Annotated in this window: 50 protein-coding genes and 1 tRNA gene; 36 read left to right on the plus strand and 15 right to left on the minus strand. The window is 65.6% G+C overall.

Features of this window, described 5'->3' with window-relative positions:
* Nucleotides 1-161: 161 nt before the first annotated feature.
* Together hemB and yihA are read right to left on the minus strand one after the other, a co-directional pair.
* Complete coding sequence (gene hemB / locus LK539_RS19190; protein WP_227802667.1) at nucleotides 162-1,169, minus strand: porphobilinogen synthase; 1,008 nt, start codon at nucleotides 1,167-1,169, stop codon at nucleotides 162-164.
* Between the two features lie 33 nt (nucleotides 1,170-1,202).
* Nucleotides 1,203-1,916, minus strand: a complete 714-nt coding sequence (gene yihA, locus LK539_RS19195) for a ribosome biogenesis GTP-binding protein YihA/YsxC (RefSeq protein ID WP_227802668.1) — start codon at nucleotides 1,914-1,916, stop codon at nucleotides 1,203-1,205.
* A 158-nt stretch (nucleotides 1,917-2,074) separates the two neighbouring features.
* Here yihA and LK539_RS19200 point away from each other — a divergent pair, with 158 nt between their 5' ends.
* From LK539_RS19200 to ccsB, 3 genes are all read left to right on the plus strand, one after another.
* Nucleotides 2,075-2,740, plus strand: coding sequence for a cytochrome c (locus tag LK539_RS19200; protein WP_227802669.1), 666 nt, complete (start codon nucleotides 2,075-2,077; stop codon nucleotides 2,738-2,740).
* A gap of 173 nt (nucleotides 2,741-2,913) precedes the next feature.
* Nucleotides 2,914-5,007: a cytochrome c biogenesis protein ResB gene (locus LK539_RS19205; RefSeq protein ID WP_227802670.1), complete on the plus strand. Its 2,094-nt coding sequence runs from the start codon at nucleotides 2,914-2,916 to the stop codon at nucleotides 5,005-5,007.
* A gap of 21 nt (nucleotides 5,008-5,028) precedes the next feature.
* The gene (gene ccsB / locus LK539_RS19210) at nucleotides 5,029-6,195 is read left to right on the plus strand and encodes a c-type cytochrome biogenesis protein CcsB (protein WP_227802671.1); all 1,167 of its coding nucleotides are present in this window, start codon (nucleotides 5,029-5,031) and stop codon (nucleotides 6,193-6,195) included.
* Between the two features lie 3 nt (nucleotides 6,196-6,198).
* On the opposite strand, the gene uraH is transcribed toward ccsB, so the two are convergent.
* Nucleotides 6,199-6,609 carry a hydroxyisourate hydrolase gene (gene uraH, locus LK539_RS19215; protein WP_227802672.1) on the minus strand — a complete coding sequence of 137 codons (411 nt, stop codon included), beginning with the start codon at nucleotides 6,607-6,609 and terminating at the stop codon, nucleotides 6,199-6,201.
* Between the two features lie 121 nt (nucleotides 6,610-6,730).
* On the opposite strand from uraH, the gene LK539_RS19220 reads away from it, so the two are divergent.
* From LK539_RS19220 to LK539_RS19235, 4 genes are all read left to right on the plus strand, one after another.
* Nucleotides 6,731-7,417, plus strand: coding sequence for a heavy metal response regulator transcription factor (locus tag LK539_RS19220; protein WP_227802673.1), 687 nt, complete (start codon nucleotides 6,731-6,733; stop codon nucleotides 7,415-7,417).
* The gene (locus tag LK539_RS19225; protein ID WP_227802674.1) at nucleotides 7,414-8,802 is read left to right on the plus strand and encodes a heavy metal sensor histidine kinase; all 1,389 of its coding nucleotides are present in this window, start codon (nucleotides 7,414-7,416) and stop codon (nucleotides 8,800-8,802) included. The genes LK539_RS19220 and LK539_RS19225 overlap by 4 nt, the downstream gene beginning before the upstream one ends.
* A gap of 133 nt (nucleotides 8,803-8,935) precedes the next feature.
* Complete coding sequence (gene msrP, locus LK539_RS19230; protein WP_227802675.1) at nucleotides 8,936-9,907, plus strand: protein-methionine-sulfoxide reductase catalytic subunit MsrP; 972 nt, start codon at nucleotides 8,936-8,938, stop codon at nucleotides 9,905-9,907.
* The gene (locus LK539_RS19235; protein WP_227802676.1) at nucleotides 9,907-10,530 is read left to right on the plus strand and encodes a sulfite oxidase heme-binding subunit YedZ; all 624 of its coding nucleotides are present in this window, start codon (nucleotides 9,907-9,909) and stop codon (nucleotides 10,528-10,530) included. The genes msrP and LK539_RS19235 overlap by 1 nt, the downstream gene beginning before the upstream one ends.
* 98 nt (nucleotides 10,531-10,628) lie before the next feature.
* On the opposite strand, the gene lysA is transcribed toward LK539_RS19235, so the two are convergent.
* Both lysA and LK539_RS19245 read right to left on the minus strand, forming a co-directional pair.
* On the minus strand, nucleotides 10,629-11,903 hold the full coding sequence (gene lysA / locus LK539_RS19240; protein WP_227802677.1) for a diaminopimelate decarboxylase: 1,275 nt from the start codon (nucleotides 11,901-11,903) through the stop codon (nucleotides 10,629-10,631).
* 8 nt (nucleotides 11,904-11,911) lie between these two features.
* Nucleotides 11,912-12,118 carry a lipoprotein gene (locus LK539_RS19245; protein WP_227802678.1) on the minus strand — a complete coding sequence of 69 codons (207 nt, stop codon included), beginning with the start codon at nucleotides 12,116-12,118 and terminating at the stop codon, nucleotides 11,912-11,914.
* A gap of 41 nt (nucleotides 12,119-12,159) precedes the next feature.
* Between LK539_RS19245 and cyaY the strand changes: the two genes are divergently transcribed.
* Nucleotides 12,160-12,489: an iron donor protein CyaY gene (cyaY, locus tag LK539_RS19250; protein WP_227802679.1), complete on the plus strand. Its 330-nt coding sequence runs from the start codon at nucleotides 12,160-12,162 to the stop codon at nucleotides 12,487-12,489.
* A 150-nt stretch (nucleotides 12,490-12,639) separates the two neighbouring features.
* Here cyaY and LK539_RS19255 read toward each other — a convergent pair whose 3' ends face one another.
* Entirely contained in the window at nucleotides 12,640-14,976 is a 2,337-nt protein-coding gene (locus LK539_RS19255; RefSeq protein WP_227802680.1) for a penicillin-binding protein 1A, read from the minus strand.
* Between the two features lie 353 nt (nucleotides 14,977-15,329).
* Between LK539_RS19255 and LK539_RS19260 the strand changes: the two genes are divergently transcribed.
* The 8 genes from LK539_RS19260 (at nucleotide 15,330) to LK539_RS19295 (ending at nucleotide 25,533) form a co-directional block, all read left to right on the plus strand.
* Complete coding sequence (locus LK539_RS19260) at nucleotides 15,330-16,394, plus strand: type IV pilus assembly protein PilM (protein WP_227802681.1); 1,065 nt, start codon at nucleotides 15,330-15,332, stop codon at nucleotides 16,392-16,394.
* Nucleotides 16,391-17,044: a PilN domain-containing protein gene (locus LK539_RS19265; RefSeq protein WP_227802682.1), complete on the plus strand. Its 654-nt coding sequence runs from the start codon at nucleotides 16,391-16,393 to the stop codon at nucleotides 17,042-17,044. The genes LK539_RS19260 and LK539_RS19265 overlap by 4 nt, the downstream gene beginning before the upstream one ends.
* A gap of 4 nt (nucleotides 17,045-17,048) precedes the next feature.
* The gene (locus LK539_RS19270; RefSeq protein ID WP_227802683.1) at nucleotides 17,049-17,750 is read left to right on the plus strand and encodes a type 4a pilus biogenesis protein PilO; all 702 of its coding nucleotides are present in this window, start codon (nucleotides 17,049-17,051) and stop codon (nucleotides 17,748-17,750) included.
* Nucleotides 17,747-18,283 (plus strand): pilus assembly protein PilP, encoded by a 537-nt coding sequence (locus tag LK539_RS19275; protein ID WP_227802684.1) that lies wholly within the window; start codon nucleotides 17,747-17,749, stop codon nucleotides 18,281-18,283. The genes LK539_RS19270 and LK539_RS19275 overlap by 4 nt, the downstream gene beginning before the upstream one ends.
* Nucleotides 18,280-20,478 (plus strand): type IV pilus secretin PilQ, encoded by a 2,199-nt coding sequence (locus LK539_RS19280; protein WP_373889569.1) that lies wholly within the window; start codon nucleotides 18,280-18,282, stop codon nucleotides 20,476-20,478. The genes LK539_RS19275 and LK539_RS19280 overlap by 4 nt, the downstream gene beginning before the upstream one ends.
* Nucleotides 20,479-20,530: 52 nt before the next feature.
* Nucleotides 20,531-22,630 carry an Ig-like domain-containing protein gene (locus LK539_RS19285; protein WP_227802685.1) on the plus strand — a complete coding sequence of 700 codons (2,100 nt, stop codon included), beginning with the start codon at nucleotides 20,531-20,533 and terminating at the stop codon, nucleotides 22,628-22,630.
* Nucleotides 22,631-22,750: 120 nt separating this feature from the next.
* A complete protein-coding gene (gene aroKB, locus LK539_RS19290) occupies nucleotides 22,751-24,394 on the plus strand; it encodes a bifunctional shikimate kinase/3-dehydroquinate synthase AroKB (RefSeq protein WP_229520860.1) in 1,644 nt (547 codons plus the stop codon).
* Between the two features lie 2 nt (nucleotides 24,395-24,396).
* On the plus strand, nucleotides 24,397-25,533 hold the full coding sequence (locus LK539_RS19295) for a deoxyguanosinetriphosphate triphosphohydrolase (protein ID WP_227802686.1): 1,137 nt from the start codon (nucleotides 24,397-24,399) through the stop codon (nucleotides 25,531-25,533).
* A gap of 203 nt (nucleotides 25,534-25,736) precedes the next feature.
* On the opposite strand, the gene mutY is transcribed toward LK539_RS19295, so the two are convergent.
* From mutY to mutM, 3 genes are read right to left on the minus strand one after another with little or no spacing between them, the layout of a single operon-like run.
* Nucleotides 25,737-26,840 (minus strand): A/G-specific adenine glycosylase, encoded by a 1,104-nt coding sequence (gene mutY, locus LK539_RS19300; protein ID WP_227802687.1) that lies wholly within the window; start codon nucleotides 26,838-26,840, stop codon nucleotides 25,737-25,739.
* Entirely contained in the window at nucleotides 26,837-28,756 is a 1,920-nt protein-coding gene (locus tag LK539_RS19305; RefSeq protein ID WP_227802688.1) for a dynamin family protein, read from the minus strand. Before LK539_RS19305 ends, mutY begins: the two co-directional genes overlap by 4 nt.
* 35 nt (nucleotides 28,757-28,791) lie before the next feature.
* Complete coding sequence (mutM, locus tag LK539_RS19310) at nucleotides 28,792-29,625, minus strand: bifunctional DNA-formamidopyrimidine glycosylase/DNA-(apurinic or apyrimidinic site) lyase (RefSeq protein WP_227802689.1); 834 nt, start codon at nucleotides 29,623-29,625, stop codon at nucleotides 28,792-28,794.
* A 112-nt stretch (nucleotides 29,626-29,737) separates the two neighbouring features.
* Here mutM and LK539_RS19315 point away from each other — a divergent pair, with 112 nt between their 5' ends.
* The 7 genes from LK539_RS19315 to pth all read left to right on the plus strand — a co-directional run bounded on the left by LK539_RS19315 (nucleotide 29,738) and on the right by pth (nucleotide 36,108).
* Entirely contained in the window at nucleotides 29,738-31,573 is a 1,836-nt protein-coding gene (locus tag LK539_RS19315; RefSeq protein WP_227802690.1) for a tetratricopeptide repeat protein, read from the plus strand.
* A 35-nt stretch (nucleotides 31,574-31,608) separates the two neighbouring features.
* The gene (locus LK539_RS19320; RefSeq protein ID WP_227802691.1) at nucleotides 31,609-32,202 is read left to right on the plus strand and encodes an outer membrane lipoprotein LolB; all 594 of its coding nucleotides are present in this window, start codon (nucleotides 31,609-31,611) and stop codon (nucleotides 32,200-32,202) included.
* 8 nt (nucleotides 32,203-32,210) lie between these two features.
* Nucleotides 32,211-33,110 carry a 4-(cytidine 5'-diphospho)-2-C-methyl-D-erythritol kinase gene (gene ispE / locus LK539_RS19325; protein ID WP_227802692.1) on the plus strand — a complete coding sequence of 300 codons (900 nt, stop codon included), beginning with the start codon at nucleotides 32,211-32,213 and terminating at the stop codon, nucleotides 33,108-33,110.
* Nucleotides 33,111-33,177: 67 nt separating this feature from the next.
* A tRNA-Gln gene (locus LK539_RS19330) sits at nucleotides 33,178-33,254 on the plus strand.
* Nucleotides 33,255-33,395: 141 nt separating this feature from the next.
* Nucleotides 33,396-34,346, plus strand: a complete 951-nt coding sequence (locus tag LK539_RS19335) for a ribose-phosphate pyrophosphokinase (RefSeq protein WP_027867206.1) — start codon at nucleotides 33,396-33,398, stop codon at nucleotides 34,344-34,346.
* Between the two features lie 274 nt (nucleotides 34,347-34,620).
* A complete protein-coding gene (locus LK539_RS19340; protein WP_227802693.1) occupies nucleotides 34,621-35,208 on the plus strand; it encodes a 50S ribosomal protein L25/general stress protein Ctc in 588 nt (195 codons plus the stop codon).
* A gap of 315 nt (nucleotides 35,209-35,523) precedes the next feature.
* Nucleotides 35,524-36,108, plus strand: coding sequence for an aminoacyl-tRNA hydrolase (gene pth / locus LK539_RS19345; protein WP_227802694.1), 585 nt, complete (start codon nucleotides 35,524-35,526; stop codon nucleotides 36,106-36,108).
* Nucleotides 36,109-36,175: 67 nt separating this feature from the next.
* On the opposite strand, the gene LK539_RS19350 is transcribed toward pth, so the two are convergent.
* Nucleotides 36,176-38,032, minus strand: a complete 1,857-nt coding sequence (locus LK539_RS19350; protein ID WP_227802695.1) for a DUF3857 domain-containing transglutaminase family protein — start codon at nucleotides 38,030-38,032, stop codon at nucleotides 36,176-36,178.
* Between the two features lie 96 nt (nucleotides 38,033-38,128).
* On the opposite strand from LK539_RS19350, the gene LK539_RS19355 reads away from it, so the two are divergent.
* Entirely contained in the window at nucleotides 38,129-39,223 is a 1,095-nt protein-coding gene (locus LK539_RS19355; RefSeq protein ID WP_227802696.1) for a patatin-like phospholipase family protein, read from the plus strand.
* A 9-nt stretch (nucleotides 39,224-39,232) separates the two neighbouring features.
* Here LK539_RS19355 and LK539_RS19360 read toward each other — a convergent pair whose 3' ends face one another.
* Nucleotides 39,233-39,916, minus strand: coding sequence for a transglycosylase domain-containing protein (locus LK539_RS19360; protein WP_227802697.1), 684 nt, complete (start codon nucleotides 39,914-39,916; stop codon nucleotides 39,233-39,235).
* Nucleotides 39,917-40,226: 310 nt separating this feature from the next.
* Here LK539_RS19360 and ychF point away from each other — a divergent pair, with 310 nt between their 5' ends.
* From ychF to LK539_RS19380, 4 genes are all read left to right on the plus strand, one after another.
* Nucleotides 40,227-41,318: a redox-regulated ATPase YchF gene (gene ychF / locus LK539_RS19365; RefSeq protein WP_227802698.1), complete on the plus strand. Its 1,092-nt coding sequence runs from the start codon at nucleotides 40,227-40,229 to the stop codon at nucleotides 41,316-41,318.
* Between the two features lie 181 nt (nucleotides 41,319-41,499).
* Complete coding sequence (gene bla, locus LK539_RS19370) at nucleotides 41,500-42,405, plus strand: subclass B3 metallo-beta-lactamase (protein WP_227802699.1); 906 nt, start codon at nucleotides 41,500-41,502, stop codon at nucleotides 42,403-42,405.
* A 9-nt stretch (nucleotides 42,406-42,414) separates the two neighbouring features.
* Nucleotides 42,415-43,260, plus strand: coding sequence for an MOSC domain-containing protein (locus LK539_RS19375; RefSeq protein ID WP_227802700.1), 846 nt, complete (start codon nucleotides 42,415-42,417; stop codon nucleotides 43,258-43,260).
* A 130-nt stretch (nucleotides 43,261-43,390) separates the two neighbouring features.
* The gene (locus LK539_RS19380; protein ID WP_227802701.1) at nucleotides 43,391-44,509 is read left to right on the plus strand and encodes a diguanylate cyclase; all 1,119 of its coding nucleotides are present in this window, start codon (nucleotides 43,391-43,393) and stop codon (nucleotides 44,507-44,509) included.
* A 98-nt stretch (nucleotides 44,510-44,607) separates the two neighbouring features.
* Here the strand turns inward: LK539_RS19380 and LK539_RS19385 are convergent, their stop codons facing one another.
* Nucleotides 44,608-46,587: a monovalent cation:proton antiporter family protein gene (locus tag LK539_RS19385; protein WP_227802702.1), complete on the minus strand. Its 1,980-nt coding sequence runs from the start codon at nucleotides 46,585-46,587 to the stop codon at nucleotides 44,608-44,610.
* Nucleotides 46,588-46,698: 111 nt separating this feature from the next.
* On the opposite strand from LK539_RS19385, the gene LK539_RS19390 reads away from it, so the two are divergent.
* The 8 genes from LK539_RS19390 to LK539_RS19425 all read left to right on the plus strand — a co-directional run bounded on the left by LK539_RS19390 (nucleotide 46,699) and on the right by LK539_RS19425 (nucleotide 53,327).
* Nucleotides 46,699-47,721: a KpsF/GutQ family sugar-phosphate isomerase gene (locus LK539_RS19390; protein ID WP_307729122.1), complete on the plus strand. Its 1,023-nt coding sequence runs from the start codon at nucleotides 46,699-46,701 to the stop codon at nucleotides 47,719-47,721.
* Nucleotides 47,721-48,251: an HAD family hydrolase gene (locus tag LK539_RS19395; protein WP_227802704.1), complete on the plus strand. Its 531-nt coding sequence runs from the start codon at nucleotides 47,721-47,723 to the stop codon at nucleotides 48,249-48,251. Before LK539_RS19390 ends, LK539_RS19395 begins: the two co-directional genes overlap by 1 nt.
* Nucleotides 48,252-48,253: 2 nt before the next feature.
* Nucleotides 48,254-48,853, plus strand: a complete 600-nt coding sequence (gene lptC / locus LK539_RS19400) for an LPS export ABC transporter periplasmic protein LptC (RefSeq protein WP_227802705.1) — start codon at nucleotides 48,254-48,256, stop codon at nucleotides 48,851-48,853.
* Between the two features lie 30 nt (nucleotides 48,854-48,883).
* Nucleotides 48,884-49,435 carry a lipopolysaccharide transport periplasmic protein LptA gene (gene lptA / locus LK539_RS19405; protein ID WP_227802706.1) on the plus strand — a complete coding sequence of 184 codons (552 nt, stop codon included), beginning with the start codon at nucleotides 48,884-48,886 and terminating at the stop codon, nucleotides 49,433-49,435.
* The gene (gene lptB / locus LK539_RS19410) at nucleotides 49,432-50,217 is read left to right on the plus strand and encodes an LPS export ABC transporter ATP-binding protein (protein ID WP_227802707.1); all 786 of its coding nucleotides are present in this window, start codon (nucleotides 49,432-49,434) and stop codon (nucleotides 50,215-50,217) included. The genes lptA and lptB overlap by 4 nt, the downstream gene beginning before the upstream one ends.
* Nucleotides 50,218-50,219: 2 nt before the next feature.
* Nucleotides 50,220-51,689 carry an RNA polymerase factor sigma-54 gene (locus tag LK539_RS19415; protein ID WP_227802708.1) on the plus strand — a complete coding sequence of 490 codons (1,470 nt, stop codon included), beginning with the start codon at nucleotides 50,220-50,222 and terminating at the stop codon, nucleotides 51,687-51,689.
* Nucleotides 51,690-51,746: 57 nt separating this feature from the next.
* Entirely contained in the window at nucleotides 51,747-52,100 is a 354-nt protein-coding gene (gene hpf, locus LK539_RS19420; RefSeq protein ID WP_159698125.1) for a ribosome hibernation-promoting factor, HPF/YfiA family, read from the plus strand.
* Between the two features lie 141 nt (nucleotides 52,101-52,241).
* Nucleotides 52,242-53,327 (plus strand): enoyl-CoA hydratase/isomerase family protein, encoded by a 1,086-nt coding sequence (locus tag LK539_RS19425; RefSeq protein WP_227802709.1) that lies wholly within the window; start codon nucleotides 52,242-52,244, stop codon nucleotides 53,325-53,327.
* A 146-nt stretch (nucleotides 53,328-53,473) separates the two neighbouring features.
* Here the strand turns inward: LK539_RS19425 and rapZ are convergent, their stop codons facing one another.
* The 3 genes from rapZ to LK539_RS19440 are packed head-to-tail and all read right to left on the minus strand — an operon-like array spanning nucleotide 53,474 to nucleotide 55,849.
* On the minus strand, nucleotides 53,474-54,352 hold the full coding sequence (gene rapZ / locus LK539_RS19430; RefSeq protein ID WP_227802710.1) for an RNase adapter RapZ: 879 nt from the start codon (nucleotides 54,350-54,352) through the stop codon (nucleotides 53,474-53,476).
* Nucleotides 54,353-54,378: 26 nt separating this feature from the next.
* The gene (gene hprK, locus LK539_RS19435) at nucleotides 54,379-55,314 is read right to left on the minus strand and encodes an HPr(Ser) kinase/phosphatase (RefSeq protein WP_227802937.1); all 936 of its coding nucleotides are present in this window, start codon (nucleotides 55,312-55,314) and stop codon (nucleotides 54,379-54,381) included.
* 52 nt (nucleotides 55,315-55,366) lie between these two features.
* Nucleotides 55,367-55,849, minus strand: coding sequence for a PTS sugar transporter subunit IIA (locus LK539_RS19440; protein ID WP_027865730.1), 483 nt, complete (start codon nucleotides 55,847-55,849; stop codon nucleotides 55,367-55,369).
* Nucleotides 55,850-56,190: the final 341 nt, after the last annotated feature.

The following is a 56,190-nucleotide window of genomic DNA, read 5'->3' on the forward strand; positions in this document are numbered from 1 at the left end:
GCGATCCCACGATACCCAATAGAGCTGTCGGCTAGATAGTCTTGGACAACCGCGAGCTTGAATTGCTCACTGTACTTGGTCATGAAAAACCCCCAAAAGTTGTGTCCAACTTTTGGGGGTCAGTTCAATTGAGCGCCGTTTTCATTTCTGCTGAAAGCCAATCAAGCCTTTAACTTCCGCGCGACTTCCAACGCAAAATAGGTCAGCACCCCATCTGCGCCGGCACGCTTGAATGCCATCATCGACTCCATCATGACCTTGTCATGATCCAGCCAGCCGTTCTGCGCCGCCGCCTTGAGCATCGCGTACTCGCCGCTGACCTGGTAGGCAAAGGTCGGCACCTTGAATTCGTCCTTCACGCGGCGCACCACGTCCAGGTAGGGCATGCCCGGCTTGACCATCACCATGTCGGCGCCTTCGGCCAGGTCGAGCGCCACTTCGCGCAGGGCTTCGTCGCTGTTGCCCGGGTCCATCTGGTAGGTGTTCTTGTCCGCCTTGCCCAGGTTGGCCGCGGAGCCGACCGCGTCGCGGAACGGGCCATAAAACGCGGAGGCGTACTTGGCCGAGTAGGCCATGATGCGAGTGTGGATGTGGCCGTTCGCTTCCAGCGCGTTGCGGATCGCACCGATGCGGCCATCCATCATGTCCGAGGGCGCCACCACGTCAACGCCCGCTTCGGCCTGGGCCAGCGACTGGCGGATCAGCATCTCGATGGTCTTTTCGTTGACGATGTAACCGTTCTCGTCCGGCAGGCCGTCCTGGCCGTGGGTCGTGTACGGGTCCAGCGCGACGTCGGTCATGATGCCCAGTTCCGGGAAGCGCTTCTTCAGTTCGCGCACGGCGCGCGGCACCAGGCCTTCCGGGTTGGTGGCTTCCACGCCATCGTAGGTTTTCAGCGACGCGTCCACCACCGGGAACAGGGCCAGCATCGGAATGCCCAATGCCACAGCCTCTTCAGCGACCTTCAGCAGCAGGTCGACCGAGACGCGCTCCACGCCCGGCATCGAGGCCACCTGCTGGCGCTGGTTCTCGCCGTCAAGGATGAAGACCGGGTAGATCAGGTCCGCGGGGGTGACGACGTTTTCGCGCATCAGGGCGCGCGAGAATGGATCGCGGCGCATGCGGCGCATGCGGGCGGCAGGGTAGGTGGCGGGAGTGATGATGGTCATGTCAGTTCCAATGTTGTCCCGGCAAACCCGGGATTATTCCGAATCCGAATCTTCGTCCGTGTCGGCGTCCGGCGCGTCGTCGTCCTGGTCCAGGCCGAGCAGCTCGAGGATCTTGGCGTCCGCTTCCTCGATGCCGATGCGCTTGAGGGCCGAGAACAGCTGCACGGTGAAGGGGAAGCCTTCGCCTTCCTCGTCGACATAGCTGTCGAGGATTTGCCGCGCCTGGCGCAGGGCGTTGGTCTTTTCGTTCTGGTTGAGCTTGTCGGCCTTGGTCAGGATGCAGTGGATCGGCTTGCCGGTCGGGGCGAACCATTCCAGCATCTGGACGTCGAGGTCGGTGAAGGGGCGGCGCGAGTCCATGATCAGGATCAGCGCGGCCAGCTGTTCGCGGCGCTGGACGTAGTCGCCCAGCAGTTTCTGCCAGTGCAGCTTGGCCGTGCCCGACACTTCGGCATAGCCGTAGCCCGGCAGGTCAACCAGCAGGGCTTGGATTTCCTCGACGATGGTCGGGTCCTTGCGGTGCTGGCCCACGTGGGCGCCGCCGATCGAGAAATAGTTGATGTGCTGGGTGCGGCCGGGCGTCTTGGACGCGAAGGCCAGGCCCTTCTGGTTGGTGAGAATATTGATCGCCGTGGATTTGCCCGCGTTCGAGCGCCCGGCGAAGGCGATTTCGGGAACCTGGGTGCCCGGGAGATCGCGCAACTGGTTAACGGTCGTGAAGAACCGGGCTTGCCAAAGTTTGGACATAAGGGGAAGGTTTAAATGACAACGGAATGGCGATACGGAAACAAAGCTATTGTACAATAAGGGGTTGATCGATGCTCCCCCGGGGAGCACCAGTAAGGCCGCTGCACTGTTTCACTGTAAATTCCAAAATCTGTTTTTGACTTTTTCAGGGTGCTTGAATGAATCGTTTGACGTTTCCGCTTTTGAAGTCCTTGCTGGTTGCAAGCCTGGCCCTGGGCGCTACCGTGTCCGCCGCCGATGCTCCGCATACTGCCGTCGCCAAGGCCGACCCGGCCAAGGGTGGAACCCTTTACGATTCGGGCGACGCCGCGCGCGGCCTGCCCGCCTGCATGTCCTGCCACGGCGCCGCCGGTAACTCGACCATCGTCGCCAATCCGAAGCTGGCCGGCCAGATCGATGCCTACACCCACAAGCAGCTGGTCGACTTCACCACCCCGAACCGCCAGCAGCCGATCATGACGACCTACGCCAAGATGCTGACGGACGACGAGAAGCGCAACATCGCTGCCTACCTGTCGACCCAGAAACCCAAAGCCGGCGCCGCCAAGAACAAGGACACCGTCGAGCTGGGCCGCAAGATCTACCGCGGCGGCATCGCCGAGAAGGGCGTCGCCGCCTGCGCCAGCTGCCACGGCGCCACCGCCAACGGCATCCCGGCCCAGTACCCGCGCCTGTCGGGCCAGCACCAGGACTACACCTATGCCCAGCTGGATGCCTTCAAGAACGGCACCCGCAAGAACAGCATCCAGATGACCACGCTCGCGCAGCGCATGTCGCCGGAAGAAATGAAGGCGGTGTCGGACTATATCGCGGGCCTCAAGTAAGCAGCGCTTCGTAGGGTGGGCGGGTTTCCCGCCCACGCGTTCAACTCCCGCCAGCATTGGCGCGACACATCATCCCCTACCTATCACCGCGTGGGCGGGAGACCCGCCCACCCTACAACTGCGGTATGCTCTAGCGGATTTGCTGAGTTTCACGGGCGTTGTAGAGATAGAACATGAGTACCACCGGAATTGAACTGAACACCCGCCGCCGCGGGTTCGCCGAAGCGGTCGAGCTGGTGTCCTCGATGCGCTTCGCCATCAGCCTGTTGACGATCGTCGCGATCGCCTCGGTCATCGGCACCGTGCTCAAGCAGAACGAGCCGATGCCGAACTACGTGAACCAGTTCGGGCCGTTCTGGTTCGAGGTCTTCGCCAAGCTCGGCCTGTACAGCGTGTACTCGAGCTGGTGGTTCCTGCTGATCCTGGTCGTCCTGATCGTGTCCACGGCGCTGTGCGTGGTGCGCAATGCGCCGAAGATGATCCGCGACATGCGCAGCTGGCGCGAGAACGTGCGCGAAGAGTCGCTGCGCAACTTCCACCACAAGCTCGAATGGGAAGCGCCGCTGGATCGCACCCAGCTGGCCGGCCAGACCGCCGAGCGCCTGCGTCACGCCGGTTATGCGGTGAAACTGGTCGAGAAGGACAAGGGCATCCTGGTGGCGGCCAAGAAGGGCGCCGGCAACAAGTTCGGCTACATCTTCGCGCACACCTCCATCATCGTGATCCTGCTGGGCGGCATGCTCGATTCCGAATTGCCGGTCAAGTTCCAGCAGTGGTTCCTGGGCAAGACGCCTTTCGGCGGCAGCGGCGTGATCGCCGACATCCCGGCCCAACACCGCCTCAGCGTCTCGAACCCGACCTTCCGCGGCAATACCCTGATCGCCGAGGGCCAGACCAGCAATACCGCGCTGCTGCCGCAAGCCTCGGGCGTGCTGGTGCAGGAACTGCCGTTCTCGATCCAGCTGAAGAAATTCCACATCGATTTCTACTCGACCGGCATGCCCAAGCTGTTCGCCAGCGACGTCGTCGTGCACGACCCGGAAACCGGCAAGACCTTCCCGGCCACCATCAAGGTCAACCACCCGCTGATCTACAAGGGCGTGGCTGTCTACCAGTCCAGCTTCGAGGATGGCGGCAGCAAGCTCAAGCTCACCGGCTTCCCGATGAGCGGCACCGGCGACAAACCTTTCCAGATCGCCGGCACGGTCGGCTCGGCCACCGAACTGAAGCAGGGCGGCGAGACCTGGTCGGTGGAGTGGTCGGGCTTCCGTCCCTTCAACGTCGAGAACGTCGCCGCCGGCCAGGATGCGCGTGCGGTGGCCAAGAACACTTCGTTCAACGAACAGTTCGCGGCCACCCTCGGCAAGGCGTCCGGCTCGGCGGCGAAAATCGCCGACACCAAGGACCTCAAGAATGTCGGACCCAGCGTGCAGTACAAGCTGCGCGACAAGACCGGCCAGGCGCGCGAATTCCTGAACTACATGCAGCCGGTAACGCTCGAAGGTGCCCAGGTCTACCTGGCCGGCGTGCGCAGCAATCCGTCCGAAAACTTCAGCTTCCTGCGCATCCCGGCCGACGACGAATACAGCGTGCGCACCTGGATGCGCCTGCGCGCGGCCCTGGCTGATCCCGCGCTGCGGCAGGAGGCGGCCAGGCGCTACGCAGGGCGCGCGCTGGGGCCGGAACAGCGCAGCCAGGGCGAACTCACGGGCCAGCTGGAAGAATCGGCGGCGCGCACCCTGGCGATTTTCGCCGGGGAGGGCGGCCGCGGCGGCTTCATGGGCGTGTCGCAGTTCCTGGAAAAGATCCCGGCCGCAGACCAGGAAAAGGCCGCCGCCATCTTCATGAAGATGCTCAACGGCTCCCTGTGGGAGCTGTGGCAGGCCGCCAACGTGCGCGCCGGACTGCCGGAGGTCGCACCAACCGAAACCCACGGCCGCTACCTGCAGCTGGCCACCAATGCGCTGTCGGACAGTGTGTTCTACGGCGCCCCGGTGTTCCTGCAGCTGGAAGAATTCGAGGAGGTCAAGGCCTCGGTGCTGCAGCTGACCCGCTCGCCGGGCAAGGGCATCGTCTACCTCGGCTGCCTGCTGCTGGTGGCGGGCGTGTTCGCAATGTTTTATATTCGTGAGCGGCGCATGTGGGTGTGGGTGCGCGATAGCGCCGATGGCGCGCATGCGCTGATGGCCATGAGCACCCAGCGCAAGACCCTCGACTTCGAGCGCGAATTCGACGATTTGAAAGAAAAACTGCCGCAGCCGGCTTGATGCCGCGGCAAGGAGACCAAGATGGAACTGTCGCAAGCATCCACCGGCCAGACCAAGGCCTATGTCCAGCAGCCGGGTTTCTTCCGCAGCCTGAACGCGATCGACTGGCTGTTCGGCGCCGGCTTGCTGGCGGCGGCGCTGTTCGCGCTGAACCGCTACGCCCACCACATGGACATCTACGAGCAGGTGATCCTGGTCCTGAGCGCGCCGACCTTCGCGCTGCTGGGCTGGCACTGGAAGCCGGTGCGCTGGCTGATTCCGCTGGTGGCCGTGCTGTCGCTGTGGGCGATCTCGCTGTACGGCGGGGCCATCGATGCCGCCAACCAGAAATTCTTCCTGAAGTACATGCTGTCGAGCCAGTCCGCCATCCTGTGGATGAGTGCACTGTTCGTGTTCTCGACCGTCTTCTACTGGGTGGGCCTGGCCGGCAGGTCGAACTTCGGCGGCTCGGTCGGCAGCAAGCTGTGCTGGGCGGCCGTGGTGCTGGGCTGGGTCGGCATGATGGTGCGCTGGTTCGAGTCCTACCTGATGGGGCCGGACGTCGGCCACATCCCGGTGTCGAACCTGTATGAAGTGTTCATCCTGTTTTCCTTGATCACGGCGATGTTCTACCTGTACTATGAAGGGCGCTATGCAACCCGCCAGCTCGGGCCCTTCGTGCTGCTCATCATCGCAGCCGCGGTGGCCTTCCTGCTGTGGTACACGGTGTCGCGCGACGCCGCCCAGATCCAGCCGCTGGTTCCCGCGTTGCAGAGCTGGTGGATGAAGATCCACGTGCCGGCCAACTTCATCGGCTACGGCACCTTCGCGCTGGCCGCCATGGTGGGCACCGCCTACCTGCTCAAATCGCACGGCATCCTGGCCGACCGCCTGCCAAGCCTTGAGGTGCTGGACGATGTGATGTACAAGTCGATCTCGGTCGGCTTTGCCTTCTTCACCGTCGCCACCATCCTGGGCGCCCTGTGGGCCGCCGAGGCCTGGGGCGGCTACTGGTCCTGGGACCCGAAGGAAACCTGGGCCCTGATCGTCTGGCTGAACTATGCGGCCTGGCTGCACATGCGCCTGATGTCGGGCCTGCGCGGCCGCGTGGCCGCCTGGTGGTCGGTGGTGGGCCTCCTGGTGACGACCTTCGCTTTCCTGGGCGTGAACATGTTCCTGTCCGGGCTGCACTCCTACGGCGAACTGTAAGCCTCAGTTGCCCCGGTAGGTCGAATAGCCGAAGGGGCTCAGCAGCAGCGGAATGTGGTAGTGCTGCGCCGGCGCGTCCACGGTGAATTCGACCGGGATGCGCGGGAAGAACGTGGCCTGTCCGCGGCGCTTGTAGTGTTCGCCGGTCTGGAAGACGATACGGTAGTCGGCCGCCGCCAGCTTGCCGTTTTCCGGATACAGGGCCTGGATGCGGCCCTGCGCATCGGTCACTCCGCTTGCCAGTTCGCGCCATCCGGCGCCCTCGCGCTGCTCCAGCGTCACCCGGATGCCGGCCGTCGGCTGGCCGCTCTGCAAATCGAGCACGTGGACGCTGAGTGGGTTCGGCGCGGCGGATGCCGCGATGCTGGCGGCGCCGAGCAGGGCGGCCAGGGTGAGTTGCCGGATCAATCGCATGCTGCTACTCCTGTCGAATGTGGAAAGCCGCCATCCTCGCATGCGCCTGGCGACGGCAGCCTGACCGCCAGATGACAGTTCCGTCATGTTTGGCCGCAGGCCTTCGGCATAGAATGGGGCCATGAGCATTCTCGTGATCGAAGACGAGCCGAAGACCGGCGATTACCTGCAGCGCGGGCTGCTGGAGTCCGGCTTTGCGGTGCGCCTGGCGCGCAATGGCCGCGAGGGCTTGGCCATCGCCCGCGACGAAGAGATCGAACTGGTCGTGCTGGACGTGATGCTGCCGCGGATGGACGGCTGGCAGGTGCTCGCAGCCCTGCGCGCCAATCCGGATACCGAGCAGATCCCGGTATTGTTCCTGACGGCGCGCGACGAGGTCGAGGACCGGGTGCGCGGACTGGAACTGGGCGCCGACGACTACCTGGTCAAGCCCTTCGCGTTCGTGGAACTGGTGGCGCGCATCCGCACCCTGCTGCGGCGCGGCCCCGTGCGCGAGGAAGAACTGATCCGGATCGCCGACCTCGAGATCGATGTGCTGCGCCGGCGCGTACGGCGCGGCGCCGAGACCATTCCATTGACCGCCCAGGAATTCGCGCTGCTGCACCTGCTGGCGCGGCGCCAGGGCCAGGTGCTGTCGCGGGCCCTGATCGCGTCCCAGGTCTGGGACATGAATTTCGACAGCGATACCAACGTCATCGACGCCGCCGTGCGCCGCCTGCGCCGCAAGATCGACGACCCCTATGCCCACAAGCTGATCCACACGCGGCGCGGCATGGGCTATGTGTGCGACGTGCAGGCCCCGGCATGACGACCTCCTGGCGCGATTCCCTGACCCTGCGCGTGACGCTGGCCTTCGTGCTGATCGTCGCGCTAACCGCGGCGGGCCTCGGCATCTACCTGTACCGCGCCTTCGTGGCCGAAATCACGCGCCGCGACGACCTGCAGCTGCTGGGCAAGCTGCGCCAGGTGCAGATCGTGCTTGGCCGCCCGGGCGCGGCCGAACTGCTGGCGGCGCAACCCGATTTTTTCCGCGACACCATGAGCGGCCAGGAGAACTCGCTGGTGCGCATCACAGGGCCGGGCGGCGTGGTGCTGGCCGATATCAATCCGCGCGGCGAGCGTTATCCCGTGCCGCCGCAGGCCGGGCCGGCGCCTGGGCCGGACGCCATCGCCGGCTGGACGGCTACGGGAGGCATTCCCGGCCGGGTCGTCGCGGGCAGCGCCCGCCTGGGTAGCACGCAGGTAGCGGTGGTGGTGGCGCGCGCCTATGCCGAACGCACCGCCATGTTCGCGCGCTACCGCAGCCATATCCTCGCCGCGTGCGCGGCCGGCGCCCTGCTCGCCGCCGCGCTGGCGGCCCTGATGCTGCGGCGCGGCCTGCGCCCCCTGCGCAAGGTTGCCGAACATGCGGCGCTGATCAAGCCGGGCACCCTGGCGCAAGGCCTCGACATCGGTGCGGCGCCGGCCGAGCTGCGCCCGCTGATCGATGCCTTCAACGCCATGCTGCAGCGCCTGCAAGATGGCTATGCGCGCCTGTCCGGCTTCTCGGCCGACCTGGCGCACGAGTTCAGGACGCCCGTGACCAACATGATCGGGCAGAGCCAGGTCGCGCTCGGGCAGGGTCGCAGCCGCGAGGAGTACGAAGCCCTGCTGGCCTCGAACATCGAGGAACTCGAGCGCCTGGCGCGCATGATCGAGAGCATGCTGTTCCTCGCGCGCGCCGGCCAGGACGAAGTCGTGCTGGCGCGCCAGCCGGTCGTGGCGCTGGAGGAGCTGGAGCGGGTCGCCGACTTCTTCGAAGGCATGGCAGAGGAGCGCGGCCTGCACCTGGCGTGCAGCGGCGAAGGCCGCTTCGCCGCCGATCCGGCGCTGGTACGGCGGGCACTGGCCAACCTGGTCTCGAACGCGGTGCGCCACGCGGATGCGGGCAGCACGATCAGGCTGCATGCCGAAACGCGCTCCGGCGCCGTGGAGCTGAGCGTTGCGAATACCGGCGCCGCAATTGGACGCCAGCACCTGGACCACCTGTTCGACCGCTTCTACCGCGTCGACAGCGCACGCAGCGATGCGGAAGGCTCGACGGGACTGGGCCTGTCCATCGTCAGCGCCATCTTGAACTTGCACGGTGGCAAAGCAACGGTGCAGTCGAACGGTGCCGATACCTGTTTTATCCTTGCCTTTTCCACCGGGTGAGGCGCCGGGCGGGGGCTGACGCGCTTTTGTCCAGCGTGCCGGACCTCATCCTTGCCGGGCGGCAGCCGACGCTAACGTGCGCCTAAGCCGGCTGGTGTAACCTGAAGTCTCTCTCTCTGTAGCGGAGTCAAGCATGCTTTTCAAACGCAATCCGAACGGGATCGATCTCCCGTATCCGTCCGAGATCACGCCGCGCGAGATCTATGAAGGCCGGCGTCAATTCATCGCCCGCATCGCTGCCACCGCGGCGGTCGGCTCCGGCATCTGGGAGATGGCCAACCGCGAAGCCTTCGCCCAAGGCACGAAGTTGGCCGCCACCCGCAATGCGGCCCTGTCCACGCAGGAAGCGCAGACCTCGTTCAAGGACGCGAGCTCCTACAACAATTACTACGAGTTCGGCCTTGACAAAGGCGACCCGGTCGAGAACGCGCATACCCTGCGCACCCGCCCATGGACGGTGACGATCGAGGGCGAAGTGAAAAAGCCCGTCACCCTCGACATCGACCGCATCCTCAAGCTGGCGCCGCTGGAAGAGCGCGTCTACCGCCTGCGCTGCGTGGAGGGTTGGTCGATGGTGATTCCCTGGGTCGGCTATTCGCTGTCGAACCTCCTGAAGCAGGTCGAACCCACGGCCAACGCCAAGTACGTCGAATTCATCACCCTGGCCGACAACCGCCAGATGCCGGGCCTGCGCAGCCCCGTGCTCGACTGGCCCTACGTGGAAGGCCTGCGCATGGACGAGGCCATGCACCCGCTCACGCTGCTGACGGTCGGGATGTACGGCCAGGTGCTGCCGAACCAGAACGGCGCGCCGGTACGCCTGATCGTGCCCTGGAAGTATGGCTTCAAGTCGGCCAAGTCGATCGTCCGGATCCGCCTGGTGAGCCGCCAGCCGCGCACCGCCTGGAACGACTCGGCGCCCAATGAATACGGCTTCTACTCGAACGTGAACCCGAACGTGGACCACCCGCGCTGGTCGCAGGCCAGCGAACGCCGCATCGGCGAGGACGGCTTCTTCAAGCCGAAGCGCAAAACGCTCATGTTCAACGGCTACGACCAGGTCGCGTCACTGTACAGCGGCATGGACCTGAAGAAGTTCTTCTGATGGCCTTCACACCTTCGAGCAAACAGGTCGGGGGCATCAAGGCGCTGGTGTTCGTGCTGGCGCTGCTGCCCTTCCTGCGCATGGCCTGGCTGGTCTTCCAGGGTGTGCCTGTCGAGCCGCTCGAGTTCCTCACGCGCGGCACGGGTGACTGGACCCTGTACTTCCTGTGCATCACGCTGGCCGTGACGCCGCTGCGCCGTTTCACCGGCTGGAACTGGGTGGTGCGCCTGCGCCGCATGCTGGGGCTGTTCGCTTTTTTCTACGCGCTGGTGCACTTCACCTGCTTCTTCTGGTTCGATCACTTCTTCGACATCGCGGCGATGCTGAAGGATGTGGTCAAGCGCCCCTTCATCACCGTCGGCTTCATCGCTTTTGTCTTGCTCATTCCGCTGGCGGCGACCAGCACCAATGGCATGATCAAGCGCCTCGGCGGCAAGCGCTGGCAGTGGCTGCACCGCCTGATCTACGTGATCGCGCCGCTGGGCATCCTGCATTACTGGTGGATGAAGGCGGGGAAGAACGATTTCGAGCAGCCGATCATTTTTGGCCTGATCGTGGCAGCGCTGCTGGGATTGCGGGTGTACTGGGCCTACGCGAAGAAGACGCAGGCCGCGGTTTCGTAGGGTGGGCGGCTTCGCCGCCCACCAACCGGCCGCGAGATCATCGAGCGCGGTGAGTCAGGCGATAACAATCACCGCGTGGGCGGGAAGACCCGCCCACCCTACAGCATCGATTCCAGCGCAAACAGGTCCGCCGGATTCTCGCGCTGGCGGATCTGGTGGACCCGGTCGCCATCGACGATCACCTCGGCCGCGCGGCCCCGGGTGTTGTAGTTGGAGGCCATGGTCATGCCATACGCGCCGGCCGTCATGATCGCCAGCAGGTCGCCCGGCTCCACGTTCAGCTCACGCTCGCGCGCCAGCCAGTCGCCGGATTCGCACACCGGACCCACCACGTCATAGGTCAGCTTGTCGCCTTCGCGCGGTTGTACTTCTTGCACGCCCATCCAGGCCTGGTACAGGGTCGGGCGCATCAGGTCGTTCATGGCCGCATCGACGATGGCGAAGTTCTTTTCCACGCCCGGCTTCAGGAATTCGATCTTGGTCAGCAGCACGCCGGTGTCGGCCACGATCGAGCGGCCCGGCTCGAAGATCACTTTGATCGGCTGGCCGCCGTGCTTTTCCGCGCGCCAGGCGTCGATGCGGGCGAACAGGCGGCCGAGGTAGTCGCCCACCGGGACCGGCGGCTTGTCGCCTTCGGCGCCGTAGTTCACGCCCAGGCCGCCGCCGATGTCGAGGTGGTGCAGGGTGATGCCTTCGCTGCCCAGCGTGTCGATCAGTTCGATCAGCTTGTCCAGCGCTTCCAGCAGCGGCGCATCGTCCAGCAGCTGCGAGCCGATGTGGCAGTCGATGCCGACCACGTCCAGGTTCGGCAGCGCGGCGGCTGCACGGTAGGTCTCGAGCGCGTCGTCGAAGGCGACGCCGAACTTGTTGGCCTTCAGGCCGGTGGCGATGTAGGGGTGGGTCTTGGCGTCCACGTTCGGGTTCACGCGCAGCGACACCGGGGCGCGCTTGCCCATGCTGCCGGCCACTTCGTTCAGGCGGTGCAGCTCGGGAATCGACTCGACGTTGAAGCACAGGATGCCTTTTTCCAGCGCCAGCTGCATCTCCTCGACGGTCTTGCCGACGCCCGAGAAGATGGTCTTGCCGGGATCGCCGCCGGCCGCGATCACGCGCAGCAGTTCGCCGCCCGAGACGATGTCGAAGCCCGCGCCTTCGCGCGCCAGCAGGTCGAGGATGGCCAGGTTGGAATTGGCCTTCATTGCGTAGCACACCAGTGCGTCGCGTCCTTTGCAGGCGTCGGCGTAGGCGCCGAAGTTCTCCAGCAATGCGGATTTCGAATAGACGTAGGTCGGGGTGCCGAATTCTTCGGCGATGGCGGACAGGGCGACGCTGTCGGCGTGCAGGACGCCGTTCTGGTACTGGAAGTGCGACATGAGGAAGCTTATCTGGTAGGAGCCGGGGTGGAGGCGTTATTCGATGGAACTGGCTGGGCAGGCTGCGGATTGGCGGCGGCGGTGGCGCTTGGTGCCGGCTTGGCGGGCGGGTTCGGCATGTAGAGCGGACCCGTCTGGCCGCAGGCGGACAGCAGCGCGGCAACAAGGCCAGCACCGGCAATCGGCAAGATGCGGCGTGCGATGGTGGAGTTCACGATTAGAATGGGGTTTTATTTAGCAGACTTTGGAGTGTAGCATGACCGAAACCGAATTTTTGGCGCTGGCCGAAAGCACCCTGGACCGCATCGAGCAATGCCTGGACAAGCTGAACGACGAGGACGTGGTCGATGTCGAATGCCGGCGCAGCGGCAATGTGCTGGAAGTCGAGTTCCTGCGCAATGCAACCAAGATCATCGTCAACAGCCAGGCCCCGCTGCAGGAAATGTGGGTGGCGGCGCGCTCGGGCGGCTACCACTACAAGCGCGTCGGCGACGAGTGGCGCAACACGCGCGACAATTCCGAGCTGTTCGCCGCGCTGTCGCAGTACGTGACGGAGCAGGGCGGAGCGCCGGTGGCGCTGGGCTGAATGGCCGCAATCCTGTAGGGTGGGCGGGTTTTCCGCCCACGCGGTCAATCATCGTCGACATTGCCGCGTGGGCGGCAGAGCCGCCCACCCTACAAATGCAGAAGCAAAATGGCAGCCCGCGGGCTGCCATTTTTTTACCAAACGGTCAAATCAGAACAGTTCGTTCCTCACCGCGTCGCGCTGCTTCTGCTCGGCCGGGGCCGGCGGCGGGCCGACGTCCAGGGCCGCCACGCCGGTGCCCGGCGGCGTCTCGGCGTAGTAGTACTCGCCATTCGCCAGGATCAGCCCCGACGGCACTTCGCGCTCGACGACCTCCTCGCCCTTGAGCGCCTTGCCCATGTAGCCGATCCAGATCGGCAGGGCCAGGCCGCCGCCGGTCTCGCGGTTGCCGAGGTTCTTCGGCTGGTCGTAGCCGATCCAGGCGATGCCCACCAGCTTCGGGTTGTAGCCGGCGAACCAGGCGTCGATCGAGTCGTTGGTGGTGCCGGTCTTGCCTGCGATGTCGGGACGCTTGAGCGACAGCGCCTTGGTCGCGGTACCGTAGCGCACCACGTCCTTGAGCATACTGTCGACCAGGAAGGCGTTGCGCGCGTCGATCACGCGGTTGGCCTCGACGCCGGCGCGCTCGGGGCGCGCTTCGGACAGCACCTTGCCGTCGCTGTCGGTCACCTTCGAGATGATGTAGGGGCTGATGCGGTAGCCGCCGTTCGCGAACACGGCGTAGGCGCCCGCCATCTGCAGCGGCGTGGTGGAACCCGCGCCCAGCGCCAGCGTCAGGTAGGCCGGGTTGCGGTCCGCGTCGAAGCCGAAGCGGGTCGCGAATTCCTGGCCGTAGCGCGCGCCGATCTTGTTCAGGATGCGGATCGAAACCATGTTCTTCGACTGCGTCAGGCCACGCCGCATCGTCATCGGGCCTTCGTACTTGTTGTCGTAGTTCTTCGGCTCCCAGGCCTGGCCGCCGGTCTGGCCGGCGTCAAAACTGATCGGGGCGTCGTTGACGACGGTCGCCGGCGACAGGCCGCGTTCGAGCGAGGCCGAGTAGATGAAGGGCTTGAACGAGGAACCCGGCTGACGCCAGGCCTGCGTCACGTGGTTGAACTTGTTGCGGTTGAAGTCGAAGCCGCCCACCAGCGCGCGGATGGCGCCGTCCTCGGCGCTGGCTGCAACGAAGGCCGATTCCACTTCCGGCATCTGGGTGATGACCCAGTTCGATTCGTCGTCCTGCATCACGCGGATCACCGCGCCGCGGCGCAGGCGGCGGTTCGGGGCCGCTTTCTCCGACAGCCATGCCTTGGCAAAGCCCAGGCCCTGGCCGGTGATGTCGATGCTCTCGCCGGAAGCGATGGTGGCGCGCACCTTGGTTGGGGAGGCCTGCAGCACAATGGCGGCGACAATGTTGTCGCTGTCCGGATGCTCGGCCAGCTCGGCCTCGATGGCTTCGTCGGCTTCCGCCTTGTCGCGCGGGATCTCGATATACGATTCCGGGCCGCGGTAGGGATGGCGGCGCTCGTACTCCATCACGCCGCGGCGCACCGCGAGGTAGGCCGCGTCCTGGTCGGCCTTGGTGATGGTGGTGAACACGTTCAGGCCGCGGGTATAGGTGTCTTCCTTGAACTGCTCGTAGACCAGCTGGCGCGCCATCTCGGCCACGTACTCGGCGTGCACGCCGAAGGCGGTGCTGTCGGTCTTGATCTTCAGGCGCTCGTCCTTGGCCTGTGCGTACTGCGCCGGCGTGATGTAGCCGAGGTCGCGCATGCGCTGCAGGATGTACTGCTGGCGGGTCTCCGCGCGCTTCGGGTTCACCACCGGGTTGTACGCCGACGGCGCCTTGGGCAGGCCGGCCAGCATCGCCGCTTCGGCGATGCTGATGTCGCGCAGGTCCTTGCCGAAGTAGATCTGGGCCGCCGACTGGAAGCCGAAGGCGCGCTGGCCCAGGTAGATCTGGTTCATGTAGAGCTCGAGGATCTGGTCCTTGCTCAGGTTCTTCTCGATCTTCCAGGCCAGCATCGCTTCATAGGCCTTGCGCTTGAAGGTCTGCTCCGAGGACAGGAAGAAGTTGCGCGCCACCTGCTGGGTGATGGTGGACGCGCCCTGGCGCGAGCCGCCGGTGGCGTTCTTGAACACGGCGCGCAGGATGCCCCAGTAGTCGATGCCGCTGTGCTCGTAGAATCGGTCGTCCTCGATCGACAGCACCGCTTTCTTCATGACGTCGGGGATGTCCTTGAAGTGCACCAGGGTGCGGCGCTCCTCGCCGAATTCGCCGATCAGGACGTTATCGGCGGTGAAGATCCGCAGCGGCATCTTGGGCCGGTAGTCGGTAATGGTGTCGAGTGCGGGCAGGTTCGGATAGGCCATCGCGAGCGCGAACACGAGCACCAGCACGCCGATGACGGCGAGGCCGGTGATGGCGCCGAGCGCCATCAGGATCAGGCGCTTGGGGCTGTACTTGGATGCCGGGGACGCGCCCTGGTTTTGTTTCTCTTTCATGCTGGTTTTTACTCCCTTGAACCGTCCCATTATAAGTCACGCGTTTCGCGGCCGATACACGCACTGCTGAGCGGGGGCTTAAGCAGAAACAATGGAACAAATAACAAGGGCAATATCAAGGGAATAAGGGTCATGGCAGGGCTGATAACACCTTGCGCCAGAGTGTGGCGTGTATGCGCCGGATTGCTGTGTTCCCTCATAGAAATATCTTGTCGGGGTGCATCCTTTTCGCTACGATCTAACGCGGTGCCTCATATATGTGCACCAAGTAAGTGATTTAACAGGACATATCCCCGCGCGGGCGTTCAACACAGATCCTGCAGCACGCGGGAGGGCAGCCAAGGAGTACGCTCGTGATCAATCTAGGTTCCTTGTTCGGAAAGTCCAGTCCGCCGTTGGCCGGGCTCGACATCAGCACGTCGGGCGTCCGCCTGGTGGAGCTGGCCGACGCCGGCAAGGGTGAACTGCGCCTGGAGCGCTATGCCGCCGAACCGCTGCCGCGCGGCGCGGTCGTCGACGGCAACATCGAAAACATCGACCAGGTGGCCGAGGCCGTGCGCCGCGTCTGGAAGAAGAGCGGCACCAAGGCCCGCCACGTGGCGCTGGGCATGCCGCCGGCCGCCGTCATCACCAAGAAAATCATCCTGCCGGCCGGCCTGTCCGAAGACCAGCTGGAAGTGCAGGTCGAATCCGAAGCCAGCCAGTACATCCCGTTCGCGCTGGACGAGGTGAGCCTGGACTTCGACGTCATCGGCCAGGCGCCGAACTCGCAGGACGACATGGAAGTCATGCTGGCCGCCGCGCGCCGCGAGAAGGTCGAGGACCGCGTGGCGATCGCCGAAGCGGCCGGCCTCACCGCCACCGTGATGGACATCGAATCCTACGCCGCGCGCGCAGCCCTGGATCGCGTCGCCGGCGCCAAGCCCGAGCAGATCGTGGCGCTGTTCCAGATCGGCGCCCAGGCCACCCACGTGTCGGTGCTGCAGAACGGCGAAACCATCTACGAGCGCGAGCAGCCGTTCGGCGGCAACCAGCTGACCCAGGACATCGTGCGCGCCTACGGCCTCGCGTTCGAGGAAGCCGAGACCCGCAAGAAGGCGAACGAACTGCCGGAGAGCTACCGCGCCGACCTGCTCGCGCCCTTCCTGGAAAGCGCCGCGCTGGAAGTCACGCGTGCGATCCAGTTCTTCTTCACCTCGACGCCCTATACCCGGATCGACCAGCTCTACCTGGCCGGCGGCTGCGCCGCGCTGCCGGGCCTGCTGGAGCTGATCGGCAGCCGCACCCGCATCCCGAGCAGCATCGTGGCGCCCTTCGAGGGCATGTCCCACGGCGCGCTGGTGCGCGAACAGCAGCTGCGCCACGAAGGCGCCGCCTACCTGGTCGCCTGCGGCCTGGCCCTGCGGAGGTTCGGATGATCCGCATTAACCTGCTCCCCCACCGCGAAGCGAAGCGCAAGCAGAAGCAGGCGGCCTTTGTCGCCATGCTGGCCGCGGGCGGCGTCGCCGGCGCCGCCGTGGTGCTGCTGGTCGGCGCCTGGAACGCCAGCCGCATCGCGGTCCAGAACGAACGCAACCTGGTGCTGAAAACCGCCAGCGCGGAACTGGACAAGAAGATCGGCGAGATCAAGACCCTCAAGGAGGAAATCGAAGCCCTGAAGGCGCGCCAGCAGGCCGTGGAAGACCTGCAGGGCGACCGCAACCAGCCGGTCTACCTGCTCGACGAACTGGTGCGCCAGACTCCGGAGGGCGTGTACCTGAAATCCTTCCGCCAGGAGGGCCAGAAGGTGACGCTCAACGGCTACGCCCAGTCGCAGGAACGGGTCGCCGAACTGCTGCGCAACGTGTCCGGCACCTCGCCCTGGCTGGAACGCCCGAACCTGACCGAAGTGAAGGTCTCGTCGCTCGACAAGGACAAGAGCAAGAACGGCCGCAAGGTCGTCGAGTTCCAGATGGACGTGGCGATCAAGCGCCTGCGCGAACAGGAAGACACCGGATCGGGCGACGGCGCCAAGGGCGCCAAGCCGGCCGCAGCGAGCGAGCGCAAGCTCGCCAAGTCGGCGGAATGACATCATGAATATCGACCTCAAAGACCTCGGCACCCAGCTCGCGGCCCAGTTCCAGGACCTGCAGGGCCGCCAGCCCGGCCAGTGGCCGCTGGCGCCGCGCCTGCTGTGCGCGGCCGGCGTGGCGGCGGCCGTCATCGGCCTGGGCTACTTCTTCTACTGGGACGGCCAGTTCGACAAGCAGAAGAAGGGCGCCAGCCAAGAAGCGACCCTGCGCAAGGAATACAAGGACAAGATGGCACAGGCGATCAACCTGGAAGCCCTGCAGAAGCAGAAGGTGCAGGTGGACCAGTACGTGCTGCGCCTGGAAAAGCAGCTGCCGAGCAAATCCGAGATGGCGGACCTGCTGTCCGACATCAACCAGTCCGGCGTCGGCCGCGGCCTGCAGTTCGAGCTGTTCAAGCCGGGCCAGGAAGTGGTCCGCGACTACTACGCCGAACTGCCGATCGACATCAAGGTAAGCGGCAAGTACAACGACGTCGGCGCCTTTGCCGCCGACATGGCCAACCTGCCGCGCATCGTCACGCTCAACAACATGGTCTTGACGTCCAAGGACGGCGCGCTGCAGCTGGAAGCGGTGGCCAAGACCTTCCGCTACCTCGACCCCGACGAGATCAGCGCGCAGAAGAAGGCGCGCGACGACAAGAAGGGCAAGGGCAAGAAGAAGGGCAAGGGCAAGGACAAGGAAGACAAGGGAGCGGCGAAATGAAGCGGCTGTTGTGCACCTTCGGCGCGGTAGCGCTGCTGGCGGGCTGCGGCGACGGCGACGTCCAGGAAGTGCGCGACTGGATGAAGCAAGTCCAGCGCGAGACCGTGCCCAAAGTGAAGCCGCTGCCGGAGCCGAAGGAATTCGTCCCCTACGCCTACAATCCGGGCGGCGCGATCGAACCGTTCAGCGACGCCAAGCTGCTGGGCGAGATGGCGCGCGTGGCCGCGGCCAATCCGAACCCGCTGGCGCCGGACGCCAACCGTCCGCGCGAAGTGCTCGAGAACTACCCGCTCGACACCATGCGCATGGTGGGCACGCTGCAGAAGGGCGGCATCAGCTATGCGCTGCTGCAGATCGATGCGTCGATCTACCAGGTCAAGGCGGGCCAGCGTATCGGACAGAATCACGGGTTGGTCACGCGCATCAGCGAAGGCGCGATCGACATCAGGGAAGTAGTGCAGGACGCCACCGGCGACTGGGTCGAACGCAAGGCGACGATCGAGCTGGCGGAAAGCAAGGAGACCGGGAAATGACCCCAGGCATGAACAATCGCAGCACCATTCGACTCATCGTGCCGGCCTGGCTGGCGCGCTGTGGCGCGACCCTCTTGATGACGCTCGCCGCCGGCGCGGCAGCGGCACAGGCTCAGTTGCCAGTGAATGCCATCGAATCGATCACCGCCAACCAGCAGGGCGCCAACGTCGTGCTGAACATCGCCATGCGCGAGGCGCCGAGCAAGCCGCCAATCGGCTTCTCGATCACCAGCCCGGCGCGCATCGCGCTCGACTTCGGCGCCACCGGCAATGCTACCGGCAAGGCCTCCCAGGACATCAACCTCGGCGACGTGCGCAGCCTGAACCTGGTCCAGGCCGGCGAGCGCACCCGCCTGGTGCTGAACCTGGCGCGCGCGCTGAATTACGCCACCGCCATCGACGGCAAGTCGGTGATCGTCACCGTCGAAGGCTCGGGCGGCGTGGCGCAAGCCGTGAACGCCGCCGGCCTGCCCGCGGCGAGCAGCCCGGCGCCGGCAGCGCGCCAGGTCTTGCGTGACCTCGACTTCCGCCGCGGCAGCAACGGCGAAGGCCGCGTCGTGGTCGACCTGCCGAACGGCCAGGTCGGCGTCGACGTGCGCCAGGCCGGCAACCAGGTGATCGTCGACTTCCTGCGCACCGGCCTGCCGGAAACGCTGCGCCGCCGCCTCGACGTGACCGATTTCGGCACCCCGGTCACGCGCGTGACCACCACTTCGCAGGGCGAGAACGTGCGCATGGTGATCGATGCGCAGGGCGCCTGGGAACAGTCGGTGTACCAGAGCGACACCCAGCTGATCGTCGACGTGCGTCCGGTCAAGGAAGACCCGAACCGCGTGGGCGGCGCCGCCACCGGCTACCGCGGCGAAAAGCTCTCGTTCAACTTCCAGAACGTGGAAGTGCGCGCCGCGCTGCAGGCGATCGCCGACATCTCGGGCCTGAACATCATCGCCAGCGACTCCGTCACCGGCAACCTGACCCTGCGCCTGCGCGACGTGCCCTGGGACCAGGCGCTGGACGTGGTCCTGCAGGCCAAGGGCCTGGACATGCGCAAGAACGGCAACGTGCTGTGGATCGCGCCCAAGGAAGAACTGCTGACCAAGGAAAAGCTCGAGCTCGAGCAGCGCGCCCAGATCGCCGACCTGGAGCCGCTGCGCTCGGAAATCTTCCAGCTGAACTACCAGAAGGTCGAGGCCTTCCGCACCGTGTTCGGCCTCGACGCGAGCGGCGCATCGACCGCCGCCGACAGCAAGAACCGCGTGCTATCCAAGCGCGGCAGCGCCATCATCGACCCGCGCACCAACCAGCTGTTCGTGACCGACATCGCGTCCAAGATCGAAGACATCCGCAAGCTGATCCAGAAGACCGACGTCGCCTCCAAGCAGGTGCTGATCGAGGCGCGCCTGGTGGAAGCGAACGACGGCTTCTCGCGCAACCTCGGCGCCAAGCTCGGATTCAACGACATGCGCGCCCTGCGCGGCGGCGACCAGGGCTACAGCATCGGCGGCAACAACCGGGTCGCCATCGGCGGCAACCTGACCGGCATCGGCCAGGACACCCTGCAGACGCCGGACAAGGGCGATGCCTATACCAACACCACCCTGGTGAACCTGCCGGCGGCGGGGATCGCCGGCATCAATCCGGCCAACATCGCCTTCTCGCTGTTCTCGTCGGCCGACAACCGTTTCCTGAACCTTGAACTGTCGGCCCTGGAAGCCGACGGCAAGGGCAAGATCATTTCCAACCCGCGCGTGGTCACCGAGGACCGCCAGGTTGCCGTTATCGAGCAGGGCGTCGAGCTGCCGTTCCAGGTCGCCACCAGCAGCGGCGCGACCTCGATCACCTTCAAGAAGGCCAACCTGCGCCTGGAAGTGACGCCGCAGATCACCCCGGACGGCAACGTCGTGCTCGACGTCGACGTCAACAAGGACTCGAAGGGCGAAGAAACCCGCGCCGGCCCGGCGATCAACACCCAACACGTGAAGACCAAGGTGATGGTCGAGAACGGCGGCACGGTGGTGCTGGGCGGTATCTACCAGCAGACCGAACGCAACAACGAAAACAAGGTGCCGCTGCTGGGCGACGTGCCGGTGCTCGGCTACCTGTTCAAGTCGACCGGCCGCGAAAGCACCAAGACCGAACTGCTGGTGTTCATTACGCCGAAGATCGTGGCGGACACCACCGCCACCGGCCGCTGAGCGCGCATAGAAAAACCATCGCAACGACACAACAAAAGGAAGAACAGAAGTCATGCACCACACTCCAGAACAGGGCGCCCTGGCGTCGATCGGCCGCTGGACCGCAATCGCGGTCGCGGCTGCCATTCTCAGCGCCTGCGGCGGCGGTGGCGGCAACCCGGGCAACACCGGCTCGGGCGCCGGTACCGGCGGCACTGGCGGCACTGGCGGCACCCCGGTCGCGGCCGACCCGAAGATCAACATCGCCGTGACCGACGCCAGCGGCGCCAACCTCACCCTGCTGTCGGGCGCCCAGAGCGCCACCGTGAAGGCGTCGGTGCTGACCGCAGCCGGCAAGCCGGCGCCGGGCGTCATCGTGCAGTTCAGCACCAGCGCCGCCAGCCTGCTGAGCTTCACGCCGGAGACCGCGTCGGCCCTGACCGATGCCAACGGCGTCGCCACCGTCAGCGTGCGTCCGGCCAGCGTGACCTCGGCCGGCGCCCTGTCGGTCACCGCCACCTCGGTGGTGGAAGGCAAGACCGCGACCGCCAGCACCAACTTCACGGTCGGCGCCGCGCCGCTGACTGTCGGCGCCCTGAGCTTCTCGCCGGCCCCGCCGAGCCGCCTGCCGGCCTTCAGCACCGCGTCGCTGGTGGTCCCGGTCACCACCGGCGGCCAGCCGGCCAGCGCCGCGCCGGGCGTGACGCTGACGTCGCTGTGCGTGGCCGACGGCACCGCCACGCTGGTGCCGGGCAGCTTCGCCAACGGCGCATTGAGCGCCACCTACACCAATAACGGCTGCCTGCGCGGCCGCGACGTCATCACCGCCACGATCGGCTCGTCGGTCCAGACCATCGGCCTGGACGTCGACCCGGCCAACATCGGCACCATCCAGTTCGTGGGCAGCAGCGTGACCGGCAGCTCGATCGTGCTGAAGGGGTCGGGCGGCCAGGGCCGCGTGGAAGCGGCCCAGATCAGCTTCCGGGTGGTCGACCAGCAGGGCAACAGCCTGCCGGGCGTGAACGTCGATTTCAGCGCCACCACCAACACCGGCGGCCTGACGGTCTCGCCGACCCGCGCCACTACCGACGCCGCTGGCAATGTCTCGACCACGGTGTCCTCGGGCACCATCCCGACCCCGGTGCGCGTGACCGCCGAGGCGACCCGCAACGGCGTCCGGATCAGCGGCCTGTCCGACACCTTGACCATCTCGACCGGCCTGCCGATCCAGAAGTCGATGTCGATGAGCGCTGCCAAGTTCAATATCGAAGGCCTGGAATACGACAACGAGACCACCAGCATCACCGTGCTGATGGCCGACCAGTACGGCAACCCGGTGTCGGACAACACCGCCATCAACTTCGTGACCGAAGGCGGCGCCATCGGTTCGTCGGCCCAGGGCGGCTGCGTGACCAAGGACGGCGGCTGCTCGGTGAACCTGCGCAGCCAGGCCTTCCGCCCGCTGGACGGCCGCGTGACCGTGCTGGCCTACGTCCAGGGCATCGAGAACTTCGTCGACGTCAACGGCGACGGCCAGTACAGCTGCAGCGGCTACACCGGCACCACCGCGTACCGTCCGCTGGTGGACAACTGCCCGAGCGGCGGCGAGCCCTTCCCGGTGGCCAGCACCGGTCAGCTGGGCGACATGGGCGACCCGTTCCTGGATGTCGACTTCAACGGCGTCCATGACGGCACCAAGGGCGACCTGCCGTTCCCGTACAACAGCTCCAGCTACAAAAAGGATGGCGACGGCAAGTGGGGCCTGAACTACATCCGCCGCAGCTTCGAGGTCGTGTTCAGCGGCTCGCACCCGCGCCTGATCCGCCAGTTCTGGACCGGCACCGCATGGCGCGACTGGACTGCCGACGACGGCGATCCGCTGGTCCTGAAAGGCATCAACGGCACCGCCTGCTCCGATGTCGACCTGCGCTTCCGCCTCACCGACGTCAACAACAACCCGATGCCCGCCGAAACGGCCGTCGCAACCGACGACGTCACCAACGTGACGGTGGGCACCGTGGCGCCGTCGAAGGTTCCGTCGACCAACGCCCTGGGCGGCACCTACCACTCGGTCAACGTCAAGCCGAACGCTTCCTGCGCGGCCGGCAGCCTGGGCGTCAGCATCAGCACCCCGCGCGGCATCGTCACCACCTATTCCTTCAAGTACAACTGAGGAAACAAGGTCCGGTTTGACGCAAAAAGAGGCGGCCAGTCTATACTGGCCGTCTTTTTTATTTCTGCGGACCTGGCAGTGCCTCATCCCAAGAACAACAACATCTTCCTGGTCGGCCTGATGGGAGCCGGGAAGACCACCATCGGACGCCAGCTGGCGCGCAAGCTGGGCTTGCGCTTCGTCGACTCCGACCACGAGATCGAAGCGCGCACCGGCGCCTCGATCCCCTGGATCTTCGAGATCGAGGGCGAGGCGAGCTTCCGCCGGCGCGAAGCGGAGATGATCCGCGAGCTGAGCGCCCAGGAGGGCCTGGTGCTGGCCACCGGCGGCGGGGCCGTCCTGAATCCCGCCAGCCGCGCGCTGCTGGCCGAGCGCGGCACCGTGATCTACCTGCGCGCCACCATCGGCAGCATCCTGCAGCGCACCTCGCACGACAAGAACCGCCCGCTGCTGCAGACCGCCGACCCGCGCGCCAAGCTGGAAGAGCTGCTGGCCCAGCGCGACCCGCTGTACCGCGAGATTGCCAACCTGGTCATCGATACCGGCCGACCTAACGTACAATCGATGGTACAGACCATTTTGGACCAGCTCGCCGCGCTGGAGGCCGCGCACGTGGCCGCCGGCGCGCGCCGGGCGACAAGCGACACGATGAACGCAATGAGCGCACCCGCACCCACCATCCTGAACGTCGAACTGGGCGAACGCAGCTATCCGATCACGATCGGCCCCCAGCTGCTGCACGACAGCGCGCTGCTCGCCCGCCACATCGACGGCGGCAAGGCCGCCATCGTCACCAACACCACCGTGGCGCCGCTCTACCTGGCGCAGGTCGCAGGCAGCTTGCGTGCGCAAGGCCGCGAGGTGGTCGAGATCGTGCTGCCGGACGGCGAAGAGCACAAGACCTGGGAGTCGCTGAACCTGGTGTTCGACGCGCTGTTGCAGAACAAGTGCGACCGCAAGACCACCATCGTGGCGCTGGGTGGCGGCGTGATCGGCGACCTGGCCGGCTTCGCCGCCTCCAGCTACATGCGCGGCGTGCCCTTCGTGCAGGTGCCGACCACGCTGCTGTCGCAGGTCGATTCCTCGGTGGGCGGCAAGACCGGCATCAACCACCCGCTGGGCAAGAACATGATCGGCGCCTTCTACCAGCCGCGCGCCGTGATCGCCGACACGGCGACGCTGGACACCCTGCCGCCGCGCGAACTGGCGGCCGGCTTGGCCGAGGTGATCAAGCACGGCGCCATCCTGGATGCAGCCTATTTCGAGTGGATCGAGGCGAACATCGCCAAGCTCGTGGCGCGCGAGCCGGACGCGATGGCCTACGCGATCGCGCGTTCCTGCGAGATCAAGGCGGAAGTGGTGCGCAAGGACGAACGCGAGGGCGGCCTGCGCGCCGTGCTCAATTTCGGCCATACCTTCGGCCACGCGATCGAGGCCGGCCTGGGCTTCGGCACCTGGCTGCACGGCGAAGCCGTCGGCTGCGGCATGGTGATGGCGGCCGACCTGTCGGCGCGCCTCGGCCTGGTCGACGCCGCCACCGTGAAGCGGGTACGCGCCCTGGTGCAGGCCGCCGGCCTGCCGACCGTGGCGCCGGATCTCGGCGTGGAGCGCTGGATCGAGCTGATGGCGGTCGACAAGAAGAACGAGGGCGGGGAGATCAAGTTCATCCTGCTCAAGCCGCTGGGCAGCCCGGCGATCACGACGGTGCCGCCGGAGATCCTGAAGGCCACGCTGGCCGCCTGCGTAACCGCAACCGAGGAGTGAAGATGCTGGACTTCGACGCACGCCTTGCCCCCTATGCAGCCCATTCGTCGAAGTCGCGCGGCCGCGTCCACATCGAGCCGCCGGCAGGGTCGCGCAGCGAATTCCAGCGCGACCGCGACCGCATCATTCACTCGACGGCCTTCCGCCGCCTGGAGTACAAGACCCAGGTGTTCCTGAACCACGAGGGCGACCTGTTCCGCACCCGGCTCACGCACAGCATCGAGGTGGCCCAGATCGGCCGCACCCTGGCGCGCAGCCTGGCCCTGAACGAAGACCTGGTGGAAGCCACCGCGCTGGCCCACGACCTCGGCCACACGCCCTTCGGCCATGTGGGCCAGGACGTGCTCAACGAATGCATGAAGGACTACGGGGGCTTCGAACACAACCTGCAGAGCCTGCGCGTGGTGGACGAGCTGGAAGAGCACTACGGCGCCTTCGATGGCCTGAACCTGACGTTCGAGACGCGCGAGGGCATCCTCAAGCACTGCTCGCTGACCAATGCGCGCCAGCTGGGCGAACTGGGACGCCGCTTCATGGAGCGTAGCCAGCCCAGCCTGGAAGCCCAGCTGACCAATCTCGCCGACGAGATCGCGTACAACAACCACGACATCGACGACGGCCTGCGCTCGGGCCTGCTCACCATGGCGCAGATGGAAGAGGTGACGCTGTTCGCACGCCATCGCCACACGGTGGAAACCCAGTATCCGGGCCTGGCCGGACGGCGCGCGCTGTACGAGACGATCCGCCTGATGATCACGGCCATGACGGCCGACCTGGTCGAGACCTCGGCCGCGCTATTGAAGGAAGCGGCGCCGAAGGACATCGATGATGTGCGCGCGGGGCCGCCCCTGATCCGCTTCTCGCAGCAGATGCGCACCGAGACCACGGAGCTCAAGCGCTTCCTGTACGCCAACCTGTACCGCCACTTCCAGGTCAACCGCATGCGCGTCAAGGCCAGTCGCGTCGTGCGTGAGCTGTTCGAGGCGTTCCTGACGGACCCGGTGCTGCTGCCGAACGATTACCAGGTGGAGGGTGATCCGCTGCGGCAGGCGAGGAAGATTGCGGATTACATTGCGGGGATGACGGATCGGTATGCGATTCGGGAGCATCGGCGGATTTTTTCGCTGGATCACTTCTGAGATCGTCGCGTATCCGCAGCACTACCGCCAGCCGTCAACAGTAACACGTCATTCCCGCGCAGGCGGGAATCCAAGTTCGGTGAGTCACGTTGCCCGGTGCACGCAAGCGTTAGCGGTCTGCGAAAAAAATTGGATTCCGGCCTACGCCGGAATGACGGTTTTTAGGCTAACAAAGGAACGGCGCTAACGAAGCAGTCACCACGTCAACCAAACAACCCCGGCCTCCCCAGCTCCTGCAGCAGCTTCTTCACCGGCGCCGGCAACGGCGCCTCCCCGATCGCGTGCAGATCCCACCACATGTGCCGCCCGGTCGCACCACCGCGCGCCCCCAAGGTGACCTGCCACGGCGTGATGTGCAGCTTGTAGTGCGTGAACACATGCACCAGCGGCCGCAGCGCCTGCACCTCGTCCACCGTCCCGAACTGCGCGGCAGCAGCAAGCACCTCGGAATACGGCACGGCATCCACATCCACCCCCAGGTGCCCATCGACCTCCGGCAGCGACAGTAATCCACCCCAGATCCCGGTACCCGGCCGCTGCTCGAGCAGCACCTGGCCGCGGTCGATCACGACCAGCAGCGCGGCGCGCTTTTCCGGCGTGGCCTTCTTGGGCTTGCGCACCGGGAGTTCGGCCGTGCGGCCGGTGGCGTAGGCGACGCAGCGTTCGCGCAGCGGGCAGCGCTGGCAGTCGGGGCGGCTGCGGGTGCACAGCGTGGCGCCCAGGTCCATCAGGCCCTGCGTATACGATTCGATGCCTTGCTCCGGCAGCAGCGCATCGGCGCGGCGCCATAGCGCGTCTTCGACCCGCTTCTCGCCCGGATACTGGTCGATGCCGAACACGCGCGCGAACACGCGCTTGACGTTCCCGTCCAGGATCGCGGCGCGCACGCCGCTGGAGAAGGCGGCAATCGCCGCCGCGGTCGAGCGGCCGATACCGGGCAGCTCGGCCAGCAGCGCCGGGTCGCTCGGGAACACGCCGCCGTAGTCCTGCACCACGCGCTTGGCGCAGGCGTGCAGGTTACGGGCGCGGGTGTAGTAACCGAGACCGCTCCAGTGCGCCATCACGTCCTCGCTCGGTGCTTCGGCCAGCGCCTGCACGGTGGGGAAGCGCTCCAGGAAGCGCGCGTAGTAGCCGAGCACCGCGGCGACCTGGGTCTGCTGCAGCATGATCTCGGACAGCCAGATGCGGTAGGCATCCGTCGTGTTTTGCCAGGGAAGGGTGTGGCGGCCGTGGCTGCGTTGCCAGTCGATCACCGCCTGGGAAAAGGTCGGGTCGGCCAACTGGTCGAATTCGGTGAGGCGTTTCATGCTGCTGATGTTAACTCCGGTACGTCCAGTGTTGCGGCGACCTGCGCCGCCATGGCGGCCAGCCGCGTGCGCGTCTCGTCCTGCGCCTGCTGGGTGCTCTCGAAAGCCGCGATCTTCTGTTCCAGGCCGTCGGTGGCTTCGAAGATGCGTCCGATCGAGGCCTGGCGCTGGCGCAGGCCGTCGCGGTGCTGGCGGATCGCCGCTTCCAGCGGCGCCATGATCACCTTCAGCCAGGCTTCAGCATCCGTGTTCGCGGCGCGGAAGCTGTGGCGCACGCGCGAGGCGATCGAATCGAAGAAGCGCTCGAGCAGGGTGGCGCGGCTGGTCATGAGTAAGGTGGCGGTGCCGAACTGCTTCACGAACAGCGCCTCGACCTCGTCGAGCTCGCGCCGGTAGCGCTCGAGCGACAGCGGCATCGGACTGGCCAGGCTCAGGCCGTGCTCGGCGGAGAACTTGCGGATCATGCTATCCATCATGGCGCCGATCTCGGCGACCTTGGCGGACGATGCGTCGAGATTCGCGCGCATCGCCTCGAAATAGCTGCGCACCGGCGCGCGCATGCCGGCCGCGAAAAGCGAGGCCTGCATCGCCGCGCGCACGGCATCGGTCTGCTCCTGCACGGCGTCCATGCCCAGCGTCGAATACAGCTCGGTGGACAGGCGCGTGTAGACGGCGCGCGTGCCCTGCAGCTTGAACAGGCTGGCGTCGAATTCCTTTTTCTCCGCCTCCACCCGGCGCATCATGTGAGCGATCACGCCCTGGTTCTTGCCGCGCAGGCTCTTGAGCTCCTGCAGCTGCTCGACCAGCTCGCGCATGCGCGCTTGCGCCTGCGCCTGCTGCCCGGCCGCGAGCAGGCGCAGGTCCTCGCGCAGCTGGCCGGCGATGATGGCGCGGCGCGCCGGGATCAGGTCGTGGAACAGCGCCGTTTCCAGTTGTCCCAGGCGGCTCTTCTCGAACAGGGCCATGTCGCCGTTGATCTTGCCGACCAGGGCCTTCTGTGCGGACACCGGATACACGCGCCCCGGCTCCAGTCCAAGGAGCTGGGCCACGTGCTGCTGCTGGCGCGCGATCTCGGCATCGTTCTCCTGCGGCGAGCGCAGCTCGTCCCACATGGCGTCGATCTTGTTCAGCACCGCCAGGCGTCCCGGCCCGGCGCCGATGTGGGTGCGCCAGACGTCGATGTCGCTCCTGGTGACGCCCGTTTCGGCGGCCAGCACGAACAGCACTGCGTGGGCGTTCGGGATCAGGTTCAGGGTCAGCTCGGGCTCGGTGCCGATCGCGTTCAGGCCCGGGGTGTCGAGGATCACCAGGCCTTGTTTCAGCAGCGGGTGCGGCAGGTTGATGATGGCGTGGCGCCAGCGCGGGATCTCGACGCTGCCGTCAGGTCCCAGGCTGCTCGCTGTGTCCGGGTCTTCCGGGTCCCACAGTCCGTACTGCTGCGCCTCGCTGGATGGCACGCGGCGCGTCTGGCTCACCTGGCGAAAGGCTTCGCTCATGCGCTCGGGCGCGTCCAGGTCGAGCGGCAGCACGGTCCAGGCGGCAGCAATCTCGCGGAAGTCGCTGGTGGACAGATGCTGGATACGGGTTTCGATCGGCAGCAGGCGGATGCAGGGCGGCAGGGCCGGGTCGTACAGCAGCTCGGTGGGGCACATGGTGGTGCGCCCGGCGCTCGACGGCAGGATGCGCTGGCCGTAGTCGGCGAAGAAGATCGCGTTGATCAGCTCGCTTTTGCCGCGCGAGAACTCGGCGACAAAAGCAACCGACAGGCGGTCGTCGCGCAGCCGGGCCAGCGCCCGCGCAAGCTGCTGCTCGCCGGCGCCGTCGATCTGGCCGGCCTCGCGCAGCGCTGCGCCGTAGGCTTCCAGCGCCGTCGCGACGGCGGCGCGCCAGGCGCCATACTGTTGAAAATCCTGCATCGTTTACACCCGTGTTCAACCCGCTTGCGCCGTGTTTAGCGCTGGCATTGCACGCAGTAGAACGTCGAGCGCTGGCCCTGCTTGATCTGGCGGACCGGCGCCCCACAGTTGCGGCAAGGCACTCCAGCACGATCATAGACGAAATATGTCTGTTGGAAATACCCAGATTGCCCGTTTACTGCAATAAAGTCGCGCAGGGTACTGCCGCCCTCGACGATGGCGGCGGCCAGGATGTCCTTGATCGCTTCGGCCAGCCGCTCGTACCGGGCGCGGCTGATGCGCGCGGCCGGGGTCTTCGGGTTGATTCCGGCGCGGAAAAGGCTTTCGCAGGCATAGATGTTGCCGACGCCGACCACGATGTCGCCCGCCAGCAGCACCTGCTTGATCGGCGCGCTGCGCTTGCGCGTCTCGCGCCACAGCAGTTCGCCGGAAAAGCCCTCGCCCAGCGGTTCCACGCCGAGGCCGCGCAGCAGCATGTGCTGTTCCAGTTCGCCTTCATCCTTGCCATGCCAGAGCACGGCGCCGAAGCGGCGCGGATCGTGCAGGCGCAAGACCTGCTTTCCCTCGGGCCCGTTCACGACCAGGTCGAAGTGGTCGTGCTTGCGCGCCTCGATCCCCGGCGGCAGCACACGCAGGTGGCCGGACATGCCGAGGTGGACGATCAGGGTGCCATGCTCGAATTCGATCAGCAGGTATTTTCCCCGCCGATTGGTACCGAGGATGCGGTGGCCGGCCAGCAGCTCCGACAGGGCAGGCGGGAAGGGCCAGCGCAGGCCTTCGCGACGCAGCACCACCTGTTCGACGACGCGGCCTTCGATATGGGGCGCGACACCGCGCCGGGTGACTTCTACTTCTGGCAATTCAGGCATGGGAGGAGAATGGTGTAAATTCTTAGGCAGCAATTAAGGAAAACGCGCTGCTACGCACGCGGGCGCATGCTTGAGCGTAGAATCAGACAACATCTCAGAACCCGGACTTGCCTTGAAAAACGCTTTCGTCATTGTAACCCTCTCCAGCATCCTGGCGGCGTGCGCGGTCGCGCCCAAACAGCAAGCTGAGCAGCAGGCGCCGACTCCCGCTTCCTCGGATACGCAGGCCGCCACCGAGGGCGCCAAGGCGCCGGATGGCGAAGAGGTCGCCACCAGCGAGGAAGACGAGGAGGCCAAGGCAAAAGCCGAGGCGGAAGCGCGGCTGCCCAAGGTCGAGATGACCAGCACGATGCTGAACCAGTTACTTAAGGCCGAGTTCGCATTCCGCAAGGGCGACTGGCAGGGGCCCTACCTGACCATGCTGTCGCTGGCCCAGCAGACACGCGATCCGCGCCTGGCGCGCCGCGCGGCCGAGATGGCGGTGACGGCGCGCCAGGCCGACGATACCCTGGCCGCCGTGCGCCTGTGGCGCCAGCTCGACCCGACCTCGGACGAGGCGACCCAGTACTTCGTCGGCATGGTGGTCACTTCCGACAACATCGCGGACGTGGAGCCGGTTTTTGTGGAGCGCCTGCAGAAATCGCCGCCCGACAAGCGTGGCGTGCTCCTGTTCCAGATCCAGCAGCTGCTCGGCCGGGCCAAGGACAAGGAAGCGGCCAGCGCCATGCTCGAGCGCGTCATCGCTCCCTACAACGGTACCTTCGAGGCCCATATCGTGCGCGCCCAGGCGGCGCTGGCGCGCGGCGACCGCGAAGCGGCCCAGCGCGCGGCACATGCCGCCCTGGTTGCCAAGCCGGACTCGGAAATCGCGGTGCTGATGATGGCGCAGGTGCTGGAAGATGACGGCAAGGCCGGCCCGATGCTGGAAGCCTTCCTGAAAACCCACCCGGATGCGCGCGAAGTGCGCGCCGCCCACGCGCGCGTGCTGGTCAACCAGAAGCAGTACGCGCAGGCGCGCGCCCAGTTCGAGACCCTGCTCAAGGGGCGTCCGGACGATGCCGGCAACCTGTACGCGCTCGGCGTGCTGGCCAGCCAGATGAACGATGCGCAGGGCGCGGAAGGCTATTTCACCCGCTTTGTCGAGGTACTGGGACGCAATCCGGAAGACGAGCGCGACCCGACCCGGGCGCTCCTGATCCTGGCCCAGATCGCGGAAGAGCGCCGTGATTATCCGGCCGCGCTGGGCTGGCTGGAGAAGATTCCCGCCGGGACCGAACCGCAGCTGCTGTTCAGCGCCCAGCTGCGCCGCGCCCAGCTGCTGGCGCGCCAGGGAGACCTGGCGGGCGGGCGCAAGCTGCTGGCCAGCCTGAAGCCCGCCGAGCCGGCGCAGCAGGCCCAGGTGGCAGTGGCCGAATCGCAGCTGCTGCGCGACGCCGGCCGGGCGCTGGAAGCGTATTCGCTGATGGAAGCCGCGGCCAGGCGTTTCCCGAAGAATCCCGACCTGCTGTACGACTTCGCACTGCTGGCCGAAAAGATCGGCCGTGTCGACGTGATGGAAAAGGCGCTACGCGACGTGATGGTGCTGGCGCCGGACAACCACCATGCCTACAACGCCCTCGGCTATTCGCTGGCCGAGCGCAACACCCGCCTGCAGGAAGCCTACACCCTGGTGGCCAAGGCCCTCGAGATGGCGCCAGGCGACCCCTTCATCATGGACAGCATGGGCTGGGTGCAGTACCGCCTGGGCAAGCTGGACGAGGCCGAGAAATACCTGCGCGATGCCTATGCGCTGCGGCGCGATCCGGAAATCGCCGTGCACCTGGGCGAAGTGCTGTTCCAGAAGGGCCAGCAGGCCGCTGCCCAGGCGCTGTGGCGTGAAGCAAGCGCCAAGGATCCGCAGAACGACACCCTGCGCAGCACGCTCGCGCGCCTGCGCCAGAGCTTGTGAAATAATTCGGCTTCCCTTATCTCTTCCTTTTGCCGATGCCGATTACCCGACGCCTGAGCCTGCTCGTCCTCGCCGCTACCCTGGCTGGCTGTGCCACCACCAGCAACAATGTCGCCACCGTGGGCGCTTACCGCGACACCATCGACCTGGACGGGCGCCTGTCGGTCAATTACCAGAAGAACGGCAATGGCGAATCGCTGACCGGCAGCTTCGACTGGACCCAGCGTCCCGGCAACGTGGACGTCACGCTCACCGGTCCGCTGGGCCAGACGGTGGCCACCATCAGCGTGACACCGCAGTCGGCCACGCTGACCCAGGCCGGCCGCGCGCCCATCACGGAGGCGAATATCGACAGCCTGACCCAGCGCATCCTGGGCTGGCCGCTGCCGGTGTCCGGCCTGCGCGACTGGCTGCAAGGGTATGCGGTGGACGCGCAGGGGCAGCGCTTCAGCGCTTCGCCGGCGCGCAACGAGGTGACCACCCAGGACGGCTGGCGCCTGCGTTTCGTCGAATGGCATGACGCGAATGCCGCCCAGCCGGTGCCGCGCGTAATCTACGCGACGCGCGCAGCAAGCGGCGACATCCAGGACCTGTCGATCCGCATCATCGTCAACCCGGCGCAGGCTTGAGGCCAGGGATGCGTTCGCTGCACGATTGCCCGGCTCCGGCCAAGCTCAACCTGTTCCTGCACGTGACCGGCCGCCGCGCCGACGGCTACCACCTGCTGCAAAGCGTGTTCCAGCTGATCGACCACGGCGACACCCTGCACTTCGACCTGCGCGACGACGAGCGCATCGTGCGCACCACCAGCGTGCCCGGCGTGCCGGAAGAGCAGGACCTGATCGTACGCGCCCTGCGCCTGCTGCAGGCGGAGTACGCGCGCCGTCACGGCCGCCTGCCGCCGGGGATCGATGTCGCAATCGAGAAGATCCTGCCGATGGGCGGCGGGCTGGGTGGCGGATCCTCGGATGCGGCTACCGCGTTGATGGCGGCGAACCAGCTGTGGCAGGCCGGCTTGACGCAGCAGGAGCTGATGGACCTGGGCTTGCCGCTGGGGGCCGACATTCCGTTCTTCCTGTTCGGCGAGACGGCCTTCGCCGAAGGGGTAGGGGAGGCGCTGCAGGCGGTACAAGGGCCAGACTGCTGGTACATGGTGCTGGAACCGGGCGTTGCGGTGCCGACCCCTGCAATCTTTTCCGCGCCTGATTTGACGAGGAATACAAAGCCCGTTACAATAGCGGACTTTTCCAGCAGCCTTGCTGTTTCAGGCAAGCAGATTGGCTTCGGGAAAAATGATTTGCAGGACGTGGCTGAACGCCTGTTCCCGCCGGTAGCAGAGGCGGTCGAATGGTTAAGCAGCTACGGCGATGCCAGGATGACTGGCTCGGGGGCATGTGTGTTTTGTGCCTTCTCCAGCGAGCGCGATGCGGACCAGGTTCTGGCACAGGTGCCGGAGAAATGGAAAGCGTGGAAAGCGCATTCGCTGGCGAGCCACCCGATGAAATCGCTCTTGCAGAATCAAGCAGTTATAGAATAAAATTTTGCCTGTCGCGACGTTAGACGTTAAAATACGTAGAATGTAACGGCAAGCAGTTCAGTCGTGTAGGGGAATCGCCAAGCTGGTTAAGGCACCGGATTTTGATTCCGGCATACCAAGGTTCGAATCCTTGTTCCCCTGCCAAAGTTTTCCCGGCTGTCGAGGCATGATCCTCCAGCGGGAAGAAAAGCGGTGCAGCGTTCGGCCTGCATCCACAAGCTAATCAGCCGGTTCATCCGGCTGATTGTTTTTCAAGTATCGACGCATTCTCTTGGGATTCCCTCCATGGCTTACGAAAACCTGATGGTTTTTACCGGCAACGCCAATCCGGCACTAGCAGAGGGGGTCGCTAAGAACCTCGGCATTCCACTCGGCAAAGCAGTCGTCTCGAAATTCTCGGACGGCGAAGTCATGGTCGAGATCAACGAGAACGTGCGCGGCAAGGACGTCTTCGTCCTGCAATCGACCTGCGCTCCGACCAATGACAACCTGATGGAAATCATCCTGATGGTGGACGCGCTCAAGCGCGCATCGGCCGGCCGCATCACCGCCGCCATCCCTTACTTCGGCTACGCCCGCCAGGACCGCCGCCCGCGCTCGGCGCGCGTCGCGATCTCGGCCAAGGTCGTCGCCAACATGCTGGAAGAAGCCGGCGTCGAGCGCGTCCTGATCATGGACCTGCACGCCGACCAGATCCAGGGCTTCTTCGACATCCCGGTCGATAACATCTACGCATCGCCGATCCTGCTGGGCGACCTGCAGAAGCGCAACTACGACGACCTGCTGGTCGTGTCGCCGGACGTCGGCGGCGTGGTGCGCGCCCGTGCGCTGGCCAAGCGCCTCGGCTGCGACCTGGCGATCATCGACAAGCGCCGCCCGAAGGCGAACGTGTCGGAAGTCATGAACATCATCGGTGAAGTCGAAGGCCGCAACTGCGTTATCATGGACGACATGGTCGACACCGCCGGCACCCTGACCAAAGCTGCCGAAGTGCTCAAGGAGCGCGGCGCCAAGAAAGTCGTGGCTTACTGCACCCACCCGGTGCTGTCGGGTCCGGCAATCGACCGTATCTCGAATTCCCCGCTCGACGAGCTGGTCGTCACTGACACCATCCCGCTGAGCGCAGCCGGCGCCGCCTGCGGCAAGATCCGCCAGCTGACCAGTGCTCCGCTGCTGGCCGAGACCTTCAAGCGTATCGTCAAGGGCGACTCGGTCATCTCGCTGTTCGCTGAATAAGCAACAAAACACCGTCTTTACGGCGCGCCGTGGCTGACATAGCCGGCGCGCCGTTGTAACATCTTGGGTTTTGCGAATGCTGTCGCATTCGAGCATCAAATAACTTGGGTCCCGGCCTTCACCGGGATGACATTTCCGGCAGCGCCGGAAATATCAAATTCTTGAGCGCTGAAAGGCGCTTGTTCCGACTGCCCTGGTCGCGGGGCGGTCACCACTGGGTTACCGGGCTGGCATTTGTGCCGGCATTCGGACCCATTTATTTTTGGAGTTTCACATGAAAGTAGTCGCATTCAACCGCACTCAGCAGGGGACCGGAGCGAGCCGCCGCCTGCGCAACGCTGGCCAGACCCCGGGCATCATCTACGGTGGCGCCGACGCCCCGCAACTGATCGCTCTGGATGGCAACGCGCTGTTCCACGCGCTCAAGAAAGAAGCTTTCCACGGTTCGATCCTGGACCTCGAAATCGAAGGCAAGACCCAGCAAGTCCTGCTGCGCGACTTCCAGATGCACGCATACAAGCAACTGGTCCTGCACGCTGACTTCCAGCGCGTCGACGCATCGAAGCCGATCCACACCAAGGTCACCCTGCACTTCATCAACGCCGACATCTCGCCGGCCGTCAAGCTGAGCAGCGCTGTGATCTCGCACGTCGCCAACGAACTGGACGTGGCTTGCCTGCCGGGCAAACTGCCGGAGTTCATCGAAGTCGACCTGAGCAAGCTGGAAGCCGGCCAGTCGATCCACGTGAACGACCTGACCCTGCCGGAAGGCGTGACCGCGCTGACCCACGGCCAGAACCTGACCCTGGTGACCACCTCGATCCCGCGCGGCGCAGCTTCGGCTGAAGCAGCTGCTGAGTAATATCTTCCTTCGCCAGCCGCTTCGGCGGCTTGCTGGAATCAAAACCCGCCGTGGCCCAGCCCGGCGGGTTTTTTGTTTTCGTAGGGTGGGCGGCTGCACCGTATTGGTCTGATCCGCCCATACGCCTTCGCCGCCCACGCGTTCAAACCACGGCAATGCTGCCAGCTCGGCTGTTCATCTGCTTGTTAAACGCGTGGGCGGCACGAGCGCTGCGGTCTGGCACCGCAAGAGGTATAGCCGCCCACCCTACGAACATCATTCCGCCATCGATTTCAGCGATAATCCTGCTTTTCCCAGAATCAAAGTAGACAGCGCATGTCCATCCGTCTGATCGTCGGCCTCGGCAACCCGGGCCCGGAGTACGAACAAACCCGCCACAATGCCGGCTTCTGGCTGGTCGACAACCTGGCCAACTCGCTACCGGGCTGCCGCCTGCAGCGCGAGTCGCGCTTCAATGCCATGGTGGCGAAGACCCGGATCGCCGGCAATGAAGTCTGGCTGCTGGAACCGCTGACCTACATGAACCGCTCCGGCCAGTCGGTGGGCGCACTGGCGCGCTTCTACAAGATCAACCCGGATGAGGTGCTGGTCGTGCACGACGAGCTCGACATGCTGCCCGGCGTGGCCAAACTCAAGAAGGGCGGTTCCTCGGGTGGACACAACGGCCTGAAGGACATCACGTCCGCGCTGGGCACCCAGGAATACTGGCGCCTGCGTCTCGGCATCGGCCATCCGCGCAGCCTGAACCTGCAGCAGGCCGTGGCCGACTTCGTGCTGCACCGCCCGCGCCGTGAAGAGCAGACCCTGATCGAGGAATCGATCGACAAGGCCCTGCGCATCATCCCGCTCGCCTGCGAGGGCAAGATGGATGTGGCGATGATGCAGCTGCATACCAGCTGAGCCAAAGCTATCGGGTCGCATCAAACTTGGGCACCGGCCTTCGCCGGTGCGACGGTCTTCCTGCAAACTAGCGTCCCTGCACCACGACCTGCCCGCGCAGGTCGGTCATCATGCGCTCGAGCGCCGGCCGCATTTGCCGATAGTCTTCCGGGGTGCAGGTGGCTGCCGTATGCCTGAATTGCAGGCGCCGTTTCACCAGCACCGTATTGCCTTGCCGCGCATACTGCGAGCGGTAGAAGAACCTGCCGTCATCTACCTGCAGACCCTTGGGCAGCGCGAGCACCCGGGTGCGTGGCGGCAGCGCATAGCGCAGCTCGTCCTCGGCGTCGACCGCCGGGCAGACGAATTCCTGGCGCCGCTCGGGCTCGCGTCCGAGCTCGAACACCGCATCACCTAAACCTCCCCAGAAGTTGTAGGTCGTCGCCAGCGCGACTGGCCCCGGCAGGCGCAGGAAGCCGTCGGTGGCGCCCGAGAAGGCCAGGGTGTAATCCTCGCGCGCGCCGTTCGCACTTTCCGTTTCGCCCGGCTCGAACAGGCCTTCGCCCGTCTGTCCCAATCCTGCCAGCATGCGCCGCACGAAACCCTCGCGGTCGGCCTGCGGCGTGGCGCGTACCGCCTGGCGGTAGGGTTCGGCAATGGCGCCGCCGCTGGTGCGGCGCACGTGAAAACGGCTGCTGCCGTCGCGCGCAATGTCGAAGCGCGTCGCGGTGCGGCTGCGCGCCGGCTGGTAAGCGGGCGTGACGGCGAACTGGCCGGAATCGGCCAGCAGGACCGGTTTGCCGAGCAGGGCAGGGGGCAGGAAGCCGCCCGCCACCGTCGCGGCGGTCGGGTCGAGGAAGAGCTGCAGCTGCGGGACGTAGACGATCACGTGGTTCAGCACACCCAGCGTCGGCACGCCCGGCAGGCGATAGGCATCGTCGCCGTTGACCAGGGCGGCGCTGGACGGGATGCCGCTTGCCGCCAGCAGGGCCTGCAGCAGCGCGGCGTGGTCCTTGCAGTCGCCGTAGCGGTTCACCAGCACCGAGCCCGCCGGATGCGGCACCACGCCGCCCGGACCAAGGTAGACCGCGACATAGCGAATATTGCGCCGCACCCAGTCTGACAGCGCGCTTGCCCGCGCATGTGGGTCGTCCAGCCCGCGCGTGATCTCGCCCGCAAGCGTCGTGATCGCCGCATCGGGCAACGCTGCCGCCGCAGCGCGCGCATGGTAGGCGCGAGCGAAAGCCGCATAGTCGGGGAAGGTCGAGACGGCCAGGCGCCGGCCATAGTCGAGGACACTCACCGAACCCTGCTCGATACGTTCGTTGTCGCCGTCCACGTAGCGCCAGGAGTAGCGGCGCCGGCCGGGCGCACTCTCCGTGGCTTGCGGCACGAAGCCGACCGCGTCCGCCTGCAACTGCATCGAGGCGGGCAGGTCGTAGGTCAGCCGGAAATCCTTCTGGCGCCAGGGGCGGCCCACGGTGAAATCTTCGAACTGGCCAGGGAACAGCGGCGTGTGGCGCCGCACGCTGTAGCGCAGGGTGAGCGTGTCGCCCGCCTGCACGCCGGGGAAGATGACGATTTTCAGGCGCGTGTCCTGGAACATCGGAGCGTCGCTTGACGCCGCCTCTTGCTGCTCGCGGATCTGCTGCGGCCCGACCGGTACCCGGCGCCCATCCGGCTTGGTGGTCCAGGCTTCGATGGCCACGACCGTGTCGAGCGAGCCGTTGTAGCTGACGTACTGCTCGGCATGCTGCTCGACCGCGCTTGCGGTGGCGATGGTTTTGACCAGCTCCACGTCGAGCACGTAGGAACCGTCTTCCGCCACCGTGAAATGCTGCCAGTGGCGATCGACGACGACCGAGCGGTCCGTCCCGCTGTCGCTCGCCAGCAGCCCGCCGCAAGCGAAGAGCAGGATCAGGAACAGGGCAAGTCGAACCGGCATGGCGGGCTCCGCGAAGGCGACCGGACCATGTTACGCAGCAGCTTCGCGCCACCCTTGCGCCAGCGCAAGCGCGCTCTTCCTGCGATAATTTTGCCCATGAAGGCACTCACACTCCACGCCGGGCCATTGGCCCTGGCCCAGATCGGCGCGCAGGGCTTTCGCGCGCAGGACATCGCCATCGTGCCGGCCGCGGCCGGTGGCCCCAAGGGACTGATCTTCCAGGCGCTCGACCAGTGGATGTTCGGAGAGTGGCTGCCGGGTGCGCCGCGCGAGCGCATCCTGATCGGTTCCTCGATCGGCGCCTGGCGCATGGCCGCCGCCTGCCAGCGCGATCCCGTCAAAGCGTTTGCCCGCCTGGGCGAGCTGTACGCGGGCCAGCGCTACACCAGCAGGAAGCCGACGCCACACGAGATCGACAAGGTGGTGCAGGGCCTGCTGGGCGAATTCGTGCGCGGCCACGAGGACGACATCGTGAGTCATCCCCACCACCGCCTGCACCTGCTCACGGTGCGCGGCAAGGGCGGCCTGGCTTCGCCCGTGCACCCGCGCGCCGAACTGCGCGGCTTTGCGACGGCGGCGCTGCACAACGCCTGCTCGCGCGCCTGGCTCGGCCGCCTGATGGAACGGGTCGTGATCGGCGACGCGCGCGCCCAAGCGCCGTGGCTGCGCGAGCGTTTCGACGCCTTCACCACCCATTTTTCTTCCCTGACGCGCGAGAACCTGGCGACCGGCCTGCTGGCCTCGGGCACGCTGCCGCTCATCATGAAGCCGGTGACGGGCATTGCCGACCTGCCGCCGGGCAGTTATTGGGACGGCGGCATCATCGACTACCACCTGGCCCTGCCGTATGCGCACGCCGCGCGTGAAACCAGGGGCGACATCGTGCTGTATCCGCACTTCACCCAGCACATCGTTCCTGGCTGGCTCGACAAGGGTTTCCCGTGGCGCCGCGCGGCGCGTGCCCATCGCGCGTGGCTCGACAACGTGCTGATTGTCGCGCCTTCGGAAGAATTCCTGCGTACCCTGCCGCGCCGCAAACTGCCGGATCGCGCCGACTTCAAGTTCTACGGACTCGACCATGAGGAGCGCATCCGCAACTGGCAGCGCGCCATGGGGGAAGGGCAGCGCCTGCGCGATGAGCTGGCGGCATTCGTGGCGAAGCCGGACCTGTCGCTGATCAAGCCGATCTAGGCCGTTCTGTCAGCGGCCGCAATCGGCGAACTCGGTATCGAACCAGCCCTTTGGCGCGCAGCGTCCGGCCAGCAAGGACTGGATGCGGGCGCTGCGCTGCGCCAGCGCGCCCGGATCGCGTACGGGGTGATACGCGTTCGGGGCCTTGATCATCGCCACCAGCCTCACGAATTCTTCTTCGCTCGTTGCCGCCAGCGGCTTGCCGAGATAGCTGCGCGCCGCCCCCTCCAGCCCCTTCACCTGCCGGCCCTCGTGCGTTCCCATGTACACCGTCGCCACATAGCGTGCCAGTTGCTCTTGCTTGGACATCCTGGCGTCCAGCACCAGGCTCATGACGTCGCGCCCCAGGTCGATGCGCTTGCAGCAGTCGAACACGCCGCGATAAAAGCGCTGCAACAGGCCGCCCGCGCCATCGAGCCGGCTGTCTCCCAGGAAGAGATCGCGCGCCAGCGCCGACGAGATCGTGGCCACACCCTGGCCGGGGGCGATGCTCAGGCCTGCATGCTCGAAGAAGGTCGGGTCTTCCACGCGCAGCAGGATGGTGCTCTGACGGGTGGACAGAGGCGCGCCGGTGGCGACCGGTGTCATGGCCCGCGCCTCGTGGAACACCATCCAGGCCCAGGCACCCGCCAGCGCCAGGTAGGCCAGCACCAGCATCAAGGCCATCAAGAGCGCCCTGCGCCAGCGCTTCACGGGAGCGCGGCTTCGCAGGAACAATGGGGCGGCATCATGTCGCCGCCGGTGCTGAAACAGGGTAGTAGGCATGTTGGATACAAGCAAGCTGCGGTTGAACGATCTTAGCAATAAATGCCGGTGAGAAAGTAACGAATACTCGCACCCTGGCCTTTCCTCTCAAGAGGTAGGCAGCCGTGGCGTTCGCGCAGCAACGCCCTGTCCACGCTGCGCCGTTTTTTTCGGCAACCAATAGCGTCCCCGGTTACAATGTGGGGTTTTGGAGCCGGGCTTCCTTCCGCTCCGCATCTATACGAGAGAAAGAGTCCCCATGAGCCTCCAATGCGGCATCGTCGGCCTGCCGAACGTCGGCAAGTCCACCCTGTTCAACGCCCTGACCAAGGCCGGCATCCCGGCTGAAAACTACCCGTTCTGCACCATCGAGCCGAACGTCGGCGTGGTCGAGGTGCCGGATCCGCGCATGCAGCAGCTGGCCGATATCGTCAAGCCCGAGCGCATCGTGCCGGCGATCGTCGAGTTCGTCGACATCGCGGGCCTGGTGGCCGGCGCGTCGAAAGGCGAGGGCCTGGGCAACCAGTTCCTGTCGCACATCCGCGAGACCGACGCCATCGTCAACGTGGTGCGTTGCTTCGAAGACGACAACGTCGTGCACGTGGCCGGCAAGGTCAGCCCGATCGACGACATCGAAGTGATCCAGACCGAGCTGGCGCTGGCCGACCTGGGCGCCGTCGAGAAGGCGATCCACCGCGAGAACAAGAAGGCGCGTTCGGGCGACAAGGATGCCGCCAAGCTGGTGGCGATGTGCGAGCGCATGCTGCCGCACCTGAACGAAGGCCAGCCAGTGCGCACGATGGGTCTGGACGCCGAAGAAATGGCCCTGATCCGCGAACTGCACCTGATCACGGCAAAGCCGGCGATGTACGTGGCCAACGTGTCCGACACCGGCTTCACCAACAACCCGCTGCTCGACAAGCTGACCGAATTCGCCAAGAAGCAGAATGCGCCGATCGTGGCAATCTCCGCCGCCATCGAATCGGAAATCGCCGAAATGGACGACGCCGACAAGAAGGACTTCCTGGCCGACATGGGCATGGAAGAGCCGGGCCTGGACCGCCTGATCCGCGCCGCATACTCGCTGCTCGGCCTGCAGACCTACTTTACCGCCGGTGTGAAGGAAGTGCGCGCCTGGACCGTCAAGGTCGGCGCCACCGCACCGCAGGCGGCGGGCGTGATCCACACCGACTTCGAGCGTGGCTTCATTCGCGCCCAGACCATCGCCTTCGACGACTACATCGCCTACAAGGGCGAAGCCGGCGCCAAGGAAGCGGGCAAGATGCGCGCGGAAGGCAAGGACTACATCGTCAAGGATGGCGATGTGCTGAACTTCCTGTTCAACGTCTGATCGCACCGCACCACCAGAAAGCCCCGCCATCGAGCGGGGCTTTTTCCTTGCCAGGCCCGTTGTTGCACGAGCATTCGTCCCACATGGACGGCCGTTCGTCCCGAAATGGTTTGCTGAACGCGCCCGCCATGTTCAACTACGTCGAGTAAGTCGTTTCCAATAACAAGCGATGAGTGAGCGAATGATGAAAACAAGCCTGGTCACTACCGTCCTCCTGCTGACGGCATCTGGCGCGCTGGCGCAGGACGCCATCAACTGCAGTTCCTGCGCCGAGTGGAACAAGCCCGTTGCCCCCTTCAACATCCACGGCAACACCTGGTACGTCGGCACCGCCGGCCTGTCCGCCCTCCTGGTCACCAGCCCGCAAGGCCACGTGCTGCTCGACGGCGCGCTGCCGCAATCGGCGCCGCTGATCCAGAAGAACATCGAGGCGCTCGGCTTCAAGATGAAGGACGTGAAGCTGATCCTGAATTCGCACGCCCACTTCGACCACGCCGGCGGCATCGCGACCCTGCAGAAGGCGAGCGGCGCCACCGTCGCCCACAGCCCGCACGGCGCCCAGGTGCTGCGCGCCGGCGCGCCGGGCACGGACGATCCGCAGTACGACCCGAAAGAGCGTTTCACCATCCCCAAAGTCGCCCAGGTAAAGGAAGTGGCAGACGGCGAAACCCTGTCGGTCGGCCCGCTGCGCTTCACCGTGCACTACACGCCCGGCCACACGCCCGGCGGCACTACCTGGACCTGGCAATCCTGCGAGGCCGGCAAATGCCTCGACATGGTGTATGCCGACAGCCTGACCGCGGTTTCCACCGACGGCTTTTACTACACGGGCGGCGCCAATTACCCAGACCGCTCGGCGAGCTTCCGCAAGACCATCGACACGGTCGCCGGCCTGAAGTGCGATATCGTGGTCGCCGCCCATCCGTCAGCCACCGACGCTTTCGCCAAGGCGGCCGCGAAGACGGCGCAATCGAATCCCTTCATCGATCCGGAAGGCTGCCGCAAGCTGGCCGCCGGCGCCCGCAAGAACTTCGAGGCGCGCCTGCAGCGCGAAGCGGCTGAGAAGGCCAAGGCTGCCGGAGGCTAAAATAGCGGCATGGCCACCGTTACCGAACTCATTATTTATCCGATCAAGTCCTGCGCCGGCATTTCCGTGCCGGAGGCGCAGTTCCTCGTCTCCGGCCTGGTCGCCGGCGGCGTGCACGACCGCGAGTGGATGCTGGTCACCCGCGACGGCCAGTTCCTGACCCAGCGCGAGTACCCGCGCATGGCCCTGCTCACGCCACGCATCATCGGTGACGCGGTCGAGGTGAGCGCGCCGGGCATGCCGCCCCTGCGCCTGCCGCTCGCGCACGACGCGGGTGCACCCGGCATCACCGTCCAGATCTGGGACCACAGCGTACTTGCCGCCGACTGCGGCGACGCGGCCGCCGCCTGGTTCGGCGATGCGATTGGCGGCGCCTGCCGCCTGGTGCGCTTCCGCCCCGACGTGCAGCGCCCGACCAGCACCAAGTGGACCGGCAGCGCCCCGTCCGAGACCCGCTTCGCCGACGGCTACCCGATCCTGGTCATCGGCCAGGCCTCGCTCGATGACCTGAACAGCCGCCTGGTGGCGGCCGGCCGCACGGCGCTGCCGATGAACCGCTTCCGCCCAAACCTGGTCGTCGATGGCCTCGAGGCCTTCGAAGAGGATTACGTGGAATCCTTCACCGGCGGCGGCCTGGCGCTGCGTCCGGTGAAACCCTGTGCGCGCTGCCCGATCCCGGCGATCGACCAGGCGACCGGCATCCCCGGCCCCGATCCGCTCGACATCCTGCAGGCCTACCGCGCCAACCCGCGCATGGAAGGCGCGGTCTGCATGGGCATGAACGCCATCGTCACGGCAGGCGAGGGCGGGCGCCTCCACATCGGCCAGGAGCTGGACGCCAGCATCGCATTCTGACGTCTATACAAGTTGTATATGCAGGTGGCATTGCCACACAATGTCGCGAAATCGCCCGTCAGGGCGATTTTTCGTTTCCAAGGCTGGAAAGATGGCGTAATGTTACGGTTATTGCTGAAAGGAATTTTCAATGCACGAGCCGGACGCGCTAACGCGAGAACTGATGCTGGAGAACGAGACCCTGCGTTCCCGCATGGCGTACCTGCTCGAGCAGGCCGAGCGCAACCACTCGATCATGACGCGCCACCAGGCTTTCGACCTGCAGATCGTGGGCGCCAGCTCCTTCCAGGAACTGGTCTCGACCATCTTCGGCACCCTGCCGCTGATCTCGGAACTGGACACCGTGACCCTGTCGCTGGTGGACCCGGAAGCCGACATCTACACCGTCATGCACAAGCTGGGCGTCGATTACGAAGCGCTGCCTAGCCTGCTGTTCTGCGAGCAGGCCGAGGAACTCGGCTTCAAGCTGGTCGACGGGCGCCGCCCGCGCCCGGTGCTGGGCCCGTACGCGCCGTCGCGCCATGGCGCCATGTTCCCGCAACCGCCCAAGAACCTGCAAAGCGTGGCCCTGGTGCCGCTGCTGCGCAATACCCGCCTGATCGGCAGCCTGAACCTGGGCAGCTCGGACCCCAACCGGTTCACGCCGGCCCTGGGCACCGACTTCATCGAGCACATGGGATCGATCGTCGCGATCTGCCTCGAGAACGTCATCAGCAACGAGATGCTGAAGTTCATCGGGCTCACCGATTCCCTGACGGGCGTGTACAACCGCCGCTACATCGACCGCCGCCTGGTGGAAGAGATCGCGCGGGCACGCCGCCAGGGCTACCGCATCTCCTGCATGTACATCGACATCGATCACTTCAAGCAAGTCAATGACACGGTCGGCCACCAGGGCGGCGACGAAGTGCTGCGCGAGGTGGCGACCCGGATCAAGGCCGAACTGCGCATCTCGGATGCGCTGGGACGCTTCGGCGGCGAGGAATTCGTGGTGCTCTTGATCGACGCCGACCTGGAAAGCGCCAGCATGGTGGCCCAGCGCATCCGCGCCAGCGTGGCGCTGGCGCCGGTCGACCTGGCCAGCGGCGAGCGGGTCGAGGTGACGGTGTCGATCGGCGTGGCGACGCTCGACGACTTCGAGCGCGACCACGCGATCGAGGGCGTGGCGCAGGATCTGGTGGCGCAGGCGGATACGGCGCTGTATCAGGCCAAGGCCAATGGCCGCAATCGCGTGGTGTCCCTGGCGTAGGGTGGGCGGCTTCGCCGCCCACGCGGTCAACGTCCGCGGGTACGACCACGGAATATCAACATTTGGCAATCGCCGCGTGGGCGGCAAAGCCGCCCACCCTACAGTAAACGACTCTCGGCGCGGCTAACGGCTTCTCCCTCACCCCGCAGCACCAGCACATCCCCCGCCAGCAGGATCGTCTCCGGATCGAAGTGCAGGCTTTGCCCGTTGCGCCGCAGCGTCGTGACTTCGGCCCCGACTTCCTCGAACGCCAGCTCTCCTATCCGCTTGCCGATCCCCACCGCCCCGCTGTGCAGCGTCACCGAGTGCAGCCGCACATAAGTGTGTTCCAGGTCGTCGCTCACGTCGCTCGCGCCGTGGAAGTAGCCGCGCAGCGAGGCGTAGCGTTCGTCGCGCGCCACCTGCACCCGGTGCACCACGCGGCGCAGCGGCACGCCCATGGTCACCAGGGCGTGCGAGGCCAGCATCAACGAGCTTTCCAGCGCTTCCGGCACCACTTCGGTGGCGCCGGCGCGTTTCAGCACGTCGAGGTCGCTGTCGTCGTGGCTGCGCACGATGACGGCCAGGTTCGGCGCCAGCTCGTGCACCAGGTGCAGCACCTTCAGCGCCAGTCTCGTGTCGGCGAAGGTGATCACCAGCGCGCTGGCGCGGTTGATGCCGGCCGCGATCAGGCTTTCGCGGCGCGCCGCGTCGCCATAGGACACGTTGGCGCCGGCGGCCTGCGCTTCCTGGACCCGCTCCGGGTCCAGGTCGAGCGCGTACCAGGGCAGCTTTTCCTCGGTCAGCAGGGTCGCCAGGCTCTGGCCGCTGCGCCCGAAGCCGGCGATGATCACGTGCTTCTGGGTCTTCATGGTGCGGCTGGCGAGCTGGGTCAGCTGCAGCGACTGCATCATCCATTCGTTGGACGCGAGCTTCATCACGATCCGGTCCATGTTCTCGATGACGAAGGGCGCGACCAGCATCGACAGCACCATCGAGGCCAGCACCAGCTGCAAGAGGAAAGGATCGACCAGCTTCGAGCCCATCGCCAGGTTCAGCAGCACGAAGCCGAACTCGCCCGCCTGGGCCAGCGCCAGGCCAGTGCGCATTGCGACGCCGTCGCTCGACCCGAAGGCTTTGGCCAGCGCCGCGATGATCGCGAATTTGAGCAGTACGGGGAAGATCACCAGCGCCAGCACCACCCACCAGTGCTCCAGCACCAGGTCCAGGTTGAGCAGCATGCCCACGGTGATGAAGAACAGCCCGAGCAGCACGTCGCGGAAGGGCTTGATGTCTTCTTCCACCTGGTGCTTGTACTGGGTCTCGGAGATCAGCATGCCGGCAACGAAGGCGCCCAGCGCCAGCGACAGGCCGGCCTGCTCGGTGATCCAGGCCAGGCCCAGCGTTACCAGGAGCAGGTTGAGCATGAACAGTTCCTGCGAGCGGCGCTTGGCGACGATGGTGAACCAGTTGCGCATCAGTTTCTGGCCGAAGATCAGGAGCAGGGCCAGCACGAAGGCCGCCTTGAGAGCGGCCCAGCCGAGCGTGATGGCCAGTTCCTCGGCCGGGCGGGCCAGCGAAGGGATCATGATCAGGAGCGGCACCACCGCCAGGTCCTGGAACAGCAGGATGCCGATGATGCGGCGTCCGTGCTCGCTCTCGAGCTCGAGGCGCTCGGTCATCATCTTGACCACGATGGCGGTCGAGGACATGGCCAGCGCCCCGCCCAGGGCGAAGGCGGCCTGCCAGCTGACGTGCAATGCCGGTGCCCACCAAGAAATGAACAGGCCGAAAGCCATCGCCGCCACGATCGTCAATACGACCTGCGCCAGGCCGAGCCCGAACACGATGCGTCGCATCGATTTGAGCTGGGCCAGTGAGAATTCCAGCCCGATGGAGAACATCAGGAACACGACCCCGAATTCGGCCAGTGCATGGGTCGCTGGGCTGTCGTCGGCAAGTGCCAGCGCATGGGGGCCGATCAATACGCCGGCTGCCAGATAGCCCAGCATCGGCGGCAGGTGAAGCATGCGGAATGCGACCACGCCGAGGACGGCGCAGCCAAGCAGAAGGAGGGTCAGTTCAAGTCCGGAATGCATCGTCCCCAGGGTATGTTGTCGTTGTTGTTATGCGTCGTAATCGACCGCAGTTGTAGTGCTTTGTTACGACTGGCAAGTTTTTTGCTTACCCAATTCGTTTATACTGCCGCTATGAGTGTAACCCATGAAAAAATAATGCTGAAAAGTTTCGACGAAGGCCAGGCCAGGCGCGTGCTCGAGCTGGGCCGCGAGACCCTGGCCATCGAAGCCGACGCGCTTCAAGCGCTGCATGCCCGCCTGGGCGACGACGACACGTTCGTGCGCGCCGTCCAGCTGCTGTACGGCTGCACCGGCCGCGTCGTGGTCTCGGGCATGGGCAAATCCGGTCACATCGCCCGCAAGATTGCCGCCACCCTGGCCTCGACCGGCACCCCCGCCATGTTCGTGCACCCGGGCGAAGCCGCCCATGGCGACCTCGGCATGGTGACCACGCACGACGTGTTCATCGCCATCTCGAATTCCGGCGAATCGTCGGAACTGCTGGAAATCCTGCCGGCCATCAAGCGCATGGGCACCCCGGTGATCTCGATGACCGGCAAGCCGCATTCGCGCCTGGCCAAGCTGTCCGAGATCCATCTCGACATCTCGGTTGCCAAGGAAGCCTGCACCCTCAACCTGGCGCCGACCACCAGCACCACCGTGACCCTGGCCATGGGCGACGCCCTGGCCGTGGCCCTGCTGGACGCGCGCGGCTTCCGCGAGGAAGACTTCGCCATGTCGCACCCGGGCGGCGCCCTGGGCCGACGCCTCTTGACCCACGTGCGCGACGTCATGCGCAGCGGCGAGGCCATCCCCGCCGTCTCGCCCGACACGCCGCTCACGCGCGCACTGCTGGAAATCAGCCAGAAGGGCATGGGCATGACCGCCGTCGTCGACGAAGAGCGCCGCCCGGTCGGCGTGTTCACCGACGGCGACCTGCGCCGCCTGATCGAGCGCGTGACCGACTTTTCCAATATCACGATCCGCGACGTGATGCACGCCAATCCGCGCCGCATCCATCCGGAGCAGCTGGCGGTCGACGCCGTCGCCGTCATGGAAGAATTCCGCATCAACCAGATGCTGGTGGTGGATGGCGAAGACCGCCTGGTCGGCGCGCTCCACATCCACGACCTGACCCGCGCCAAGGTGATTTGATGACGCCGCTCGAATACATGCAGCGCGCGGCGCGCGTGAAGGTAATGATCTTCGACGTCGACGGCGTGCTCACCGACGGCAGCCTCACCTACGGCCCGGACGGCGAAGTCACCAAGACTTTCAATGTGCTCGACGGCCTCGGCATCCAGCTGCTGAACAAGACCGGCGTGAAGACCGCCATCATCAGCGCGCGCAAATCGCCGATCGTGGTCAAGCGTGCGGCCGATCTCGGCATCTCGCACGTCTACCAGGGCATCCACGACAAGCGCGTCGGCTTCGCCGAACTGCTGCAGGCCACCGGCGTCACGCCGGAAGAATGCGGCTATATCGGCGACGACGTGATCGACCTGCCGCTGTTCACCCGCGTGGGCTTTGCCGTCACCGTGCCCTCCGGCCACCCGGAAGTGCAGCATCGCGCCCATTACGTGACGAAGAACGCGGGCGGCCGCGGCGCCGTGCGCGAGGTCTGCGACCTGGTGATGCGCGCCCAGGGCACCTATGAACAGGCGCTCGCGCCTTATTTTGCATAAGCATGGTCACTTACAAGCGCACCGCCCACCGCTGGAAGCTCCTGGCGATCATGATGATCGCAACCTTCTGCGCCGTCGGCAGCTTCTGGCTGGTGCAGGTGATGGAGCGCGAGGACGGCGACGCCCGCTTCGGCGGCCCGCCGGATGAACCCGACTACATCGTCGAGAACTTCTCCTTCGTGCGCATGACGGAGCAGGGCAAGCCGAGCTACGTGGTGTCCGGCAAGCGCCTGGCGCACGTGCCGCAGGGCGACGTGTCGCGCGTCGAGAGCCCGGTGATGGAAGGCGTGACGCCGGGGCGCCCGCGCATGACCATCGTCGCCAACCGCGCCGAGATCTACCACGGCGAGCACCGCGTCGAACTGCTCGGCAAGGTCGACATCCAGCGTCCGGCCACACCGACCAGCGAAGCACTGCGTGTGCGCACCGAGGCCCTGACCGTGCTGCCCGACGAGGAAATCCTCAAGACCGCGAAGCCGGTCGACATGCAGCTGGGCGCCTCCACCGTGGTCGGCACCGGCATGGTCGCCAACAACGCGACCCAGAAGCTGCACCTCGCCAGCCGCGGCCAGATCGTCTATCCGCCACGTGCGCGCCAATAAGCACGGCGCCGCCAACCCAGGACAAGCAATATGAAAAAAATTATCGCAGCCGCACTTCTCAGCCTGATCGCCTTCGGCGCCTCGGCCGAGCGTGCCGATTCGCTCAAGCAGGCCGTGATCAACTTCGACACTCTCGATGTCGACGAGGTCACCCAGACCCGCATCCTGACCGGCAACGTCGTGCTCACGCGCGGCACGCTGGTGCTGAAGTCCGACCGCGCCCTGGTCAAGGAAACGCCGGAAGGCTACATGAGCGTGACCCTCACCGCCAACAACGGCAAGATTGCGACCTTCCGCCAGAAGCGCGATGGCGGTCCCGACCTGTGGGTCGAGGGCCAGGCCCAGCGCATCGAGTACGACGAGCGCGCCGAGCTGGTGAAGCTGTTCTCCAACGCCGAAGTGCGCGAGCTGGAGAACGGCCGCATGACCAATGAAATCCAGGGGCCCTTCATCTCCTACGACAACCGGCGCGAAGTGGCGACCGTGCGCAACGACGCCAGCGGCGCCAGCAAGGTCGGCGGCGGCCGCGGCACCCTGATCCTGGCGCCCAAGCGCACCACCAGCGAAGGCGCCAAGCAATGACGGCCACCATGACGGCAGGCACGCCGGCCACGGCGCTTGATACCTGCAGCACCCTGGTGGTCAAGGGCCTGCAGAAGAGCTACGGCAAGCGCCTGGTGGTGCGCGACGTGTCGCTGCAGGTGGACTGCGGCGAAGTGGTCGGCCTGCTGGGTCCCAACGGCGCCGGCAAGACCACCTCCTTCTACATGATCGTCGGCCTGGTGCCGTCGGACGCCGGCACCATCGACATCAACGGCACCGACATCTCGAACCTGCCGATCCACCGGCGCGCGGTGCTGGGCCTGTCCTACCTGCCGCAGGAAGCCTCGGTGTTCCGCCGGCTGACGGTGGAAGAGAACATCCGCGCCGTGCTGGAACTGCAGCGCGTGGACGGCAAGCCGCTCTCGAAGGACCAGATCAACGAGCGCCTCGACACCCTGCTAGCCGAACTGCAGATCGAGAAGCTGCGCGAGAACCCGGCGCTGTCGCTGTCGGGCGGCGAGCGGCGCCGCGTGGAGATCGCGCGCGCACTGGCGACCAATCCGCGCTTCGTGCTGCTCGACGAACCCTTCGCCGGCGTGGACCCGATCGCGGTGATCGAGATCCAGCGCATCGTGCGCTTCCTGAAAGAGCGCAACATCGGCGTCCTGATCACCGACCACAACGTGCGCGAGACCCTCGGCATCTGCGACCGCGCCTACATCATCAACCAGGGCGCCGTGCTGGCATCCGGCCGCCCCGACGACATCATCGCCAACGAATCGGTGCGCCGCGTGTATCTGGGCGAGCACTTCAGAATGTAACGATGAAGCAGAGTCTCCAGCTACGCACTTCGCAGCACCTGGCGCTGACGCCGCAACTGCAGCAGTCGATCCGCCTGCTGCAGCTGTCCACGCTCGAACTGCACCAGGAGATCGAGCAGATCCTGCACGACAATCCGCTGCTGGAGCGGCTCGACGACCCGCTCGACCGCTCGGTGCGGCTGCTGGCCGACGGCGCCATCAACAACGCGCCGGCGAACGGCGAGGCGCCCGCCCCGGGACAGGAAGCGCAGGAGGGCGCGAAGCCGGAAGGCGAGAGCATGGAGGACGGCGCCGACAGTGGGGGCGGCGAGGCCGACGCCGACTGGGGCGGTGAAGGCGGCGGCGCACGCAGCGGCGACGACGAGGACGGCCGCCCGCAACTGGAAGCCGACGGCATCACGCTGCGCGAACACCTGGCCGAACAGATCCGCCTGACCGGCTGCAGCGCGCGCGACCGGGCCCTGGCCGAGCTGGTGATCGACGCCCTCGACGACAACGGCTACCTGGAAGAGCCGCTCGACGAGATCCACGCGCGCCTGCCGGGCGAGCTGGACATCGAGATGGACGAACTGCGCTGCGCGCTGGCGCTGGTGCAGAGCCTCGACCCGATCGGCGTCGGCGCGCGCAGCGCGGCCGAATGCCTGGCGCTGCAGATCCGCCGCATGGCGGGCGTGCCGCTGGTGACGCGGCGCCTGGCCCTGCAGATCGTCGAGGGTTACCTGAGCTGGTTCGCGCAGCGCGAATACAGCAAGCTGAAAAAGGCGCTCGACTGCGACGACGAAGACCTGCGCGAAGTGCAGGCCGTGGTGCGCCGCTGCAATCCGCACCCGGGTGCGGCCTTCGCATCGAACACCTCGGACTACGTGGTGCCGGACGTGATCGTGCGCCGCGCCAAGAGCGGCTGGGCGGTGGCGCTCAATCCCGACGTGATGCCCAAGCTGCGCGTGAACACGCTGTACGCCAACCTGCTCAAGCAGGGCAGGAGCGAAAGCCAGATGGGCGCGCAGCTGCAGGAAGCCAAGTGGCTGATCAAGAATATGCGCCAGCGCTTCGACACGATCCTGCGTGTCGCAGAGGCAATTGTGGAGCGCCAGCGCAACTTTTTCAGCCACGGCGCGGTTGCCATGCGCCCTCTTGTTTTGCGTGAGATAGCTGATACACTAGGCCTACACGAGAGCACCATCTCTCGTGTAACCACGCAGAAATACATGCTGACCCCGCACGGCATGTTTGAGCTGAAGTACTTCTTCGGAAGCCATGTCGCCACCGAAGCGGGGGGAGAAGCCTCCTCGACGGCGATCCGCGCGCTCATCGCGCAATTGACAGGAGCAGAAGACCCTAGGAATCCTCTATCCGACAGCAAGATCGCGGAGATGCTCGGGGAACAAGGTATGGTCATTGCCCGCCGCACGGTCGCCAAGTACCGTGAAGCGCTCAAGATTCCGCCCGTCAGCCTCCGCAAATCCCTGTAAAGCATCTGCCCACTTCAACCTTGTGGGGCGGGCAGGGCACCTTCCCAAGGAGTGTGTATGAACCTCACCATCAGCGGCCACCACCTCGAAGTCACCCCCGCCATCCGTGAATACGTTCAGAATAAGCTCGAGCGCATCACCCGCCATTTCGACCACGTGATCGACACCCACGTGTTCCTCGCCATCGATAACCTCACTGAAAAAGAAAAACGGCAGAAAGCCGAGATCAACCTCCAGGTATCGGGCAAGATCCTCCACGTCGCAAGCGCTGCACAGGATCTCTACGCGGCCATCGACACCCTGATGGACAGACTGGACAGGCAGGTTCTGAAACACAAATCCATGCTGCAAGACCATAACCACGTGGCGCACAAGCGCCTTCCGGACAACGGAGAAGCCGCCGCCGCGTAATCAACGGGCGACCGCAAACACAGCAAGGGCGTCTGAGGGGACGCCCTTTTTGCATTTGTACGAAGCTGTTACTTTTCGAGGCTTCCGGTTTTACACGGTAGTTCTGTAGAATGCATGTCTTTTCGACCACAGAACACGATCATGACCGACACCGTCCTGACCCGCGTCGCCAATCGCACCGGCGTCATTACGCTCGACCGACCGAAAGCCCTGAATTCCCTGTCGCTCGACATGGTCCGTGCCTTGACCGCGATCCTGCTGCAGTGGAAGGACGACGCGGGCATCGACGCGGTGGTCATCACCAGCACCAGCGAGAAGGCCCTGTGCGCGGGCGGCGACATCCGCTTCTTCCACGAGATGGGCCACGTCGGCCCGACCGGCGGCAGCGCGCTGCTGGAAGACTTCTTCACCGAAGAATACGCACTGAACCACCTGATCCACTTCTATCCGAAGCCCTATATTGCGCTGATGGACGGCGTGGTGATGGGCGGCGGCATGGGCATAGCCCAAGGCGGCCCCGATTGCGGCCTGCGCATCGTGACCGAGCGCACCAAGATGGCCATGCCCGAGGTGAACATCGGCCTGTTCCCGGACGTGGGCGGCAGCCATTTCCTGTCGCATGCGCCGGGCCAGCTGGGTCAGTACCTGGGCCTGACCGGCCTCACCATCGGCGCGGCCGATGCGCTCTACGTGGGGCTGGCGGACGTGTTCGTGCCGGGCGTCGAGCTGGTTGGTCTTCAGGCGCTGATCGAGACCACGCCGGGCGCCGAACTGCCGGCGGCGATCCACGCCTTCGCGGCGCAGTTCGCAGGGCAGCAGGGCGCGAGCGAACTGCAGGCGCAGCGCGGCGTGATCGATGCGCATTTCGGCGCGGCCTCGGTGGGCGCAATCATGGAATCGCTGGCGCGTGACGAGAACCTGTTCGCGCAGAAGGCGCTCAAGGCGATGCGCCAGCGTTCGCCCCTGATGATGTGCGTGACGCGCGAACTCCTGCAACGCGGGGCATCGCTCGACGTCGCGGACTGCCTGCGCATGGAACGCAACCTGGTGCGCCGCAATTTCGAGCATGGCGAGGTGCTGGAGGGCGTGCGGGCGCTGGTGATCGACAAGGACAACCAGCCGAAGTGGAATCCGGCGACGCTGGAGGAAGTGACGCCGGAGATGGTGGCAAGGTTCTTCGAGCCGGTGTGGCCAGAATACGCGCACCCGCTGCGCCATCTGTCCTGACCACCGGCCTCAAAACCGTCATCCCGGCGCAGGCCGGGATCCAATTCCGTTGCGCAGCGTTAGCCTATCCACGAAGAGCCGAAGGTACGCATGCAAACTTGGGTTCCGGCCTTCGCCGGAACGACGGTTTTCGGTTAACGATTAAATCAAACCGCCGCGTGCTTCGGCTGCTCGCGATGGCGAATGATTACCCGCTCCGTCTGCCCGAAGTAGGCGCCCAGCCGCTCCGCCATGTACACCGAGCGGTGCTGCCCGCCGGTGCAGCCCACCGCCACCGTCAGGTAGGAGCGGTTATCGGTCTTGAACGAGGGCAGCCACTTTTCCACGAAGGCGCGGATATCTTCCAGCATCTCGGCGGCGCTCGGCTGGGCGTCGAGGAAGGCGATCACGGGGGCGTCCTTGCCGGTCAGCGGGCGCAGCGCCAGGTCGTAGTAGGGGTTCGGGATGGCGCGCACGTCGAACACGAAGTCGGCGTCGAGCGGCACGCCGACCTTGAAGGCGAAGGATTCGAAGAACAGGGTCAGCGGGGCGTGCTCGATGTCGGCCAGCTCCTTGATCCAGGCGCGCAGCTTGTTGGCCGACAGTTCCGAGGTGTCGATCACGTGGCCCAGGTTTTCGATCGCCGACAGGCGCTCGCGTTCCTCGGCGATGCATTCGATCAGGGTACGGCGCGACGCGGGATTTTCGCCGGGACGCAGTTCGTGCGACAGCGGGTGGCTGCGCCGGGTTTCCGAGAAGCGTGCGACCAGCGAGTGCGTGCTCGAGGTCAGGAACATCACCTTGACGTTGTGGCCCTCTTCCTTCAGGTGGCGCACGCTTACCGGGAGTTCGACCAGCGACTCGGCACTGCGCGCATCGACCGCGACGGCGATCTTTTCCGTGCCTTTTTCGCTGACCGCATAGACCAGGGCCGGCAGCAGGGCCGGCGGCAGGTTGTCGACGCAGTAGTAGCCTGCGTCTTCCAGGACGTTCAGGGCAACCGATTTGCCCGAGCCGGAAATACCGGTAATGAGGACGATGTGCATAGGGGCGATGATACCCTAACTGGGTGTCAGTCGCCGCTCATCGCCTGGCGTTGGCGCTCCATGAATTCCTGCAGCGTGTCGATGCCGCGCAGCTGCAGGATGGTGTTGCGCACGGCGGCCTCGAGCAGCACCGCGATGTTGCGGCCGGCCGCGACGGGAATCACCACCTTGCGGATCGGCAGGCCCAGCACGTCCTCGGTCGGGAAGTGGAAGGGCAGGCGCTCGACCTCTTCGTCCAGTGCACCGCGCTTGACCAGGTGGACGATGAGCTTGAGGCGCATCTTGCGGCGCACCGCGGTCTCCCCAAAAATCGCCTTGATGTCCAAGAGGCCCAGGCCGCGTACTTCCAGCAGGTTCTGCAGCAGCGGCGGGCAGCGGCCTTCGATCATGTTCGGGGCGATGCGCGAGAATTCCACCGCGTCGTCGGCCACCAGGCCGTGCGAACGCGAGATCAGTTCCAGGCCCAGCTCGCTCTTGCCCAGGCCCGAGTCGCCGGTGATCAGCACGCCCACGCCCAGCACGTCCATGAACACGCCGTGCATGATGACGCGCTGCGCCAGCTTCTTGGACAGGTAGACGCGCAGGAAGTCGATCACCTGCGCCGCCGGCAGCGGAGTCGAGAACAGGGGGATGTTCTGCTCGTCGCAGATGGCCAGGATGTCCGGGGGCGTTTCCAGCCCTTGCGCGATGATCAGGGCCGGTGGACCGCCGCCGACCAGTTCGCCAATCACGTGGGTGCGCGAGCTGGACTTGAGGCGGTGGTAGTAGTTCAGTTCCTGGTGCCCGAAGACCTGGATCCGGCCAGGGTGGATCAGGTTCAGGTGGCCGACCTGGTCGGCGGCCGAGGCCGCATCGCCAGCGATCTGCCGCTCGCCGCCAGGGAAACCCGCGAACCAGCCCAGCTGGAGGCTGTCGCGGTTGTCGTCGTACAGGCGCTGGATGGTCAGCGGGCTTTGCAGCATGGGCATGGTGTCGAATGCGCGGCCAATTGCCGCACGGACAGTCTAATACAAATTAGCCCAGCGCCTGCAAGCTTGGCTGCCAGTTGATGATGCGTTCGTGCACGGATTTCGGGTCCGGATCGGTCGCCAGGGCATTGCGCACGGCTTCGTCCGAGAACAGCTCGGCAATTTCCGACAGGATTTCCAGGTGCTGCTGGGTGACGTGGTCCGGGATCAGCAGGAAGAACAGCAGGCTGACCGGTTGTCCATCCGGCGATTCGAACGGAATCGGCTCTTTCAGGCGCACGAAGGCGGCCAGCGGCGACTTCAGGCTCTTCGAGCCCTTGATCCGCCCGTGCGGCACGGCGACACCATGACCGAGGCCGGTGGAGCCGAGACGTTCGCGCGCGAACAGGTTGTCCGAGACGGTCGAACGGGCAATGCCGCAGTTATTTTCGAAAATCAGGCCAGCCTGCTCGAATGCGCGTTTTTTGCTGGAGACTTCCAGGTCCAGCTGCACGTTTTCGAGCGAGAGGATTTTGCTAAGGTTCGTCATAAAGTGTGCCGTGCACAGGGGGTGAGTGCTTGCGAGGCGGAATTATAGGCCTGTTTCAGGGCCGTGACATTCGATTTCGCATCTGTACAAGCATACAGTTGGACAGAGCCGCGGCATGTGGCAAATACGTGTGGTTTTGTTACGAATTGTATGCATCGACCATACGCAATTTCTTAGGCGGAATGACGTCAAAAAGTCTGCAATCGCGTGCGTAAGCCACCTCGGACCATCTTTTGCACGTAGTTTGCCACTTTTTTGTGCAGAACGTTTCCTACCCAATTTGCATGGGCATCTGCAGCCGGGTGTGGCTGAAAACGCACAGCCGACTTGCGGCCATGCCC

It is taken from the genome of Massilia sp. IC2-476, from assembly GCF_020707295.1.
In the GTDB taxonomy this organism is placed as follows: domain Bacteria; phylum Pseudomonadota; class Gammaproteobacteria; order Burkholderiales; family Burkholderiaceae_D; genus Telluria.

Excerpts from the sequence above, each read along its gene's own strand:
- hemB (WP_227802667.1), bottom strand. The coding sequence starts at position 1,169 with ATGACCATCATCACTCCCGCCACCTACCCTGCCGCCCGCATGCGCCGC.
- yihA (WP_227802668.1), bottom strand. The coding sequence starts at position 1,916 with ATGTCCAAACTTTGGCAAGCCCGGTTCTTCACGACCGTTAACCAGTTG.
- LK539_RS19200 (WP_227802669.1), top strand. The coding sequence starts at position 2,075 with ATGAATCGTTTGACGTTTCCGCTTTTGAAGTCCTTGCTGGTTGCAAGC.
- LK539_RS19205 (WP_227802670.1), top strand. The coding sequence starts at position 2,914 with ATGAGTACCACCGGAATTGAACTGAACACCCGCCGCCGCGGGTTCGCC.
- ccsB (WP_227802671.1), top strand. The coding sequence starts at position 5,029 with ATGGAACTGTCGCAAGCATCCACCGGCCAGACCAAGGCCTATGTCCAG.
- uraH (WP_227802672.1), bottom strand. The coding sequence starts at position 6,609 with ATGCGATTGATCCGGCAACTCACCCTGGCCGCCCTGCTCGGCGCCGCC.
- LK539_RS19220 (WP_227802673.1), top strand. The coding sequence starts at position 6,731 with ATGAGCATTCTCGTGATCGAAGACGAGCCGAAGACCGGCGATTACCTG.
- LK539_RS19225 (WP_227802674.1), top strand. The coding sequence starts at position 7,414 with ATGACGACCTCCTGGCGCGATTCCCTGACCCTGCGCGTGACGCTGGCC.
- msrP (WP_227802675.1), top strand. The coding sequence starts at position 8,936 with ATGCTTTTCAAACGCAATCCGAACGGGATCGATCTCCCGTATCCGTCC.
- LK539_RS19235 (WP_227802676.1), top strand. The coding sequence starts at position 9,907 with ATGGCCTTCACACCTTCGAGCAAACAGGTCGGGGGCATCAAGGCGCTG.
- lysA (WP_227802677.1), bottom strand. The coding sequence starts at position 11,903 with ATGTCGCACTTCCAGTACCAGAACGGCGTCCTGCACGCCGACAGCGTC.
- cyaY (WP_227802679.1), top strand. The coding sequence starts at position 12,160 with ATGACCGAAACCGAATTTTTGGCGCTGGCCGAAAGCACCCTGGACCGC.
- LK539_RS19255 (WP_227802680.1), bottom strand. The coding sequence starts at position 14,976 with ATGAAAGAGAAACAAAACCAGGGCGCGTCCCCGGCATCCAAGTACAGC.
- LK539_RS19265 (WP_227802682.1), top strand. The coding sequence starts at position 16,391 with ATGATCCGCATTAACCTGCTCCCCCACCGCGAAGCGAAGCGCAAGCAG.
- LK539_RS19270 (WP_227802683.1), top strand. The coding sequence starts at position 17,049 with ATGAATATCGACCTCAAAGACCTCGGCACCCAGCTCGCGGCCCAGTTC.
- LK539_RS19275 (WP_227802684.1), top strand. The coding sequence starts at position 17,747 with ATGAAGCGGCTGTTGTGCACCTTCGGCGCGGTAGCGCTGCTGGCGGGC.
- LK539_RS19280 (WP_373889569.1), top strand. The coding sequence starts at position 18,280 with ATGACCCCAGGCATGAACAATCGCAGCACCATTCGACTCATCGTGCCG.
- LK539_RS19285 (WP_227802685.1), top strand. The coding sequence starts at position 20,531 with ATGCACCACACTCCAGAACAGGGCGCCCTGGCGTCGATCGGCCGCTGG.
- aroKB (WP_229520860.1), top strand. The coding sequence starts at position 22,751 with ATGGGAGCCGGGAAGACCACCATCGGACGCCAGCTGGCGCGCAAGCTG.
- LK539_RS19295 (WP_227802686.1), top strand. The coding sequence starts at position 24,397 with ATGCTGGACTTCGACGCACGCCTTGCCCCCTATGCAGCCCATTCGTCG.
- mutY (WP_227802687.1), bottom strand. The coding sequence starts at position 26,840 with ATGAAACGCCTCACCGAATTCGACCAGTTGGCCGACCCGACCTTTTCC.
- LK539_RS19305 (WP_227802688.1), bottom strand. The coding sequence starts at position 28,756 with ATGCAGGATTTTCAACAGTATGGCGCCTGGCGCGCCGCCGTCGCGACG.
- mutM (WP_227802689.1), bottom strand. The coding sequence starts at position 29,625 with ATGCCTGAATTGCCAGAAGTAGAAGTCACCCGGCGCGGTGTCGCGCCC.
- LK539_RS19320 (WP_227802691.1), top strand. The coding sequence starts at position 31,609 with ATGCCGATTACCCGACGCCTGAGCCTGCTCGTCCTCGCCGCTACCCTG.
- ispE (WP_227802692.1), top strand. The coding sequence starts at position 32,211 with ATGCGTTCGCTGCACGATTGCCCGGCTCCGGCCAAGCTCAACCTGTTC.
- LK539_RS19335 (WP_027867206.1), top strand. The coding sequence starts at position 33,396 with ATGGCTTACGAAAACCTGATGGTTTTTACCGGCAACGCCAATCCGGCA.
- LK539_RS19340 (WP_227802693.1), top strand. The coding sequence starts at position 34,621 with ATGAAAGTAGTCGCATTCAACCGCACTCAGCAGGGGACCGGAGCGAGC.
- pth (WP_227802694.1), top strand. The coding sequence starts at position 35,524 with ATGTCCATCCGTCTGATCGTCGGCCTCGGCAACCCGGGCCCGGAGTAC.
- LK539_RS19350 (WP_227802695.1), bottom strand. The coding sequence starts at position 38,032 with ATGCCGGTTCGACTTGCCCTGTTCCTGATCCTGCTCTTCGCTTGCGGC.
- LK539_RS19355 (WP_227802696.1), top strand. The coding sequence starts at position 38,129 with ATGAAGGCACTCACACTCCACGCCGGGCCATTGGCCCTGGCCCAGATC.
- ychF (WP_227802698.1), top strand. The coding sequence starts at position 40,227 with ATGAGCCTCCAATGCGGCATCGTCGGCCTGCCGAACGTCGGCAAGTCC.
- bla (WP_227802699.1), top strand. The coding sequence starts at position 41,500 with ATGATGAAAACAAGCCTGGTCACTACCGTCCTCCTGCTGACGGCATCT.
- LK539_RS19375 (WP_227802700.1), top strand. The coding sequence starts at position 42,415 with ATGGCCACCGTTACCGAACTCATTATTTATCCGATCAAGTCCTGCGCC.
- LK539_RS19380 (WP_227802701.1), top strand. The coding sequence starts at position 43,391 with ATGCACGAGCCGGACGCGCTAACGCGAGAACTGATGCTGGAGAACGAG.
- LK539_RS19385 (WP_227802702.1), bottom strand. The coding sequence starts at position 46,587 with ATGCATTCCGGACTTGAACTGACCCTCCTTCTGCTTGGCTGCGCCGTC.
- LK539_RS19390 (WP_307729122.1), top strand. The coding sequence starts at position 46,699 with ATGAGTGTAACCCATGAAAAAATAATGCTGAAAAGTTTCGACGAAGGC.
- LK539_RS19395 (WP_227802704.1), top strand. The coding sequence starts at position 47,721 with ATGACGCCGCTCGAATACATGCAGCGCGCGGCGCGCGTGAAGGTAATG.
- lptC (WP_227802705.1), top strand. The coding sequence starts at position 48,254 with ATGGTCACTTACAAGCGCACCGCCCACCGCTGGAAGCTCCTGGCGATC.
- lptA (WP_227802706.1), top strand. The coding sequence starts at position 48,884 with ATGAAAAAAATTATCGCAGCCGCACTTCTCAGCCTGATCGCCTTCGGC.
- lptB (WP_227802707.1), top strand. The coding sequence starts at position 49,432 with ATGACGGCCACCATGACGGCAGGCACGCCGGCCACGGCGCTTGATACC.
- LK539_RS19415 (WP_227802708.1), top strand. The coding sequence starts at position 50,220 with ATGAAGCAGAGTCTCCAGCTACGCACTTCGCAGCACCTGGCGCTGACG.
- hpf (WP_159698125.1), top strand. The coding sequence starts at position 51,747 with ATGAACCTCACCATCAGCGGCCACCACCTCGAAGTCACCCCCGCCATC.
- LK539_RS19425 (WP_227802709.1), top strand. The coding sequence starts at position 52,242 with ATGACCGACACCGTCCTGACCCGCGTCGCCAATCGCACCGGCGTCATT.
- rapZ (WP_227802710.1), bottom strand. The coding sequence starts at position 54,352 with ATGCACATCGTCCTCATTACCGGTATTTCCGGCTCGGGCAAATCGGTT.
- hprK (WP_227802937.1), bottom strand. The coding sequence starts at position 55,314 with ATGCTGCAAAGCCCGCTGACCATCCAGCGCCTGTACGACGACAACCGC.
- LK539_RS19440 (WP_027865730.1), bottom strand. The coding sequence starts at position 55,849 with ATGACGAACCTTAGCAAAATCCTCTCGCTCGAAAACGTGCAGCTGGAC.